This window comes from Burkholderia sp. F1 (assembly GCF_050813845.1).
Taxonomy (GTDB): Bacteria; Pseudomonadota; Gammaproteobacteria; order Burkholderiales; family Burkholderiaceae; genus Burkholderia; species Burkholderia ubonensis.
Window position 1 is genome coordinate 1,414,330 of the sequence record NZ_CP172422.1, and the last position, 57,671, is coordinate 1,472,000.

Below are 57,671 nucleotides of genomic sequence, written 5' to 3' on the forward strand. Positions count from 1 at the left end.
AGTGGCGGCGGCCGACGATCTCCATCTGCGCGGTGGCGGTCTCGACACCGTACGCGCGCCGTCGCAGCATCGCGTCGAGCAGGTCCCAACTGTTGTTGGGCATCAGTTCGAGCAGCGCCTCGTCGACGGCCGCGATCGCGACCTGCGTGCCGGCCGGCGCGGGCTGGCCGCCCGGCAGCGTGACCTTCACGTGCGCCTGCGCCTTGCCGCGCACGGTGTAGCGGGTCGCGTCGGTCGTGACCGTCACGCCGAGCCGGTGCGCGCCCGTGCCGACCTTGATCTCGCCGAGGCCATAGCGGAACGCGGGCTTCGACAGGTCGACGAACGCGGTCGGCGCTTCATAGTGACGGCCTTCGCGCCAGAACGCGCGCGCCCAGTCGAGCGGCGCCTTCCAGCCCCACGTGAAGAACGAGTACCACGGCACCTCGCGAATCCGGCCGCGCAGCGCGAGCACCGACACGTAGACGTTCGGCCCCCACGTATCGCCGACCTTCAGGTCGACGGTCGGGTTCTTGCCGTTCAGCTCGACGATGTGCGTCTCCATCACGCCGCCGCGCTCGACCGCGACGAGCGCGGTCGCATAGCGGAACGGCATCCGCACCTGGAAGCGGGCGGTTTCGCCCGGTTCGTAGGCCGTCTTCTCCGGAATCACGTCGATCCGGTCGGTGTTGTCGCCGCCGAACCAGAGCTCGTCCTCGCGCGTGACCCACACCGACGTCGATGCGTTCGACGTGCGGCCGTCGCCGTCCTTCGCGACCGCGATCAGCTGCACGTTGCCGGCCTGCTCGAGCGTCGCGTCGCACGACATGCGGCCCTTGTCGTCGGTCTTGCCCGAGCACAGCACGCCGAGGTCGCGCGTGTCGCTCTGGTTGTCGTACGCGTAGAAGCCGCCGACCATGCGCTTGCGCGACGTCGTCGTGATGCGCGCGACGCCCTTGATCTCGATCGGCACCGACGCGCGCGGCTTGCCCTGCAGGTCGACCGCGAGCGCCTGCACGGGCACCCGCTGGCCGACCGACACCCAGCGGCCCGCCTTGATGCCGGCGACGACCGCGGCCGGCCACAGCATCGCGTCGCCGCGGATCGTCTGGACCTCGCCGTTCGGATCGGCGAAGGTCGCTTCGAGCGCGACGCGCTTCGGCGCGTCGATGGCCGGCAGCCCCTTGAGCGTGACCGAGCCCGCGCCGTTGTGGTCGAGCGTCAGCGGCAGCTTGTCGGCGATCAGCTTGGTCGCGTCGGGATCGCTGCTGGCGCTGCCCGATGCGTTGTCGCCGTCCTGCTCGTCGTCGGCGGCCGTCGCGTCGCCGGTCTCGGGGCGGTACGGCGAGAAGCTGAACTCGGAATAGGTATCGGCGAACGGCGGCGACGCCCATTTCATCAGCGCCGACACCTGCACCGGCAGGTTCGACGCGCCGCCGCCCGACACGTAGTCGATCTGCACCGCGAGCGGCGCTTCCTTCGCGGCGATGAGCGGGCTCTTCTGTGCGTCGCGCGCGCCGATCGTGCCCTTGAGGACGGGCTGGCGGAATGCCTCGACCCGGAAGCTGCCGCTGTAGTAGCTGGCGGTCGGCGCATCCTCGGGGCCGCCTTCGAGCTCGACGCCGTATTCGCCGAGCTTCGCGGCCGGCGGCAGCGTGAAGCGGGTGTCGGCGCTATGGTCGGCCGCCCAGCTCAGCGGCAGCTTGTACGTCTGCCCGCTGCCGAGATGGCGGATCGTCACGCGGGTCGGGTATTGCGACGGGAACGCGAGGCTCTGCAGCGTCTCCCGACGCAGGAAATGCTTCATCGACACGGTTTCGCCCGCGCGCAGCAGCGTGCGGTCGAACACGGTGTGCGCGCGCATGGTCGGCTCGCTGCCCATGTCGGTCGGCACGTTGAAGCGCCACGCCTCGATGCCGCGGTTCCAGTTCGAGCTGACGAACGCCATGTCGGGGCCGGTCTTCGGATCGTCGATGCGGGCCGACACGAAATAGTCGTCGAAGCGCTCCGACGTCCGGCATTCGTGCTTCGGCTCGAACGGCCCGTCGATCTTCAGCAGGCCCTGCGCGTCGGTCTTGCCGGCCGCGATCTCGTCGCCGTTGCAGTCGGACACGCGCACCTGCGCGTTCGGCACCGGCTTGCCCTTGTCGAGCGTGGTGACCCACACGAGGCTGTTCTCGCGGCCCTGCTTCAGGTGCACGCCGAGATTGGTGACGAGCACCGCGGTGCGCACGTACATGCTCGACGGCTTCGCGAGCAGCGAGCGGCCGAGCGCCGGCGACGCGAGCTCGAGCACGTAGAAGCCGGGCTTGTCGATCGGCACGCCGACGGTCTCGAACGGCCGCAGCGTCTTCGGATCGGCCTTCGGCAGCGTCAGCGCCTGTACGCCGGGTTCGCCCTTGAGCAGCGACAGCGAACGCACGTCGATGCGGCGGTCCTTCGGCGCGGGCTGGCGTTCGCCTGCCGCGAGCGGCACGTAGACGGGATGCTGCCCGCCGCGCCGGAGCAGGCCGGGAACCTGCTCGTTGATCCCCTCGACGCTCATCGACCAGTTGTCGAAACGCTCGACGAGCCGCATCCACTGGCGGATCGACGTGTCGTTCTCGACCTTCAGGTTCGAGAACTGCGCGCCGCCGGCGTTGAGGCCCGCGATGTGCAGGTCGGCTTCGACGTTGCGCAGCGTGACCGGCACGAGCGCCGGCATGCCGGGCTCGGCGAAGCGCTCGACGATGCCGAAGGTGCCCGACGAGAATTTCGCGAGCGGCGGCATCGGCGCGGTGCGCGTCGCGAGCGGGAACAGGTCGGCGTTGCCGAGCGTGCGCCCGGTGACGTCGCGCAGGCCCGACGGCAGCTCGATCGTCAGCGCGGCTTGCTCGGGCAGCGGCGGGTTGAACGTGACGGTCGTCACTTCCTCGCTCTTGTCGTCCGCCGCGAAGTTCGGCGCTTGCGAGCCGTCAGGGCCGCGCAGCCGGATCGCCTCGGCGTTCTTGCGCGAGATCGGTGCATTGAAGGACAGGGTGAGCGGCCGCAGCGGCGTGCATGGCGCCTTCGCGTTTTCGCGTTCGCACGAGAAGCTCGCGGCGAACGGCGCGCGCACGGTGAAATCGAACCGCCGCTCGGTGTCGTTCGCGATGCCGCTCGGGCTGGCGACGCCCTTGCCGTATACGAGCTGCATCTTCGCGCTCGACGGCAGCGCCTGCGCGCACGACAGCGTGAGCACTCGCGCGGCATCCTGCTTCAGGTCGAAGTGATCGAGCAGCGCCTTGCGCGTGTCCGCGTCGGCATTCGCGACGGGGATGCGGTTGCCGATGCCGGCCGCCTCGCACCAGATGTTCGCGAGCGCCGAGCGCTCTTCGGCGGGGCCGTTCAGCTTGATCACGAACACCTGCCGTTCCTCGATCTCGCGCGAGCCGGGCCGCACCGACACCGGGAACGGGCCGCCCGTCTGGAACGTGAAGCGGCGCGGGCCGCTCGCCGCGTTGCCGGCGACCGAGCGCAGCCCGTCGTTGAGCGCGACCGCGCAGCGCACGCCGGGCGGCAGGTCGTTCTCGAAGTCGTAGACCCAGGTCTTGTCGTCGAGCCAGCGGCCCTGGCCGCGCCCGGCGACGGAATCGTTGCAGGTCATGCGCGCGGGATTCGGCGCGGACGCCGAGCCGAACGCGACCATCGGTTCGTCGAACTTGACGACGGCCTGCCGCACCTCGGCGACGGTGCCTTGCGGCGACACGCTCACCGTGCGCGCGGCGTCGGCCTGCAGCGACAGCACCGCGGCGGCCCCGAGCGCCGCGACGGCGCCGGTGCGCCAGAGCCATCGCGTGATGTGTTGAAAGGTTGGTTTGTGCTTGTTGTCGTCGCGCTGCTTCATCGCTCGATTGCCCTCGGAGGGAAGCTTTCTGTTTGATTGGACGCGATTCTAACCGACCGGCATGACCGTCCATCCATCCTACGGATGTCGCCGTCGCGCGACACGAGGCGAGGGCATCGCGGATTTGTCGCGCTGCCGACATAAAAATCCAGCGAAATTTCGATTGTGTCGGAATGCGGAACATTTAATGGACTATAAAAAGATTGTCCGATCCGATTTGTGCGCGTACATTTCAGGCCCGCGCCAAAGTTTGAGAAATATCAAGAGTGGTTTTCCCGAATCTGGCGTCAGAGAGAAGGAAGCATGCACAACGACAATACCCCCCACTCGCGTCGCGCCGGCGACGCCGCCGCCGGCCTCACGCGGCGCCAATGGCTGCAGGGCGCGCTCGCGCTGACTGCCGCGGGCCTCACCGGTTCGCTCGCACTGAAGGCGCTGGCCGACAGCCCGGCCGCCGCGCCGCTCGACACCTTCATGACGCTGTCCGAATCGCTGACCGGCAAGCAAGGGCTGAGTCGCGTGATCGGCGAGCGCCTGCTGCAGGCGCTGCAGAAGGGCTCGTTCAAGACGGCCGACAACCTGTCGCAACTCGCCGGCGCGCTGTCCGCGGGCACGCTGAGCCCCGACCAGGAAAAGCTCGCGCTCGCGATTCTTGAAGCGTGGTATCTCGGCATCGTCGACAACGTCGTCATTACTTACGAAGAAGCACTAATGTTCGGCGTTGTGTCGGATACGCTCGTGATCCGCTCGTATTGCCCCAACAAACCCGGCTTCTGGGCCGACAAACCGATCGAGAGGCAAGCCTGATGGCCGAGACACAACAAGCCGACGTCGTCGTCGTCGGGTCGGGCGTCGCGGGCGCGATCGTTGCGCACCAGCTCGCGATGGCGGGCAAGTCGGTGATCCTGCTGGAAGCCGGCCCGCGCATGCCGCGCTGGGAAATCGTCGAGCGCTTCCGCAACCAGGCGGACAAGATGGATTTCATGGCGCCGTACCCGTCGAGCCCGTGGGCGCCGCATCCGGAATACGGCCCGCCGAACGACTACCTGATCCTGAAGGGCGAGCACAAGTTCAACTCGCAGTACATCCGCGCGGTGGGCGGCACGACGTGGCACTGGGCCGCGTCCGCGTGGCGCTTCATTCCGAACGACTTCAAGATGAAGACCGTGTACGGCGTCGGCCGCGACTGGCCGATCCAGTACGACGATCTCGAGCACTACTACCAGCGCGCCGAGGAAGAGCTCGGCGTGTGGGGCCCGGGCCCCGAGGAAGACCTGTACTCGCCGCGCAAAGAGCCGTATCCGATGCCGCCGCTGCCGCTGTCGTACAACGAGAAGACGATCAAGACCGCGCTCAACAACCACGACCCGAAGTTGCACGTGGTGACCGAGCCGGTCGCGCGCAACAGCCGCCCGTACGACGGCCGGCCGACCTGTTGCGGCAACAACAACTGCATGCCGATCTGCCCGATCGGCGCGATGTACAACGGCATCGTGCACGTCGAGAAGGCCGAGCAGGCCGGCGCGAAGCTGATCGAGAACGCGGTCGTCTACAAGCTGGAAACCGGTCCGAACAAGCGCATCACGGCGGCGATCTACAAGGACAAGACGGGCGCCGACCACCGCGTCGAAGGCAAGTACTTCGTGATCGCGGCGAACGGCATCGAGACGCCGAAGATCCTGCTGATGTCCGCGAACCGCGATTTCCCGAAAGGCGTCGCGAACAGCTCCGACATGGTCGGCCGCAACCTGATGGACCACCCGGGCACGGGCGTGTCGTTCTACGCGAGCGAGAAGCTGTGGCCGGGCCGCGGCCCGCAGGAAATGACGTCGCTGATCGGCTTTCGCGACGGCCCGTTCCGCGCGACCGAGGCGGCGAAGAAGATCCACCTGTCGAACATTTCGCGGGTCGACCAGGAAACGCAGAAGATCTTCAAGGCCGGCAAGCTGCTGAAGCATGACGAACTGGACGCGCAGATCCGCGACCGCTCCGCGCGCTACGTGCAGTTCGACTGCTTCCACGAGATCCTGCCGCAGCCGGAGAACCGCATCGTGCCGAGCAAGACGGCGACCGACGCGATCGGCATCCCGCGCCCCGAGATCACCTATGCGATCGACGACTACGTCAAGCGGGGCGCCGTGCATACGCGCGAGGTCTACGCGACCGCCGCGCAGGTGCTGGGCGGCACGGACGTCGTGTTCAACGACGAGTTCGCGCCGAACAACCACATCACCGGCGCGACGATCATGGGCGCGGATGCGCGCGACTCGGTCGTGGACAAGGACTGCCGCACGTTCGACCATCCGAACCTGTTCATTTCGAGCAGCGCGACGATGCCGACCGTCGGCACGGTGAACGTGACGCTGACGATCGCGGCACTCGCGCTGCGGATGTCCGACCAGCTGAAGAAGGAAGTCTGACCGTGCTGAAACCTACTCTCTCCTTCCTCCTGGCCGGCTGCCTCGCATGGTCCGGCCTTGCCGGCGCGGCCGAGGCGGCCGATCCGGCGCTCGTCAAGCGCGGCGAATACGTCGCGGTCGCGGGCGACTGCATGGCGTGCCACACCGCGAAGGGCGGCAAGCCGTTCGCGGGCGGCCTCGGGATGCCGGTGCCGCTGCTCGGCAAGATCTACACGAGCAACGTCACGCCCGATCCCGACACCGGCATCGGCAACTGGACGTTCGAGGACTTCGAGCGCGCGGTGCGTCACGGCGTGTCGAAAAACGGCGACAACCTGTATCCGGCGATGCCGTACGTGTCGTACGCGAAGATCAGCGACGACGACGTGAAGGCGCTGTACGCATACTTCATGCATGGCGTGGAGCCGGTCAAGCAGGCGCCGCCGAAGAACGAAATCCCCGCGCTGCTCAGCATGCGCTGGCCGCTGAAGATCTGGAACTGGCTGTTCCTGAAGGAAGGCGCGTACCAGTCGAAGCCGTCGCAGAGCGTCGAATGGAACCGCGGCGCGTATCTCGTGCAGGGCCTCGCGCACTGCAGCACGTGCCACACGCCGCGCGGCATCGCGATGCAGGAGAAGTCGCTCGACGAGACGGGCGGCAGCTTCCTGTCGGGCTCGGTGCTCGCGGGCTGGGATGGCTTCAACATCACGTCGGACCCGAACGCGGGGATCGGCGGCTGGACGCAGGCGCAACTCGTCCAGTACCTGCGCACCGGCAGCGTGCCGGGCGTCGCGCAGGCAGCCGGCCCGATGGCCGAGGCGGTCGAGCACAGCTTCTCGAAGATGAGCGACGCGGACATCGGCGCGATCGCCACGTACATCCGCACCGTGCCGGCTGTGGCCGACAGCAGCGCGAAGCAGTCGCGCTCCGCGTGGGGCAAGCCCGCCGAGGACGGCCTGCGCCTGCGCGGCGTCGCGCTCGCGTCTTCGGGCATCGACCCGGCGCGCCTGTATCTCGGCAACTGCGCGAGCTGCCACCAGATGCAGGGCAAGGGCACGCCGGACGGCTACTATCCGTCGCTGTTCCATAACTCGACGGTGGGCGCGCCGAATCCGACCAACCTCGTGCAGGTGATCCTGAACGGCGTGCAGCGCAAGGCCGGCAGCGAGGACGTCGGGATGCCCGCGTTCCGCCGCGACCTGTCGGATGCGCAGATCGCCGCGCTCGCGAACTACCTGACCGGGCAGTTCGGCAATCCGGCCGCGAAGGTGACCGAGCAGGACGTCGCGAAACTGCGCTGAGCGGCGCGCGACGACAGCACGCGGACTTTCTCGAGAGGAGGGCGCGCACGCATCGGGCGGCGCCCCGATGCAGGGTGATTGCAGGGCGGGACGGGCGGCGCGCGTCGCCGCCCGTCCCGGTTCATTGACACGCCGATGCGCGGCCGCCGCGCATCGCATTCGTTGATCGACACCATGACACCGAGACAATCCTTTCTCGCGTCCCAGCGCGATGTGCTGCTGTTGCTTGCCCGCATCCTGATCGTTATCCTGTTCATCCTGTTCGGCTGGCCGAAGCTCATGCATTTCTCCGGCACGATCGCGTACATGGGCAGCGCGGGCGCTCCGGCGCCGATCATCTCGGCGGCGATCGCCGTCGTGATGGAGCTGCTCGTCGGCATCGCGCTGCTCGTCGGCTTCTATACGCGTCCGCTCGCGCTGCTGCTGGGGCTCTACACGGTCGGCACCGCGCTCATCGGGCATCATTACTGGACGATGACGGGCGGCGAGCAGATGAACAACATGATTCATTTCTACAAGAACATCGCGATCACCGGCGGCCTGCTCGCGCTTTGCGCGGCCGGCCCCGGGCGTTTTTCGATCGATCGCGGCTGACTGGGGCGCGCGCATGGGGCGCGCGTCATAGGGTCGAGACTCCGAGGGGGCAATACCTTGCAATTCAAACAAATCGCATTGCTGATGGCGGCGGCCGTGCCCGCGGCCGCAAGCGCGCAGACGAGCGTGACGCTGTACGGCCGGGTCGACGGCGGCGTCGAATACCTGAACCATATCGCGACGCCGAACGGCAGCAAGTCGCGCTTCAGCGCCGAGGGCGGCGACTGGGGCACCAGCATGTTCGGCCTGAAGGGTGTCGAGGATCTCGGCGGCGGGCTGTCGACGGTCTTCAACCTGGAGACCGCGTTCCAGGTGATGAACGGCACGACGGGCGGCGGGCGGATGTGGTCGCGGCGCGCGTACGTCGGCCTGAAGAGCAATACGTGGGGCCAGCTGCAGGCCGGCCGCAACCTGTTCATCGACAGCGACGGCGTGTGGGAATTCGACCCGTTCGTCCAGCAGGCGTTTTCGTCGGCGTCGCTCGTGCGCGGCCGCAACTGGCAGCAGACCAGCAACAACATCGAATATCACAGCCCGGTGATCGGCGGTTTCGACGTGCAGGCGCAGTACGCGTTCGGCAACCAGTCGCGCGGCTTCAACTACGGTGCGCCTGGCGACTTCGGCCGCTCGGACGGGATCATGATCTCGTACCACTCGCCGTTGCTCGATGTGCGCGGGATGTATGACGAGCTGCGCGACAGCAACGGCAAGTTCAGCAACATCTTCTCGAGCTCGCGCGAGTATTTCGTCGGCGCGAACGTGAAGGTGTCGCAGTTCAAGATCCAGGGCGCGTATACGCATTACCAGGCGCCGGACAGCCCCGCGGGCGTCCCCGATCGCGCCGATCACTACTGGCTCGGCGCGACCTGGACCGCGAACCCGCAATGGGCGGTGACGGGCGGCGGCTACTACGTGAAGGTCGGCGACGGCAATAGCGATGCGTCGCACGATCCGTCGGGCCACGCGATGATGTACGTGCTCGGCACGACGTACAACCTGTCGAAGCGCACGTTCCTGTACGGCACCGTCGCGTACGTGCGCAACGGCGGCAATTCGAACTTCTCGCTGCTGGCGACGCCGCGCGACGCGACGCCGAACACGAGCCCGCTGGCGGGCGAGTCGCAGACGGGCGCGTATGTCGGGATGATGCATACGTTCTGAGCGGCGCGAGAGCGATACGCAAAAGGGCTTCGGCAGTGAATGCCGAAGCCCTTTTTTCATGTGGCGAGCATCAGTCGAGCGCCTTGCCCGCCTTCTCGTCCATGCAGCGCAGCGCGAGCAGCGTCAGCACGCCGCAGCCGATCGCATACCACGCGGGCGCATGCGGATTGCCGGTCGCCGCGATCAGCCACGTGACGAAGAACTGCGCGAAGCCGCCGAAGATCGCGACGCCGACGCTGTACACGAGCGCGCCGCCCGTCGCCCGCACCGCGCGCGGGAACAGTTCGCCGAGCATCGCGCCGGTTGCGCCGACGTTGATCGAATGCACGACGGACAGCGCCGCGATGATCGACAGCAGCGACGCGGCGCCCGGCCAGCGGTTCAGCGCGACGAACGCCGGGTAGATCGCGAGCATCAGCGCGATGCGCGTCCACCAGACGATCCGGTTGCGCCCGAAGACGTCCGACAGGTAGCCGCCGAGCGGCGTGACGACCATCAGGATCGCGCCCGCGACGCAGCCGGCCGTCATCGACAGCCAGCTCGGCAGATGCAGCACCTGCACGCCGTAGATCGCCATGTAGAACACGATGATGTAGTGGATCGACGTGCCGCCGATCGTCACGCCGAGACCGGCGAACACGGCCTTGCCGTGATGGCGCAGCACGTCCCCGAGCGGCAGCGACGCGACTTTCTCCCGCTGCGCGGGCGCCGCGGCCGGCACTTCCTCGACGGTGCGGCGCAGCCAGTAGCCGAGCGGCACGAACAGCGTGCCGATGATGAACGGCACGCGCCAGCCCCAGCTTTCGAGCTGCGCGGCGGAGAGCATCGACGTCAGCGCGACGCCGGTCAGCGCGCCCGCGAGCGCGGCGAGCCCCTGGCTCGAGAACTGGAATGACGCGTAGAAGCCGCGGCGGTGCTGCGGCGCCTGTTCGAGCAGCAGCGTCGTCGACGCGCCGACCTCGCCGCCCGACGCGAAGCCCTGCAGCAGGCGCGCGGCCACGAGCAGAAAGGGCGCGGCGATGCCGGCCTGCGCGTAGGTCGGCGCGACCGCGATCGTCGCGGTGCCGAGCGCCATCAGCAGCAGCGTCGCGATCATCGCCTTCTTGCGGCCGGCGCGATCCGCGTACATGCCGATCACGAGGCCGCCGAGCGGACGCGTGACGAAGCCGACGCCGAAGCTGGCCACCGCGAGCATCAGCTGGCCGAACGACGAATGCACCGGAAAGAACAGCTTGCCGATCAGGATCGCGAAGAAGCTGTAGACGGTGAAGTCGTAGAACTCGAGCGCGTTGCCGACCGCGGCGGCGGCGATCAGGCGGCGCTTTTTCGCGGCGGCGCGCGCGTCGGCCGGCGCGCCGGCGAGAGAAAGGGCGGACGTTTCCATGGAAATCCCCGATGAACGCGAAAGCGTGTGATGAAGGGCCTTCAGGCCGCGAGCCAGGCTTCGGCCAGGCGGACCCAGTAGCTCGCGCCGATCGCGAGGATGTCGTCGTTGAAGTCGTAGCCGGGGTTGTGCACCATGCAGCCGCCCTTGCTGCCGGTGCCGTTGCCGATGAACGCGTAGCAGCCGGGGCGCGCTTCGAGCATGTACGCGAAATCCTCGCTGCCCATCAGCGGCGCCGTGTCGGCGTCGACGCGTTCCGCGCCGAGCATTCGGCGCGCGACGTCGGTCGCGAACGCGGTCGGTTCCGGATGATTGACGAGTACTGGATAGCCGTAGCTGTAGTCGACCTCGGCCGTCACGCCGAAACTCTCGGCCTGGCCTTTCACGAGGGCCTCGATGCGGCGCGCGAGCAGCGCGCGCACGTCCGCGTCCAGCGCGCGTACCGACAGTTTCATCACGACCGTCTCGGGAATGATGTTGAACGTTTCGCCGGCCTGCACGCTGCCGACGGTGATCACGGCCGCCTGCTGCGCATCGACCTCGCGCGCGACGATCGTCTGCAGCGCGACCATGATGCTGCCGGCCGCCGACATCGGATCGCGCGCGAAATGCGGCATCGCGCCGTGGCCGCCGACGCCGCGCAGCGTGATCGTCACGCGGTCGGCGGACGCCATCGCCGCGCCCGCGCGGAACGCCATGTCGCCGGCCGGGCGGCCCGGCATGTTGTGGATCGCGAAGATCGCATCGCACGGGAAGCGGTCGAACAGGCCGTCGTCCATCATCGCCTGCGCGCCGCCGAAGTTTTCCTCGGCCGGCTGGAAGATCAGGTTCAGCGTGCCGGAAAACTGGCGCGTCGCCGCGAGATGGCGCGCCGCGCACAGCAGCATCGCGGTGTGGCCGTCGTGGCCGCATGCATGCATCTTGTTCGCGTGGCGGCTCGCGTACGGCAGGCCCGTCGCCTCGGCAAGCGGCAGCGCGTCCATGTCGGCGCGCAGGCCGACCGTGCGCGCGCCTTGCCCTTCGCGCAGCACGCCGACGACGCCCGTCCTGCCGAGGCCGCGGTCGACCTCGTAGCCCCAGCCGGCGAGCAGCTCGGCGACGAGATCGCTCGTCAGCGTTTCCTCGAACGCCAGCTCGGGATGGGCGTGGATGCGGCGGCGCACGTCGATCAGGTCGGGCGCGATCGCGGCGATGCCGGGGATGACGGGGTTCGCAGGCTGCATGGTGTCTCCAGTGGGGCGTTTGACGCGCATATGACGTCGAAGCATATAAATTTCTTTCGCCTACCAGAAGCTGATAAATTGCTTTGGTGCCCACTGCAGGTTGCCGCTAGGGAACACCCTGAGGCAAGGGGCCGGGCCCGGCGTCCGGGTTTCCACGGATCACGCATCGCCATGAAATATCACCAGTTGAAAGCGTTCGTCACCGTCGCGGACGAGGGCAGCATCCGCGCGGCCGCGCGCCGTCTCAACGTGTCGCCGGCCGCGCTGACCAAGGCGGTCAAGGAGCTGGAGCTCGCGCTCGGCGTGTCGCTCGTCGTGCGCACCGCGCGCGGCGTGCAACTGACCGGCTTCGGCCAGCAGCTCCAGGTGCGTGCGCGGCTGATTGTCGCCGAGATGCAGCGAGCGCGCGACGACATCGAGCAGGCGCAGGGCGCGATGACGGGCTCGGTGGCGGCGGCCATCACGCCGGCCGCCGCGGTGACGATCCTGCCCGATGCGTTCCGCGCGTTCCGGCGGCGTTTTCCGGCCGCGCGCGTGAGTTTCATCGAAGGCTTCCCGGGCGTCGCGCTGCCGCGGCTGCACGACGGCTCGCTCGATTTCGCGGTGGCGGTGGTCGTGCCCGAGCTGCTGGCGGCGGAGTTCGATCACGCGGAGCTGTACGCGAGCCGCTCGCTGATCGTCGCGCGCAACGGGCATCCGCTCGCGTCGGCGACGTCGCTCGCCGAGCTCGTCGACGCCGACTGGCTGATGAACCCGTCGCCGGAAAGCTCGACGCAGGCGCTGTTCAACTGCTTCGTCGCGCACGGCTTGCCGGTGCCGTCGCGCATCGTCGAGTGCCCGAGCTTCGGGCTCGCGCATAGCCTGATGACAGGCACCGACCTGCTCGCGTCGATGCCGGAGCAACTGCTCGACGCCGACTGGGCGCGCGACCGGCTGGTGGTGCTGCCGATCCGCGACCGGCTGCCGGCGGTGTCGGTGCAGGTGGTGACGCGCCGCGACAGCCCGCTCACGCCGGCCGCGTCGATGCTGCTCGACTGCCTGCGCGATTCGGCGCGCAGGCAAGGGTTGAGGTGAACGGGATGTTCATGAGCCGAGGGAGATTGCCAAGTAATCCTGAGCATTGGGGCGCATGATGAAGGGCGGCCCGGCGCAATTTCCGTGCGCGGCCGGCGAGCCGGTATCATAGCGGCCGGCCGGCGCCGCCGGCCGATCTCCAACCCATCGCCAACTTTCAGATCCAGCAACCAGAGGCGTCACATGACCAGTGCAACCCAATTCGACAACGTGTCGGTCGTCAAGCGTGCCAATGTCTACTTCGACGGCAAGTGCGTATCGCATACCGTGCTGTTTCCGGACGGCACGCGCAAGACGCTCGGCGTGATCCTGCCGTGCGCGCTCAACTTCGGCACGGACGCGCCCGAATTGATGGAAGTGCAGGCCGGCAAGTGCCGCGTGAAGCTCGACGGCAGCGACGCATGGCAGACCTACGGCGCGGGCGAGTCGTTCTCGGTGCCGGGCAAGAGCCGTTTCGACATCGAAGTGCTCGAAACGCTCGACTACGTCTGCAGCTATCTGTGACGACGTCGGCGCGCATGGCGCGCCGCCGGCCGTTCAATGAAAAAGCCCCGCGCGATGCGGGGCTCGTTGTTTGGCGGACCGTGCAAGGCCGCTCGCCGGACGCGTTACAGGCAGGTGTTGATGTCGCCCGCGGCATCGGCGCCGGCGCCGCTGCCGGCACGGAAGCCGACCCACGTCTTCGCGCCCGCGGTCTGGGCCGGGCGCACCAGCGCGGCCGCGCCGTTCGGCGGTTGCTGGCCCGGCGCGTAGACGTCGGTCGCGAGGCCATTCGCGAGCACGTATTGCGAGACGACCTGTTGCTGGGATTTGTCTGCCCAGGTCTTCGCGATGCAAGCCGAGACTTCCTGAGCGGGTTTCTGGCTTTGTCCCACGTTTTGCACGGCAGGCGACGGATCAGCCGCATGAGCGGAAATTGCGACGGTCAGTGCGATGAGCGGTAAGTATTTCACGTTATCTCCCTCGGGTCGTGATTGATTGAGTGGGATGCGCAGCAGAACTGCACAAGTGAGATCGCGCCGCGCGGATCGGGTTCAAGCCATTCCGCAACAAGATGTTAAGGCGCTTGCCAAACGGCTGATCCGGTGCTGCGCCGCATGGTCGTCTCGCTGCCCGAGCGTGTGATGGGTGAAGGGTCGCCGCGTGCGGCATTCGTGCGAATGCCGCGCGTCGACTCGTTATCGTGGGATGGATGTAAGCAGGCCCCGTCGCATGGGGCTCATGATGACAAACTTTCGCAGGTCGAACTGTCAAGCAACTTCAAATGCGCGCGTCAACCGGCCTTGCGCGCGTTGGCCGGCACGATCGGGCGGAAGCGCTCGCGCTTGTGTTCGTCGTCGAAGTGCTGGAGCGCCGGCTTGATCAGGTCGCTGCGCGACACGAGGCCGGTCATGCGCAGCGACTGCGCGTCGTCGACGACCGGCAGCCGCTCGAGGCCGTGCACCGCGAGACGCGTCGCGACGAGGCGGCACGTTTCATGCGCGAGCGCGACCACGGGCGCGCGATCGGCCAGCACGTCCGCGATCGGCGTGCCGGGCGCGCGGCCCGCGCGCTGCGCGTCGAGCAGCGCGCGATCGACGACGCCGAGCAGGCGGCCGTCCTTCACGACCGGATACGCGCGGTGCGTCTGCCGCGCGCCGAAGAACGTCGCGTCGACCTCCGCGAGCGGCGTCGCGGCATCGATCGTGACGATCGCATCGGCGCGCGTCATCACTTCGGCGACGTCGTGCCGCTCGAGCGGATCGACGCCGTATTCGCGATAGATGTGATGGCCGCGGCGCGCGATCTTCTCGGTCATGATCGAGCGCTTCATCACGACGGTCGCGAAGCCGTGCGCGACGAGCGTCGCCGCGAGCAGCGGCAGCAGCGCGTTGGTGTCGTGCGTGAGGCCGAACGCGAACACGATCGCCGTCAGCGGCGCGCCGAGCGTTGCGCCGAGCGTCGCGGCCATGCAGACGAGCGGCCACAGCGCCGGGTCGCCGCCCGGCAGCACCGGCGAGAGCACGGCGCCGAGCCCCGCGCCGAGCATCAGCAGTGGCGCGAGCACGCCGCCCGACGTGCCGGAGCCGAGCGCGATCACCCACATCACCGCCTTGACGACCAGGAGCGCGAGCGCGATCTGCAGCGCGATGTGCTGATGCAGCAGGTCGCCGATCACGTCGTAGCCGACGCCGAGCGCGCGCGGCTGCAGCCAGCCGCCGATGCCGATCACGATCGCGCCGAGCGCGGGCCACCACATCCAGTGCACGGGCAGCTTCGCGAACGCGTCCTCGACGCGGTAGAGCGCGGCCGACAGCCCGCACGCGAGCATCCCGGACAGCAGGCCCGCGACCACGCACGACAGCAGCGCGACCGGCGACGGCGCGGCGGTCGTCAGCGGAAACAGCGGCTCGACGCCGAAGAACACCGCGCGCGCGAAGCCGGCGACCGCGCACGCGAGCGCGACCGGCAGGAAGCTGCGCGGGCGCCATTCGAACAGCAGCAGCTCGACCGCGAGCAGCACCGCGGCGACCGGCGTGCCGAACACGGCGGTCATGCCGGCCGCCGCGCCTGCGACGAGCAGCGTCTTGCGCTCCGCGGCGGTGACCTTCACGCACTGCGCGATCAGCGAGCCGAGCGCGCCGCCCGTCATGATGATCGGCCCCTCGGCGCCGAACGGGCCGCCGCTGCCGATCACGACGCCGGACGACAGCGGCTTGAGCACCGCGACCTTCGGCGACATGCGGCTCTTGCCGAACAGGATCGCCTCGATCGCCTCGGGGATGCCGTGGCCGCGGATCTTTTCCGAACCGAAGCGCGCCATCGTCCCGACGATCAGCCCGCCGATCACCGGCACCGCGATCACCCATGGGCCGAGCGTGTTGCCGGCCGGCGAATGGTCGGCGAACGAGAACCGCTGGAAGAAGAACAGGTTCGTGAACAGGTGGATCAGGCTCAGCAGCACGAACGCCGCGAGCGTGCTGAGCACGCCGATCACGGCGGCGAGCAGCGCTATCTTGGGCAGGCGGTCGTTGGTCGCGAAATCGCGTTTGTGCGGGGCGTTCATCGTGTCGGACGTTGAAGTCAGTAATCGAGTTGGGGAACCTGGAATGCGCCCTTGAGCGATTTCAGCTCGGTGCGGTGCATCGCCGCGAGGCGCGCGAGCAGGGTTTCGCCGGCGGCTTCGAGATGGACCTCGACCTGGCGGCGGTCGGTCTCGCTCGGCTTGCGCTTCACGAGCCCGAGCGCTTCACAGCGCGACACGAGCGCGACGACGCCGTGATGCTGTGCCTGCAGGCGTTCCGCGAGCTCGCCGATGGTCGCCCATTCGCGCTGCGGATAGCCCTTGATGTGCAGCAGCAGCAGGTATTGCAGCGGCGTCACGCCTTCGCTTTGCGCGGCGCGCTCGGAGAAGCGCTCGAAGCGGCGCATCTGGTAGCGGAATTCGGAGAGCTGCTCGAAGTCGGACTTGTGCAGCGCGCGTCGGGTGTCGGTCATCGTGGTGGAGAAGGAAAAAACAGTAGCGCGAATATATATCACAACGTGATATAAGCGTGCGAATTGCACCAGCCGCGCCAGTGCGGAACGTGCGGCGCGGCGGGGTCAGGCTACGCGGCTTCGAGCATCAGCGTCTGCTGGTACAGGCCCGTGACGAGGTCGGTCTGGGTAATGATGCCGACGAGCCGGCGCGATGCGTCGACGACCGGAATGTGGTGGTGGCCCGAGTGCGTGAACAGCGGCACGAGCGCCGTGAGCGGCAGCGTCTGCGGCACTGACGAGACGTCGCGGCTCATCACCGTGTCGACGCTCGCGGGCTGGCCGCCGATCGATTCCGGCAGGCGCGCGGACAGGCGCTGCCACAGCGCCGTCGGGCGGCGCAGGTGGCGCGTCAGGTCGGCGCGGGTGACGATGCCGGCCAGCCGGCGGTCCGCATCGACGACGGGCAGCGCCTTTACGCGATGGCGGTCGAGCAGCGTAAGCGCGGCCGTCACCGACGTCGACGGCGCGATGCTGATCGAGTCCTTCGTCATCAGGTCGGCGCAGGTGAGCTGGCCGAACGTGCGCGCGTAGGCTTGCAGTTCGGTTTCGCGCAGCAGCGCCTCGAGGTCGTCCGGGTCGACGTCGAGCCATTCGCTGCGGCGCTTGAGCACCGCGTCGAGATCCTCGCGCGTGAAGCCGCCGCGTGCGCGCGCCGGTGCGCCGGCCGCGTGCGGCTTCGCGTCGGGCCGCACGCCGCCGTGCGGATAGCGGTGGCCCGTCAGCGCGTGGTAGACGAGCGCCGCCGACAGCAGGATCGCCGATTGCAGCGCGATCGGTTCGAGCACGAAGCCGAAGCCGAGCTTGTGGATCGCCGGCCCGCCGAGCACGGCCGTCAGCGCGACCGCGCCCGACGGCGGGTGCACGCAGCGCAGCGCGAACATCCCGCCGATCGCGCACGCGACCGCCACCGCGGCGGCCGTGACCGGATCGGCGATCCACTGCGCGCACGCGACGCCGACCGTCGCCGCGACCAGGTTGCCGCCGATGATCGACCACGGCTGCGCAAGCGGGCTCGCGGGCACCGCGAACAGCAGCACCGCCGACGCGCCCATCGGCGCGACCAGCAGCGGCACGAGCCCGGGCACGCCGGGCACGACCTTCATCGTGAAGCCAACCGTCGCGATGCCGACCAGCGCGCCGGCGCACGAGCGCAGGCGCTCGCGCCAGCCGAGGGTCATCGGAAGCGGGGTGAAGCTGTGCAGCCATTGCCGCAGCGTGCGGCGGGACGTGGAGGAGCCGGACGACATGGAACGTATGAAGAAAGAAGCGGGCGGTGCGCGCGTGTCGGGGTGCGGCATTGTATCGCGTTGTGATATAAATTGGCGCGCCGCGTCACGGTGTTGCGGCGGTGTTGCGGTCACGCGACCAGCGATGCTTTCGAGAAGCTTTCGCCGGATGAAAACTTCGGGCGCGGCAGCGCACATTTGTCCGCAGCGGCGTACAATTCCGCCCACCGATTTCCCCGAACGTCCTGACCACGCACGCGATGCCCGCTCTCACGCCTCTTCTCCGGCATGGTGATCGCGTCGTCGTGGTTCCCGGCCGTGTTCCGTTCCCCACCTGACGCGAGCGCGGCCGACGCCTTCCCACCTACTTTCCCCAAGCCTATTCAATGGACATGCTCGAAAACATGCGCCTGTTCGTGCGCGTTGTCGAAGCCGGCAGTTTCACCGCGGTCGCGAAGGAGATCGACGCGACCACCGCGCAGGTGTCGCGCGCCGTCTCGAACCTCGAGGCGCACGTGCAGACGCGCCTCCTGCATCGCACGACGCGTCACCTCGGCCTTACCGAGAGCGGCCAGCGCTATTTCGAGCGGGCGAAATCGATCCTCGCGGAAATCGACTATGCGAACGCGGAGGCGCGCAACGCGCTGCTGCGGCCGACCGGCAAGATGCGCATCCACGCGATGACAGGGCTCGGGCAGAGCCACGTCGTGTCGTCGATCGTCCGCTACCAGGAGGACAACCCGGACGTGTCGGTCGAGCTGACGCTCGCGCAGCGGATGCCGAACCTGGTCGAGGAGGGCTACGACGTGTCGATCGTCACCGCGTCGCAGCTGCCGGATTCGGGCTATGTCGCGCAAACCTGCGGCACGAGCTGCAGCGTGCTCGTCGCGTCGCGCGAATACCTCGCGCGCCACGGCACGCCGCAGACGCCGGAAGACTTGCCGAAGCACACCTGCCTGCGGCTCGACACGCCGGCGTCGCCGGCCAGCGAATGGCGGCTCGAGCACAAGGACGGCGACGAGCAGGTGTTCGAGCTGCCGCCCGCGCCGTTCCAGGTCAACGTGCCGGATGCGCTGTGCGTCGCCGTGCGCGCCGGACGCGGGATCGCGTGCGTCGCGTTGTACACGGTGCTCGACGATATCCGCGAGGGGCGGCTGATCCGCGTGCTGCCGGAATACCGGCTGCAGACGCTGAGCGTCTACGCGGTGTATGCGACGCGCCGCTATCTCGACGCGAAGATCCGCACCTTCCTCGAACACCTGCGCACGACGCTCACGCCCGCGCTGGAAGAAGACCTGCGCGAGCTGGACCGGCTGACCGTCGAGCACGCGCCGGACGGCCTCAAGCGCGCGTGACCGTGGCTGCGTCGGCGGGGTGCGGCGATGCTCGCGCATCAAAGGCCAATCGATCAATCCGGTATCTGAATGATTGAATTGCACCAGCTCCGCTGCTTCGTCGCGGTCGCCGAGGAACTGCATTTCGGCCGCGCGGCGAAGCGGCTGTTCATGACGCAGCCGCCGCTCAGCCGGCAGATCCAGCTGCTCGAGCACGCGCTCGGCATCTCGCTGCTCGAACGCAGCAGCCGGCAGGTGAGCCTGACCGCCGCCGGCGAGCGCTTCCTGCGCGACGCGCGGCACATCCTCGAGTTTTCCGCGCGGGCGGAGCAGGCCGCGCAGCGCGTCGCGCGCGGCGAGGCGGGGCGCATCACGCTCGGTTTCACCGCGGTCAGCGCGTACCGGATGATCCCGATGCTGCTCGCGCACGCCGCGCATGCGCTGCCGGACGTCGACGTCGAGTTGCGCGAGATGGTGTCGACGGTGCAGATCGACGCGCTCGTGTCGCGGATGCTCGACGCGGGCTTCGTGCGGCAGCGCGCGGCCCGGCAGCCGCTCGAATACCGGCTGGCGTTGCGCGAGCCGCTGCTGGTCGCGGTCGCGGAAGGCTCGGCGCTCGCCGCGCGGGCATGGATCGGCCCCGACGATCTCGACCGGCAGCCGTTCATCGCGTATTCGCCGAACGAGGGCAAGTACTTCCACGACGTGATCTCGGGCATGTTCGCCAGCGCCGGGCGGCTGCCGAACTATCTGCACTACGTCGGGCAGACGCACACGATGCTCGGGCTCGTGCGCGCGGGGCTCGGCGCGGCGCTGGTGCCGGCGTCGGCGCGCGCGCTGCACGTCGGCGGCGTCGTGTTCCGTCCGCTCGCGAACGCCGACGTCGCGGCCGAGCTGTATCTCGCGTGGCGCACGGACAACGACAACCCGGCGTTGCCGCGCTTCAACGCGATGGTCGACGCGTTTCTCGCGGAGAGTGCGGAAGGCGGGACGGTGTGACGGGGCGTGGTTGCATGGCACACTTCGGTCCGAAGCATTTCGAACCACCGAAGTCGGAACCAGACGATGCTGATCGACGCCATCCGGAATTTCTGCGCCCGCTTGAAGCGGGAGATCGCGGCGGCCGCGACGCCGCCGCGAAGCGACGCGCCGCCGGCGACGCCGAAGCCGCGGCAAGCCGGCAAGAAGAAGCTGACCCGGCATCAGAAAGCGAAGGCGGATCTCGCGCGGCGCCAGACGGCGAAGGGCATCGCCGTGCCGCAGCGGCGCGATGACGCGCGCGAGGGTTTCGACTTGATGCGCGCACAGATGGACATGAAGAATGCGCGCCGGGAAAGCCAGGAGCTGGACTGGATCGGCGATATCGCCGGCGCCGTCGTCGACAAACCGGCGAACGATGCGTCGTCTACATGAGACCTATAACGAGGGCGCAGATTGATCTGGGTGCTTTACCTGATTCCCGCCGCGATCGCGGCGTGGGTGGTGGTGCCGCGCTACGGCGTGCTGGCCGGCGGCGCGACGGCGGTCGCGGTGCTGATCGCACAGACCGCCATCCTGTCGAGGCTGGCGAAACGCGACGCGCCGGGTGAACCGCTTGTCGATCGCGAAGCGGTGCAGTTCAAAAGACTGGCTGTGCCGGGCGACGCCCGTCATCTGTTCAAGGAACTCCAGCATGTGATCGAGCAATACGCGGACGTCGACACGGGAACCGACGGCTCGACTGCGTCGACGACGGGCGATGACGACGCGCTCGTCGTGTTTCGCTCGCGCGATCGCGCATGGTCCGGATTGCGTTGCGGTGCCGACAGTTTCCGGTTTCGCCACGGCGCGATCACGACCATGGGGATCTTCGCGATCGATTCGGTCAGGGAGCCCGGCACTGGCTCATGCCAGGGGCTGCTGTGGTTCGACGTGAAACCGCGCAACATGCCCGCCGAGGTCAACGATCCTTACATGAAGCGCGCGTTCTTCGCGCTCGGTCCGGATTGCCGCGACAGCCTCGAGCCGATGCGCGCATGGGCGCCTGTGCTCGAGGAAATCGCGACGATGCTCGACGCGAAGTTCGACGTCGTCGTCCATTCCGACGTGTAGCGGCTCGCGGGCAGCCATGCCGTTTTTCAAGAGGACATCCGATGGCGCACCGCCTGTATCTGTACAACCTCGACGACGTCGGCCGGACCGGCGCGCCGTGCCTGGGCATGGTCGAATGGAACGATGACTTTCCGACCGTGCTGAGCCCGTTGCTGTCGTCGTCGCCGTTCCTGGCGCGCAACCGCTGCAACGACACCGGCGAGGCCGACGGCCTTTATGCCGACGCGGCGGGCGGCAAGGCGCTGATGGCGCGGCTCTATGCGTTCCTGGAGCGCCACGCCGAGCGCCTGATCGACGATCCCGGCGCGTTCCGCGAAGCGAAGCGGAAGATCCTCGCGTTCCTCGGCAACCGCGCCGTGCATCGCTACTTCCATCTCGACGCATGGGATGTGTTCAACCTGTCCGAAGAGACGCACGCGGGCCAAGCGCAGTCGCTGCTGGCGCGCATCGAGCGCGACAACGCACGGATCCGCGCAGCGATCGACGCGGACGATCCCGCGCTGCTCGACGCTTGCGAGGGGCTGGGATGCGAGGACGTGACGAGCTTCCGCGAGCTGATCAATCAGCCGCACTACGACTACGGCTGGGAGCCGCTGACGTCGATCATCTACGACGAAGCGCTGGTGTTCGAGCAGGACGGGCGGCACGGCGTGATGGCGGTGACGGGCGAGGTGCTCGCGCCGGCGCGGTATGACGAGATCGGCGAGTTCGATGCCTGGACGGATATCGCGATCGTCAGGCAGGGCGACCGGTACGGCCATGTCGACACGACGGGCCGGGAGGTCACGCCCGTGCAGTACGAGCAGGTGTGGGCGTTCTGGCATGGCGAGTTCGCGCGGGTCAGGCGGCACGGCAAATTCGGCGTCGTCGATCGCCGCGGCATGGAGGTCGTGCCGTGCCGTTATGCGGACCTGACGGTCTTGCGCCATTTCGGCGAATGCTGCTGGGCGGCGCGCGAACAGACGCTGTGGGGCGTCGTCGATCCCTGCGGGCAATGGCGGCTGCCGGCCGAATTCGACGCGATCGACCATTCGACCGGCGTGATCTTCGCGACGCCTGCCGGCAAGACCGTGCCGGACGTCTATACCCGCCGCCTGGTGGGGCTGGGGCGTGCGCCGCAGGAGCAGGTCGAGGTCGTCGACGCGAGCGACGAAAACGGCGGCAAGGCGTTTCGCTACCTGCTGCGGCAATCCGGCGAAGACGGCGGGGCGCGGAGTGCGCTTTTCGACGAGAGCGGCCATGCGCTGATCGCGCCCGGGGCGGTCGACGAGATCGCGACGTTCGCGATCGGGCTGCTGCTGAGCTTTCGGCGCGGCGGGTACTGGGGCATCGTCGATTTCGACGGCGTGGAGCGATGCGCTGCGCGTTACGAGAGTCTGGGCCGGACGGGCTTGCGGGACGGCTGGATGGCGATCGGCTTCCGCGACGACGGCGCGTGGGTGGTGCGCGACGACGGCAGCGAGGCGCCGCTGCCGCCCGCCATCGCGAGCGAGCTGGCGGGGTATGAGGACGCGAGCCTGTTCGACGATGCGCAGCGACGCGCATTGGCGCGCACGGCAGCCGGCGCGGCGCCGGACGGCGGCCGTTGAGCGTCGCGAACCCGCGCAGGAGATGTCACGCGCGCCGGGATTCAGTACACTGCCCCTTTTTGCGACAACGGGACATCGGCCGGTGGCCCGGATCGTATCGACGCGTGTGCCGGGACGACCCGGCGCAGCCATCATTCAAAGACAACATCATGAGAGAACGTCCGCGCCATCTGCAGGGACTGCGGCAGGGCCTGCGCGTGCTGACCGTCGCCGCACTAGCCTGGATCGCCGTCCTGCTGTCCGTGCAACCGGCCTTCGCCGACCCCTTCGACCGCGCCGCCGAAGCGCAGCGCTACCGCGCGTGGCTTGCGCAATTCGAAGCCGATTTCGCGACGCTGCAGCAACGCCGCACGTCCGGCGGGCCGGTCACGGACGATGAGTTCGAGCGAATCTTCGCGAAATCCGTCGTGCCGAAATCGCGGGCGGTGCCGCTGCTGAAGACGGTCGCCGACCACGCGGGCATCAGCGCGGGCGCGGGCTTCGCGGTCGCGGGCGCCGGCCGCATCTTCTTCGACGTGTTGCGCGAATCGGTGCCGGCGGGCGAAGGCGGGATCTATCCGGAGGCCGATCCGAAGATCGCGGCGCGCGACCTGACCGTGTGGTACATGCACATCGGCGACGGCGGCGAGACCGCGGAACGCTACTTCAGTGATCCGAAGCGATTCAACCCGTACCATCTGCCGCCGCCGGGGACGCTCGAACGGAACGCCTATCCGTTCCTGCTGATGGACGACCGGCACGGCGCATTGCGGCTCGGCGGCGTCAGCGCCGAATTCTGGAACCTGATTGCGACGCTTCATGGCACACAATTCCAATAACCTTCGCCGGCGCCTGCGCGCCCATGCGTTCGCGCTGGCGGCCGGCCTCGCGGCCGCGCCGTTGGCCCACGCGGTGTGCGATCCGTCCGACGGCGCGCTGGCCGCGATGACGCCCGTCGCGGTGGATTTTCCGCTGAACGAGGCCGGTGCGCTGCTCGGGCTGGATGGCTCGCGCATCAGATCGTCGGACCTCGACGATCCGCTGCGCGTGACGCTCGACGGGCGCGCGCGCCCGACGCTGTGGGCGGAGCAGGTCGACTGGTCCGTCTACCGCGTGCCGGGCAAGCGCGTCGGCCCGACCACGCTGGTTTTCGACCAGGCCGCGGACGGCACGCGCCATCTTTGCCGCGTCGAGCAAAACGGGTTCACCGACGCGTTCGAAGACAAGCGCGAAGCGCTGCTGACCCGGCAGGAAAGCGATCGCTACGCGTACGAGCGGCGGCAAGGCGGGGCCGGCAATCGCGCCGCCGACGCGCGCGCGGCGGAGCCGGGCGATTACCGGCTCGAACGCAAGCTCGTGCTGCATTACGACAGCGCCGGGCGGCTGACGGGCTTCGACACCTTCAGCCGCGACCGCGACGCCGACGAACGCACGCCGCCGGCGCAGACCGGCCGCGTTTGCCTGCGCTACGACGCGCACGGCTGGCTGGCGGCGTCGGGCGCCGACGTGTGCGACAGCCGCGCCGGCGATCAGGCCGGGCTCGTCTACGTGCATGACGCCGACGGCCGCCTGCTGCGCGTGATCCGGCGCGACGACGGCGCCGTGCAGGTACGCACTTTCGATGCGCAGGGCAAGCCGGGCGCGCTTTACCTCGCGTCGTCCGGGCAGAAGGCTCTGCCGCATCGGTTGCCGGAGATCCACGGCGCATACGACCAGTCCGATCGCGAGCAGCGCACGCTGGTGCTCGACGGCCCGAACTGGACGATTCCGCCGGTCGACTACGGGTATTACGCGTGGCGTTTCCTGCTGTTGCCGGGCGACGAGTCGGCCGGCGGCATCATTGCGTTCCGGGACGACGAACTGCAACTGCTCGCGGCCGGCAAGAGCGGCCGGAACGGCGCGATCCGCCTGACCGCGGCGCAGAAGCGCAGGATCTGGGAAGCCGCGCGCGACCGGCCGGGGCGTGTGATCTGGAACTACGCGCCGGGACAGGATCTCGTCGTGGTCGCGGCGATGCCGGACGCGGTGTGGCGGCAGTGTGCGGGAACGTCCGACCGGACGGCGGACGCATGCGGGAAAGCGGGCGCCGCCGCGCGCAACCCATGACGTGTGCGGGACGCGGCCTTCAGCGTCCTCGCCTGACCGGACAGGCGGCTTTCAGTCCAGCGACCTGATCGCGCGCGCCGCGCAACAGCAGGCGAACGACATAGCCTTCGACGTCGATCCGGAGTTCCCGGTCGTCGTCGAACAGGCGATAGAACCGCGCGCGGTCCGTGATTTCCGTGACGGCGTACATGTCGAGATCGGACAGGGCGAAAGCGCCGCGGCTTGAAACGCGTGCGCTGTTCGACGCGAATGTCGCGCGCACGCGCTGGCCGTCATGCCGATCGGTGCCGTCTACCAGCACTGAGGCCCGAAGCCGCCCGGCTTCGCAGATCACGTAGAGCGGGTTGCCGTCGGTGTCCATGTCGCCGTAATACAGCAACGGATTGTCGAAATGCCAGCGTCCGATGTCATCGTCCGGCGCGCTGACCGGCTGCGCGTGCGCCACGGGCAGGTGCAGCGCTAGCAGGATGCCGATCAGCCGGACGGGAAGGTTTCTCATCATGCTTGTCTTGTTGAGCAAGGGCATTGTCCGACGCATCAGTGCGTGACCGACAGAAACAGATAGGCGGCGAACAGCGACAGGTGCACGACGCCGTGCAGCACGGTCGTGCGTCCGGCGCTGAGCGTCAGCGTGCTGACGAGCAGCGTCAGCGACAGCAGCACGGTTTCCATCGCGCCGATGCCGAGCGTGAGCGGCTGGCCGACCCAGATGAACACCGCGGCGACCGTCGGAATCGTGAGCCCGATGCTCGCGAGCGCCGAGCCGAGCGCGAGGTTCATGCTGGTCTGCAGGCGATTCGCGCGCGCCGCGGTGACGGCCGCGAGCCCTTCGGGCAGCAGCACGAGCGCGGCGATCACGATGCCGACCGCGGCTTCCGGCAGGCCGAGCTGCAGCACCGCGTGCTCGACGGCCGGCGACAGCAGCTTCGCGAGCAGCACGACCGCGACGAGGCTGACGAACAGGAACAGCAGGCTGACCAGCGCGGTGCGGCTGCTCGGCGGCGCCGCGTGGACGGATTCGTTCGCGCTGTCGTGGTCGGCGAGGAAGTAGTCGCGGTGGCGCACGGTCTGCACGAACACGAACACGCCGTACAGCACCAGCGACGACACGCCCGCGAACGCGAGCTGCGACCGCGAGAACAGCGGGCCCGGCGCGGCGCTCAGGTAGTTCGGCATCACGAGCGACAGCACCGACAGCGACGCGAGCACCGCGAGCGCCTTGCTCGCGCCGCGCCCCTGGAAGTCCTGCTCGCCGTGCTTCCACGCGCCGAAGAGCAGGCACAGGCCGACGATGCCGTTGCAGATGATCATCACCGCGGCGAACACGGTATCGCGCGCGAGACCGGATTTCTCGGGGCCCGCGCCGAGCATCACCGACACGATCAGCGCGACTTCGATGACGGTCACGGCGACGGCGAGCACGAGCGTGCCGAACGGCTCGCCGACGCGGTGCGCGACGACTTCGGCATGGTGGACCGCGGCAAACACCGAGCCGGCGAGCGCGGCGGCGAACAGCGCGATGACGAGACCTTCGGCCGGCACGACGCGCGACAGCGCGAGCACCAGCCAGGCGGCAAGCGGGGCCCAGAGGGTCCAGCGCGGGAGCTGGTTGGACGAGAGCGGCATGGAGGGTTTTCCTTATTCGAGTGGCGGCGTGCGATGCGCCGTCACGGGTTGGACGAAGCCCGGCCGGACAACCGCCGAACGAGAGCGTTGGAACTGAAAGGCGGCGGCGCGGAAAAGCGCCGGCCGGGATCGCCGTTGCGACGCGGCAGGTGCCGCGGGCGGACCGGAGCCCGTCGCGACGAACCGGTTCGATGCGACGGGCCGCTGGAAGCAGGGCCGGATCGCCGCCCGGCAAGGCCGGCGACTCGGATCCGGCCCCGAAGGAGTGGCCTGTGATGCGCGGCAATGGTGGCGTGGCACGCGGTCTCTCCCTGAAATCCTGCGGGTTGCGGGATTTTATCAGGCGGATGCGGGCCACTATCCGAAAATCGAACCCTTACGTTGACCTTTCGGTTCGAAAAAAGTGCCGATCAATTTTCATTTTTTGTTCTTGCGGATTCGGTAACGGTCTTTTACGTGATGAATCCGGGCTCGCCCTGACATAAATCTACCGACCGGTCGGTTTATAATCGCAAACATTCCCACTTCCTGACGGATCGCAAGCGATGGCTGTTTTCTCTGCACAATCGGTGAACTCGGGCGCGCTGGCGCCGGCGGCGGTCGTCGGCGTGATCGGCGCGGGCGCGATGGGCGCGGGCATCGCGCAGGTCGCGGCGGCGGCCGGCCATCCGGTGCGGCTGTACGACCTGAACGAAGCGGCCTGCGACAAGGCGCTCGCCGGGATTCGCGCGCAGTTCGCGCGTCTCGCGGAGAAAGGCCGGCTCGATCCTGCGCAGGCGGAAGCCGCGGCGAACCGCGTGAGCGCGGTGCGCGCGCTGGCCGACTTCGCGCCCGCCGCGCTGGTCGTCGAGGCGGCGGCCGAGCGGCTCGACGTGAAGCGCGAGATCTTCGCGACGCTCGAACGCCATGTCGACGACGCGTGCCTGCTCGCGACCAACACGTCGTCGATCTCGATCACGGCGATTGCGGCCGGCCTGCGTGCGCCGCAGCGGGTCGCCGGCCTGCATTTCTTCAATCCCGCGCCGCTGATGGCGCTCGTCGAGGTGGTCAGCGGGCTCGCGACCGCGCCCGAGGTCGCGCAGGTGCTGTACGACACCGCCGCCGCATGGGGCAAGCGGCCGGTGCTGGCGAAGTCGACGCCGGGCTTCATCGTCAACCGCGTCGCGCGGCCGTACTACGCGGAGGCGCTGCGCGTGCTGAACGAACAGGGCGGCGCGCCGGCGTCGATCGACGCGGTGATGCGCGAAGCGGGCGGATTCCGGATGGGGCCGTTCGAGCTGATGGACCTGATCGGCCACGACGTGAACTTCGCGGTGACGGAATCGGTGTTCCGTGCGTACTTCAACGATCCGCGCTTCACGCCGTCGCTGATCCAGCAGGAACTCGTCAACGCGGGCTTCCTCGGCCGCAAGTCCGGCCGCGGCTTCTATTCGTATGCGGACGGCGCGACGCCGCCGGCGCCGGACGTCGAGCCGCCGTGCGACGCGCCCGCGGCCGTCACGCTGTTCGCGCAGGACGGTCCGGCCGATGCGCTGCGCGCGCGCGTCGCCGAGCGCGTGGCCGGCGCGCGACAGGCGGACGCCCATTCCGACGACTTGCTCGCGACGGCCGGCCGCGCGTCGGTCGCGCTGACCGACGGCCGCACCGCGACCGAGCGCGCCGCGCACACGGGCGTGGCCGACCTCGTGCTCGTCGACCTCGCGCGCGACTACGCGCAGGCCGGGCTCGTCGCGCTGACCCGCGCGCTCCAGTGCAGCGACGCGGCCTATGCGGACGCGGTCGGCCTGTTCCAGGAGGCGGGCTTTCGCGTCGTCGGCCTGGCCGACGTGCCGGGCATGATCGTGATGCGCACCGTCGCGATGCTCGCGAACGAGGCGGCCGACACGGTGAACCAGGGCGTGTGCTCGCCCGCCGATCTCGATCTCGCCATGGAAAAGGGCGTCAACTATCCATGCGGCCCGCTCGCGTGGGCCGACGCGATCGGCATCGCGCGCGTGCATCGCGTGCTGTCGCATCTGGCCGCGAGCTACGGCGAGGACCGCTACCGCGTGTCGCCGCGCATCGCCGCGCTGCGCGCGGCCGGCCGCGCGTTCCGGTCCTGACCGCCGCTTTCCCCCGATCACGATAACGACATCACTCCACTGGAGGAGCTCCCCGATGACTGCCCCGACGCACCCGATGGCCGCGCTCGACCCGATCGAGACCGCGAGCCGCGACGAACTCCAGGCGCTGCAGCTGCAGCGGCTCAAGTGGTCGCTGCGCCACGCGTACGACAACGTCCCGCACTACCGCCGCGCGTTCGACGCGGCGGGCGTGCATCCGGACGACCTGGCGACGCTCGCCGATCTCGCGAAATTCCCGTTCACGACGAAAACCGATTTTCGCGACAACTACCCGTTCGGGCTGTTCGCGGTCCCGCGCCAGCAGGTGGTGCGCGTGCACGCATCGAGCGGCACGACCGGCAAGCCGACCGTGGTCGGCTACACGGCGCGCGACATCGACACCTGGGCGAACGTGATCGCGCGCTCGATCCGCGCGGCGGGCGGGCGCCCCGGCGACACGCTGCACAACGCGTTCGGCTACGGGCTGTTTACGGGCGGCCTCGGCATCCATTACGGCGCGGAGCGGCTCGGCTGCATGGTCGTGCCGATGTCGGGCGGGCAGACCGAGAAGCAGGTGCAGCTGATCCGCGATTTCGAGCCGAGGATCATCCTCGTCACGCCGTCGTACATGCTGAACCTGATCGACGAGATGGTGCGGCAGGGGATGGACCCGGCCGAGTCGTCGCTGAAGATCGGCATCTTCGGCGCGGAGCCGTGGACGCAGGCGCTGCGCGAGGAAGTGCAGGCGCGCGCCGGCATCGACGCGCTCGACATCTACGGGCTGTCCGAAGTGATGGGCCCGGGCGTCGCGTGCGAATGCATCGAGACCAAGGATGGCCCGGTGGTCTGGGAGGACCATTTCTATCCCGAGATCATCGATCCGGTGACGGGCGAGGTGCTGCCGGACGGCAGCGAGGGCGAGCTCGTGTTCACGTCGCTGACGAAGGAAGCGATGCCGGTGATCCGCTACCGCACGCGCGACCTGACCGCGCTGCTGCCGCCGAGCGCGCGCACGATGCGCCGCCTCGCGAAGATCACCGGCCGTTCGGACGACATGATGATCATCCGCGGCGTGAACGTGTTCCCGAGCCAGATCGAGGAGTTGGTCGTCGCGCTGCCGAAGCTGTCCGGCCAGTTTCAGCTGACGATCTCGCGCGACGGCCACATGGACCGGCTCGATCTCGCGGTCGAGCTGCGTTCGGAGGCGGGGGCCGGCGTGCCGGAAGGCGAGCGCGCCGCGATCGCGCGCGAGCTGCAGCACCGGATCAAGACGATGGTCGGCGTGTCCGCGGGCGTCACGGTGCTGCCGGCGGGCGGCATTCCGGCGACCGCGACCGGCAAGGCCAGACGCGTGATCGACCGGCGGCATGCCGCCTGACCCCATTGCCTGACCGTTTAGCGTGAACACGCCCTAACCGAGGAAACCTGTTCGATGGATGGATTGAAGACCCTGGCCGTCAGCGTCGATGCGCGCGGCATCGCGACCGTCGCGCTCGCGCGCGGCGACGTGCTCAACGCGTTCGACGAGACGATGATCGCCGAGCTGACCGACGTTTTCACCGCGCTCGGCGCGCGCGACGACGTGCGCGCGATCGTGCTGCGCTCGGACGGCCGCGCGTTCTGCGCGGGCGCCGACCTGCAGTGGATGCAGCGCGCGAGCGCGAACGACGCGGCGGCGAACCTGCGCGACGCGGAGCGCTTCGCGGCGATGATGCGCGCGATCCGGCAGTGCCCGAAACCGACCGTCGCGCGCGTGCAGGGGCACGCGTTCGGCGGCGGCGTCGGCCTGTGCGCCGCGTGCGACATCGTGATCGCGAGCGACCATGCGCGCTTCGCGGTCAGCGAGGCGCGCTTCGGCATCCTGCCGGCCGTGATCGGCCCGTATCTCGTCGAGGCGGTCGGCCAGCGCCAGGCGCGCCGGCTCGCGCTGACCGCGACGCAGTTGAGCGCAGGCGAGGCGGTCGCGATCGGCCTGATTCATCAGGCCGTGCCGCCCGACGCGCTCGACGATGCGCTTGGCAAGACGCTCGCGGAGCTGAGCCGCAACGGCCCGCGCGCGCTGATGGAGATCAAGCGCTTCTTCGATGCGATCGGCGAGTATCCGCCGTCCGACGAACGCGCGGCGTTCACCGCGCAGACGATCTCGCGCGTGCGCGCGACGGATGAAGCGAAGGAAGGCTTCGCCGCGTTCTTCGCGAAGCGGGCGCCGGCCTGGGAGGCGGGCGGCGCGTAAGAATGGACACCCGGCGCGGCGGCTTGCCGACGCTCATCCGCCGCGCCGCAAACGGGAAGGGTTGCTCTACAATGCGTGACCCCCGGCGCGCCGCCGGATCCGACCTGACCGATTCCCCGTCCGATGATCGTCAACCGTCTTATCTCCGAGATCCTGTTCGGCTTCACCGGCCTGATGGGCATCATCAACCCGATCGGCATCGCCTTCCTGTTTCTCGAACGCACCGAGTCGCTGACCGAGCAGGAACGCGACATGCTCGCGAAGAAGGTCGCGTTCAATTCGTTCATCGTGCTGCTCGTCGCGTTCTTCGCCGGCACGCCGGTGCTGCATTTCTTCGGGATCTCGATGGAAGCGCTGCGCATCGGCGGCGGCTTCGCGGTCGCGGTGGCGGGTTGGCGGATGCTCAACGAGCCGGACGTGCCGGGCGGCGGCGACACGCCGGTCAAGCCGATCGACGTGTCCACCGTGATGAAGCGCGCGTTCTTCCCGCTCACCGTGCCGCTGACCACCGGCCCCGGCTCGATTGCCACCGCGATCGCGCTCAACGCGAACCGGACGCACAAGCTGTCGGAGTTCGCGCTGTCGAGCCTCGTGTCGATCGCAGTCTCCGCGCTCGTCGCGGTGGTGATCTGGCAGACCTACAGCCGCTCCGCGTTTCTCGCGCGCTACCTCGGCACCGAAGGCACCAAGGTCGCGATGCGCGTGTCGGCGTTCCTGCTGCTGTGCATCGGCGTGCAGATCATGCTGACCGGGTTCTCCGAGTTCCTGCGGCCGATCGCCGACCAGGTCAAGTAAGCATCCGTCGCGTTCAGCGCGCGGCGGCCAGCATCGGATACGTGAACAGCCCGAAGTGGACGACGTTCAGCCCCGCGTGCGCGAGCGCGGCGGCGAACAGGCCGCCCCGGCGGTACGCGATGCCGTAGCCGACGCCGGCCACCGTGCCGAGCACGATCCATTGCCAGCCGGCCGCCGCATGGGCCGCGCCGAACAGCGCGGCGCCCGCGGCCAGCGCCACCCACGGTCCCCACGAGAACGCGCCAAGCGCGCGGGTCAGGCCGCCCTGCAGGTAGCCGCGGAACAGCGCTTCCTCGGCGAGCGTCACGAGCAGCACGTTGTTCGCGAGCCAGAGCCAGCCGGCCGCCGGCCATTTGGGCGCCCAGCCGACCATGCCGAATGCGGTCGCGCCGGCGAGGCAAGCCGCGGACGTCGCGAGCGCGGCGACGACGCCCACGCGCAGCGCGCGGGCCGGTGACACGGCAGACCGCACCCACGGCAGCACCCACAGCAGCCACAGGCCGACGAGCGGCTTGTCGAGATTCAGGTACATCGTGAACGGCACCGCGTCCGGCGTGAAGCGGGTCGGCTCGATCACGCGCGGATTATGGAAGCCCGGCAGCAGGTGCAGGCTCAGCGCGATCGCAAGCGCGAGGAAGACGGCATGCGCGGCGAGGCGCAGCGCGGCCGGACGCGCGGGCGCGACGCCCCATGCGGCCAGCGCGAGCAGCGCCAGCGGCGCCAGTGCGAGCGGCGCGAGCTGGCCGAGCGCGAGCGCGCCGGCGTAGCCGGCGACGCCGAGGATCAGGCTGGGGACCCGCAATGGGCGGCACCAGGCGAGCGCCGCGGCGGCGAAGATGGCGATCCAGGTTGCGGTGAACGGGACAGTCGATATGGACATGAGTGGCGGCATTCCTCCGATGAAATGCCGCGCATCATACAGGAGTGCGTATTGCGTCTACAGAAGCGCGTCTACAGTAGCGCGTCCGCAGCGGGTGCGCCGGCCGGCCGTCAGCGGCCGGCGGGTTCGGTGAAGCCTTCGCGGGTCGGAATGTCGACGCTGTTGCGCGTGCGCATGCGCCGCCGGTACCAGAAGGTCCACGTCAGCAGGCCGCCGAAGATCGAATAGCCGACGATCGGCGACACGACCAGCACGCGCTCGACCGGCCAGTTCACGACCATCCAGCAACGCAGCAGCATCTCGACGCTGAGCCCGGCGCCCCACGCGAACGTCATCAGGCGCAGCGTTTGCCGCAGCACCGGCTGGTCGTCCCAGACCGCCTCGAAGCGCGCGGCGCCGCCCGCCATCTGGCGGGCCACGGTGGCGCGCGCGAGATAGAAGATCAGCGGTCGCTCGCGCACCAGCGACAGCAGGAAGAGGATGCCGATCGCCCCCGACGCGAACGATTCGCGCATCAGCAACGCGCGCGGGCTGCCGCCGAGCGCCATCGCGACGATCGACAGCGCGATGCCGAACAGCACGACGGCGCTCACCGCGTCGACGCGGCGCGCGCGGACGAATTCGACGATCGACCAGACGACGGGCGGGATGGCCGACGCATAAAGCGCGCCGGTTTCGCCGAAATGGGGATGTGCAAAGTGGTAAGCGACCCACGGCAGCAACAAGTTGACGACGAGTTCGAGGGCCAGGCCGGCGCGCGCTTTCACGGTGGGATTCCAGATGATGGGTTCGGATGCCCGAACCGGATGGAATCCAGTATATCGAGATTCACGCGCCGTCTGCAGGTGGGGCGGGACCGGATAGGGAGGTTCCTCCCTGCGCGGGCTCCGCGCCGGACAGCGATGCGGCGTCAGCCGGCGGCAGGCTGCACGATGACAGTCACGTTGGTGTCCCCGACGAATGGGACGTTCGTCTCGAGAAGGTGAGACGACGCGCGTGTTCAGGCGACGATTTCGTCTACCGCGACCGGCGCGAGATGGGTGAACCCGGCTGCGCGGTAAAGCGCCTGGCCGGCTTCGGTCGACACGAGCCACGCGCGCCGCGCGCCGCGTTGCCGCGCGTGCGCGACGATCGCAGCCAGCAGTTGCGTCGCGAGGCCGCGACGACGATACGCGTCCGCGGTGCCGACCCGGTCGATGACGATATCGTCGGGTGAAGCGAAACCGTAGCGCGCGGTCGCGGCGAATCGGCCGTCGATCCGGTGCGCGAACAGGAACGCGTCCGGGTTCGGCCGGAACGGCGGGAACGCGTCGCCTGCGTTGAACGCATCGACGTCCGCCGGCGTGTGGCACGCGAGCGCCCGTGCAAGGGCATCGTCGCCGGACAGTGCCGGGAGGTCGGCGGCCATGAAATGCTCGGTCGCGAGCCGCCGCGTCCTGTGTTGCAGCGAGTCCGGCGATGGCGCGGCGCCGAAGCGTGTAACCCACGCGCCGGCGACGAACGGGCCGTCGTCGCGCGCGGGCGCGCCCTCGATCAGGTAATGCTCGAACGGGCGGCCCATCGCGGGATCGAATTGCACGGCGTAGCCGTCCACGCTGTCGCGCACCGGCGCGGTCCGCCGGTCGCGCGCGCTGCAGTATCCGGCGATGAACGTGCGGACTGCGCGCTTTCGATGGACGAAGGCCGACCACGTTTCGGTGAGCGGGACGGGGGCGTCGGAAGCAGCGGTATGGGTCGGCATCGGATCACGGGTGTCGGGGCTTGCCCGACAGGTTAGATCAGGATGGCGGACTTGTCGCGGCGGACGGCGCGCGCCGCCGCGCACGCGCTACCGCAGGTCCTTCCGGTACTGGATGAAGCCCGCGTTGGTCGCGAGCCGGTCGTACAGCGCGCGCGCCGTCGTATTGGTCTCGTGCGTGAGCCAGTACACGCGGCTCGCGCCGGCCTCTCTCGCCCGCGCATACACGGCCTCGATCAGCGCGCCGCCTGCGCCGCGCCCGCGTGCGTCGGCGGCGGTGTACAGGTCCTGCAGATAGCAGTACGGCCCCTCCGTCCAGCACGACCGGTGGAAGATCGCGTGCACGATGCCGAGCAGCGCGCCCGCGTCGTCGAACGCGCCGAGCACGAACATCGGTTCGGCGGGGTCCATCAGGCGCGCCCACGTGGTCGCGAACACGGCGTCGCTCAGCGCGGTGTCGTAGAACTGCTGATACGCGCGCCACAGCGGCCGCCATGCCGCCTCGTCGGCGGGGGCGAGCGGCCGGACCGCGATGTGCGTCGCGTCGGCCGCGCGGCCCGCCGCGTCGCGCGCATTCGCCTGCGCATGGCGGATCGCGGCGAGCGACGTGCGCTGCGCGCCTTGCGCGTCGAAGTTGCCGGGCGACAGCCATGCGTCGAGCGCGGCCGCGACCGCGGGCCATTCGTCGTCGACGATCGAGTACCACGCGGTGTCGCGGTTGCGCCCGTTGACGACGATTGCGTTGCGGAACGTCCCTTCGTAGCGGAAGCCGAGCCGTTCGGCCGCCTTGCGCGACGGCGCGTTGAGGCTGTCGCATTTCCATTCGTAGCGCCGGAAGCCGAGCGTGTCGAACACGTGCCGCATCAGCAGGTACTGCGCTTCGGTCGACACGGGCGTGCGCTGCAGGGCCGTCGAGAACGTGACGGAGCCGACCTCGATCACGCCGTTGTCCGGATCGATGCGCATCAGCGCGAGCGTGCCGACCGCGCGGCCGCTCGCAACGTCGACCACCGTGAAATGCATCGGGTCGGTGCTCGCGGCGGCGGTGCGCGCGTAATCGCGATAGCTCGCCTCGTCCGCAAACGGCCCGTGCCGGAGGTAGGTCCACATGCGGCCGTCGGGGGCCGCCGCGTACGCGGCGTACAGGTCCGCCGCGTGACGGTCGGCGTCGAGCGGCTCGAGGCGGCAATGATGCCCGTGGAGCGTGACGGGTTGCGGGCGCGGGCGGCCGGACCAGCCGGGCAGCGGCTGCCCGACGGGCTGTTGGTAGGCGTTGGTCGTAGACAAGGTCGATCTCGCTTCGTGGACACGGCCGGCGACGTACCGGCCTGCAGACGATCGTAGTGCTGGCGAGGTACCATGAAAAGCGCCAGCGGATCCCGAATTTATGGTGCCACCGATTTCATGACACTCGCCCAGCCTTCCGACGACTTCCTCCCGCAGCTCGATGCGCCGCTGTCGCGCGCGCCGGGCGCGCCTTCGCTGCAGCGGCAACTGCTGCGCCGCCTGCGCGACGCGATCCTCGGCGGCGCGATGCCGGCCGGCGCGCGGCTGCCCGGCACGCGCGCGCTGGCCGACACGCTCGGCATCTCGCGCAACACGGTGACGGCCGTCTACGAGCAGCTCATCGCCGAAGGCTTCCTGCAATCGGATCGCCGCGGCACGCGTGTCGTCGGGCTGTCGCGCCGGACCGAGCCGCGCCGGCGCACGGCGCCGCCGGTCGTCGCGCAGCGGCTCGGCCGCATTCGCCCGGCCCGCATCGACGGGGGCGGCGAATTCGACGGCTTCCGTCCGGGCGTGCCCGCGCTGGCGCATTTTCCGGTCGATGCGTGGCGGCACGCGATGGACCGCGCGCTGCGCCGCGCAGGGCGCGAGCAGCTCGGCTACGGCGATCCGCTCGGCGAGCCCGCGCTGCGCGAATCGATCGCACGGCATCTGGCGGTGACGCGGGGCGTGCGCTGCGCCCCCGAGCAGATCGTGATGACCGAGGGCGCGCAAGCCGCAATCGCGCTGTGCGTGCAGCTGCTGACCAACCCCGGCGACACCGTGTGGGTCGAGGAGCCCGGCTACCGCGGCGCGCGCACCGCGATGCAGGCGGGCGACCTCGACGTGGCGCCGATGCCGGTCGACGCGCAAGGCTTGCGCGGGGAGGCCGACGACTGGCGCGACCGGACGCCGCGCCTCGTCTACACGACGCCGTCGAACCAGTTTCCGACCGGCGCGGTGCTGTCGATCTCGCGCCGGCTCGCGCTGCTCGATGCCGCGCGCCGGCATCGCGCGTGGATCATCGAGGACGACTATGACAGCGAATTCCGCCACACCGGCGAGCCGATCGGCGCGATGCAGGGGCTCGCGCAGGATTCGCCCGTCCTGTATGTGGGCTCGTTCAGCAAGACGATGTTTCCGGCGCTGCGCATCGGCTTCCTGGTGCTGCCGGACGCGCTGCTGCCGGCGGTGCGGGCCGTGCTGCCGGAGCTGCTGCGCGGCGGGGCGCGCCATGTGCAGCTCGCGCTGGCCGACTTCATCGAGAGCGGCGAATACGGACGGCACCTCGGACGCATGCGCCGGCTGTACCGCGATCGCCGCCTCGCGCTGCTGGCCGCGCTCGACAGCGCGCTGAGCATCCCGCATCGCGTCGAGGGCGGGCCGTGCGGCCTGCACCTGACGCTGGGCCTGCCGACGCGCTACCCGGATCGCGCGCTCGTCGATGCCGCGCGTGCGCACGGCATCGTGCCGTATCCGCTGTCGGGTTTCTCGATGCGCGAGGAGACTGCGCTCAACGGGCTCGTGCTCGGCTTCGGCAACACGTCGGCGGATGCGTTCGAGCCGCTGTTGCGCACGTTGTCCGTGCTGGCGAAACGAATCGGCGGGCGCTGAGCCGGCCGTCGCCGGCGGGGTTGGCGGTGTTGGCGGACCGTCGGAATTATGCGGATTGACGAAGCGGCCGGTTTGACCGGAACGAATGCTGCCGCCGTTGCGCGGCCGATGCGCGGCCTGTTCGAGCCGTCGTCGATTCGTATGCTCTGGTGCGCGGCGTGGACTATAAATGGAGTCGTGTACTGGTGCTTGCCGGCCGCCTGCGCGTTTCGCGCATCGCGCGGCGCGGCGACTGCCCGGGGGAGGTGCACCGTGGTTCGCCTGACGCTTGTCCGCGCCGTGCTTCGCGCCGCGCTGATCGGGGGCGTGTTTGCCTGCTGCCTGGGTCTGCAGCCCGTGGCCGACGCGGCGAGCCCCGCGTCGCCCGTGGCGAAGGAGCGGCGCGCCGCGTCGCCCGCCCCGTCGCCCGTCGATCTTCCCGCGATCGTCGAACGCTACGGCCCGGCCGTCGTGTATATCAGCGCGGCCTCGGCGGAGCCGCAGGCGCCTGCGCCCGCCGCGCCGGGCGTCGCGGCGCTCGATCCCGACGATCCGCTCGCTGCCTTCTTCCGGCGCGGCGTGCCGCAGCCGCCGCCGACGCCGGAGACCGCGCCGCGCACGCTGTCCGGCAGCGGCTCCGGGTTCATCGTCAGTGCCGACGGCATGATCCTGACGTCCGCGCACGTCGTCGACCAGGCCACCGACTTGACGGTGCGGCTGACCGACCGCCGCGAGTTCAAGGCGATGGTCCTGACCGTCGACGCGCAGAGCGACGTCGCGGTGCTGCGGATCGACGCGACGAAGCTGCCGGTGGTCCGGCTCGGCGATTCGTCGAAGGTGCGCGTCGGCGAGACGGTGATCACGGTCGGCTCGCCGGACGGCACGGGGAACACGGTCACCGCCGGCATCGTCAGCGCGACCGCGCACACGCTGCCGGACGGCAGCGCCTTCCCGTTCTTCCAGACCGACATCGCGGTCAATCCCGACAACTCGGGCGGGCCGGTGTTCAATCGCGCCGGCGAGGTGATCGGCATCGCGGTGCAGGTCTATACGGGCGCGGACCGCTATTCGAGCCTGACCTTCGCGATTCCGATCGGCCTGGCGGCCAGGGTGCGCGCGCAACTGCAGACGCAGATGCAGGCGCAGCGCAATCCGTCGGGGAATGCGCTCGGCGTCGACGTGCAGGACGTCGGCGCGGGGCTCGCGGCCGCGTTCGGGCTGCCGCGGCCGGCGGGCGCGCTCGTCAACGCGGTCGAGCCCGGGTCGCCGGCCGCCGCGGTCGGCGTGAAGCCCGGCGACGTGATCGTGCAGATCGGCAACCGGCCGATCGGTCACTCGGCCGAACTGAGCGACTATGCGGCCGCGCTGCCGCAAGGCGCGAAGACGCCGCTCAGGCTGATCCGCAACCGCAAGTCGATCACGCTGACGGTGACGGCCGGCGGCGCCGGCTCGGCAGGGGCCGCCGGTGCGGCCGAAGCGGGCGCCGACATGGGCGGCGCTGTGCGACCGGCCGAAGGCGGCGGCGATCGTCTCGGCCTGACGATGCACCCGCTGTCCGAGGAAGAGCGCCGGTCGACAGGGCTCGCGGTCGGGATGATGGTGGACGACGCGCGCGGCCCGGCCGCCGCCGCCGGCATCCAGCCGGGCGACGTCGTGCTGGAGCTCAACGACACGCTGCTCGAAACGCCGGACGACGTCGCGGCGCTCGAAGCGAAGGGCGGGAAGGTGATCGCGGTGCTGATCCAGCGCAACAACACGCGCAAGTTCGTATCGGTGCGAACGCGGTAGAGGTTGTTGCGAAGGGGGGCCAGGCGGTGGATGCGTCGTCGCTGGCCGGACCGTGTCAGGACGATCGTGGCTCCGTCGACGCCGGGTTTGCCCAGGCCTGCAAGCCGGACGCGATCGCGTCGAACGAAGGCCGGCTCTCGACGTCTTCGCTCAAGCAGGCCGCCGCGAGCGCTTCAAGCTCGCGACGGGCGGGCAGCTGGGCGGCGTCGCAGCGCTCGATCAGTTCCCCGAGCAGGCAACCGAATGCGCGAACCTCGAGCCGCTGCAGCGCGGCGCCGAGTGCCGCATCGTTGGCGTCGTAAAAGGACGCCGCGCCGAAATCGCCCAATAACGCCTGCCCCGCGCCGCGATGCAGGATGTTGTGCGCGTACAGGTCGCCATGCAGGATGCCGCGCTCATGCAGATGACGCGCCGCCGAAGCGATGCCGTGCGCGATACGCAATGCCGATGCGGGATCGAATCGCGTGCCGTCCGCATAGACGTCGCGTGTGCAGGACGCGAGGCTGGGCGGCGCGGCGAGATTCACGAATGCGGGATCGATCAGTTCCATGACGAGACCATGCGCGTTCGCCGGATGGTCTTTCACCTTGCCGATCACCGGGATCAGGTTCGGGTGCGCTCCGGCGTGGATGCAGGCTGCCATCTCGCAGTCCGGCAGCCCGTCGCTCGTCATCGCGCCCTTGAACAGCTTGACGGCGACATGCCGCGACTCGCCGGTTGCATCGGGAAGGCGCCGCGCCCGATGGATGACGCCGGATGCGCCTTCGCCGAGCTTTTGCTCCAATGCCAGCGTTTCCCACGGCACCTCGGGGATGGTTGAATCGGCCGACGCCGTTGCTTCCAGCGCCGCGCCGAGCGGGTTGCCGGCATAGGCGAGCCATGCCAGTCGCGGCAAGCGCAGCAGCCAATCGGGCAACGCGCGCAACTGATTCGCGGACAGGCGCACGAGTTCGAGCCGCGAGCACGCGGACATCGATTCCGGCAGCGTGCGCAGGCGGTTGCCCGCGAGCATCAGTTTCTGCAGATGGGAGCAGTTGCCGATTTCCGGCGGCAGCGTGTCGACTTCGTTGTCGGTCAGGATCAGCCAGCGAAGCAGGGGCGGAAGCGATTTGCCGGTGACCGTGCGGATGCGGTTCGCCTTGAAGCCGATCATGCTCAACTGCGGGCACGCGCCGAGTACTTCGGGCAATTCCGTGAAGCGGTTGTCGGAGGCGAAAAGGATGCGCAGTCTGCTCAGGCGCGGCAGGTCGTCCGGCAGCGTCGACAGCGCGTTGCCGGTCAGGTCGAGGGTTTCCAGCGTGTCGGCCAGATCGAAGATTTCACGAGGGAATTCGGTCAGGCCGCAGGCGAGCTTGAGGTGGCGGGCGCCGGCGAGCTGGCCGGAGCGCAGTTGGGCGAGGGTGGTTGTCACGCGGTTCGAGGGGCAATTTGCTTGCCGGGGATTGTACGGGGAACCGCGTGGGTTCCGGCGGGATCGAGTTCGGTTCCCCGGAGGAACGTGCATTTCTGCCGGCTATTCGTCGTCACTCGACATGAACCGGTCGATCAGTTGATAGTATCCCGGCAACACGCGGTCCAGCTTGTTTCGACCCGAGCGGGTCAGGCTGACGAGTTTCGCGCGAGCGTCTTCGTCGCATGACTGGCAGGCAAGCATCCCGTCGTCCACCATGCCCTGAATCGTGCGCGTCATGACCGGGCGCGATACGTCGATGCGATCGGCCAGTTCGCTCGCTTTCAAGCCATCCGGACGATCTTCGCGATCGAGAACGACGAGAATCAGATATCGCAGGGTCGAGAGTTCGTGCTCCGCGAAGTAATTGTCGAGTTCCCGCATCAGCTGGCTCGCGCGGCGCAGCATGTGCAGCGCGGCGTGGACCTTGTCCACGTTCATGGCTGGAAACCGCTCGCGGTAGGTTTCCAGCACTTTCAGGCTGGGCAATTCCTTCAGGAAGAACACGCGGGAATTTCTCCTTTCAGATGGCGCGTCAGCGTCGCGGTGTCGATTCCGGCGCCGAAATGATGGAGCACGTGCGCCACGACATGATCGTGCTGCGCTTCGGTGAACGCGGCACACGCATCTGTCGCGATCCAGCAGTCCAGGCCCAGGTCGTGGGCCTCCCGAAGTGTCGACTCCACGCAGACATGCGTCGCGAAACCCATCAGGACGATGGTGTCGATGCGATTGTTTCGCAGGAACGGATCCAGCGTCGAATGCTTCAGCACGCTGGCGCCGGATCGGCCCTGCGTGACGAATTCGTCTTGCCGGGGCACGAAGGGCGGCGAAAACGCGGCGCCTTGCCCGACCCAGGTGCCGGCGCGAGGAATCGCCGCGCGCAGCCCGAGTACGTTGCTGCCGCCGGCGAACAGACGATAGTGCGGGTCATTCCGAAGATCCAGCCCGGCATGTGCAATGGTCCAGCCTTCGTCGCGCGCGGTCGTCAGGATTTGCGCCGCGTTCGAGACGGCCTTCCGGAACGGCGCCTTGTCCTGGACCAGATGCTGAAAGAGGACGCCATCCTCGCCAAGCCATTCATTCTGGAATTCGATAAAGACCAGTGCTGTCCGCTGTTTGTCGATGGAAACCGGATTTGCCACGATACGCCTCCCTCAAGTGGTTACCATGGTAACTATATGGATGCCGACAGATTAATGCAAGTCATATCGGCGGACGGCATGACGCGTGTGCCGACGGTCACTGAGGGTTGAAGGTCTCGTCCCGGGCGGCGGCATCGATTGTCCGCAGCAAGCCGTCCCGGCCACCGTGGACGTCCATCCATCGCAGAACGCGACAAGCGGCGTCAGCGTAGATCATCCGGTCTTTGCCGGCACGAGGCCCCCACTCGGCAGGACTCGACGGGAGCGAACCCGCACTTTCCCTGACGCAACGCTCGGCCGCCGTCGTTCCTGGATTCAGGTATCGGTCATCGTCAGAGACAATGACCGCGACGCCCTCGTCGAACCAAACGGGCACGGCGCCATTGGCCAACCTCCACCAGCCAATTCGCCGATGTAGTTCCACGAGCGAGAACTCGTGCGCCAGAATAGTGGGAGTTTGGCCGCGAGGCGAAACCCGCGTGATGATCGCAAAAGGTGTGGTGGTCGTTGAGGCAAGGGCGCCACGTCCTCCCATGCGTCTGTCGCATTCAACCGTAGAGCAGGCAACGATGATCGGCGCGAGATCGAACGTACCGTAGAACTGTCGAACCAGCGATTCCGCTTCCTTCGCATGTGTTGATAGCGCATCGCGCATCTGCGGGGGCATGTCCCGATCAACAATCAGTCCTGGCGCTGCGTGCTCCATTCCGTAGCATGCGGCACATATTGTGGCGGTGATGGCAGGATAGCCCCAAGCGACGAGTCCGGAGACGATCACCCCAGACAGGATGGTGCCGATGACCACGCGTGTGATCCAGCGGCGGAAGGAGGTTTTCAAGGTTTAACGTCCTGTCGGATGACCACTTCGGCAAATCCCGTCGCACCGTCGATGGCGGCCAGCAGGTCGTCGGCCCGAACCATCAATTCGCGGACTTGCCGCAGCATAGGGTACTGATGCAGCACGGCGCGCCATTGCGATTGTTCGAGAATCGCATCCCATATCACGCCGAGGCCGTGCGGGTCGGCATCCGCCGGTTGCACCAGCGCACTCGCAAAGTCGACGCTGGCCTGCGCGGAGAGCAACTGCATCCGGCTCGCAGCGCTCAACAGACGGGGTGTCGCGTCCGCGGGCGCATCGCAGCAGTAGAGCACTTCTCGTTGCAAGGTCGCGTCGTCGGTCGTCAGCGCGCAGAGCGACGCGCCTTGCAGGCGCACCGCACCTTGGCGCGTCTCGAACGAATAAATCGTGTTCCTGTCGCCTTGGGCGAGCAGGCTCAAGCCACGCAGCAACCTCGGCAAATCGGTGGTTGCGGCATCCGCGGAGGCCTTCGCTTCCACGAGGAAGCGAACATTCCAGGCGGGCGCGGGCTCATCGTCCCGCATGCGTTCGAGCAGGACCGCGTCCCATTCGGTTTTCGCACGGTCGTGCCGGCCGGGTATCGACGACGGCACACGCATGGAGGTGACCACGCGGTACATGCGCTGCTCATCCGCCGCATTGAGCCGCCCGGCCAGTGCTTCGAGTGCCCGCGCGGCCGATGCTTCGACGGCCGCGCCCCGTCGATGCGAACTGATGCCCTGTGCTGCGGCGAGCGAGCTGCCCGAGTGCGGACCGTGGCGTTCCCAGAGCGCCTGGTACTGACGTACGCGCTCATCCGATGCCAGTACGTCGAGACGCCGCAAGCGTTCGAGCGCGGGGCTGTCTGCCAATTTGGCGATGTCGCACTCAAAGGCGGCGTCGGTCGCCATTTCCGGCAGCACGAGCAGGCGCTGCAACGTGGCGTGAAGCTCGGCCCACGAGGCGGAGTCCGCCGCAGCATGCAACCGGGCGAGCGCCTCGCGTCGCCACGCTTGCGCGTGACGTTCGCGTTTGGCCGGATGTGCGATCGCGTTGACGGCTGAGTGCAGCATTCGTCGATCCTGACCGGCGCGCGCGGACAACGATGCGTATTCGCGCACGCTCGCCGCATTGTGCCGAAGCACCACGGCCTGAAACGCGGGATCTCCCGATTGAGGGTCCATCGCGTCGCGGATCATGCGTGCGAGTGCGTCGATAAAGCGGCGTTTCAGCGCCGCGCCGGGAGACTGGCCGCCGACCAGCGTCTTGCGGGCCTCTTCGATCACGATCGCAATTGTGGTGGCCGGACTCGCGGCGTCGGACAGCGACGATGCGGGAACGAGCGGCGGCAGCCGGTAACGGCGATCGACGGTGCGCAGTACTTCGTCGAGCAATGCAGGCAACGGTGTCGGCGGCATGGAGCGTATTGGTGTGAAAGCGTTTCGCGCACTCGAGCCATGCGAGGCTGCGCCGAGTGCTTCGTGATCGGTGCGAGGTGCAACGTTATCACGCAGGCCCGGACGTGCAGATCTCCCGGCAACGGCTATTGCGCGAAGCCGAACGGAAAAACTGGCCGGACGATCGGCACGATCGTCGTCAGACCATGTTCTCAAGAAAAAACAAAGCACGACGTTAACACGTCGAGACAAAATAAGCGGAATCAAGCGCCGTGAAACAACAAAACGACAATCCATTGCCCGTGACGCCACCCGTTACCGAAGCGCCGGGCAAGCGACCCGTTCCGGTGTTTATCATTGCGGCCGCATGCGTGCTCCAGTACATCGGAATAGTCGCGTTCACGTGCCAAAACTGGAGCGCGGTCCTCGACCTTGTCCGGACGGGCCAGGAGTCCGTGGTTGAGTTTGCGGGGAAATTCCTCTATCCAGCCATCCTGTTTCTTGCAGGCGTCTCCTTGTTTCGGATGAAGAAGATCGCGGTTCACTTGTTCGTTTTGTATCTCGTGATCGGCGTAGCCAGAATAATCGCGCAGCCAATGATCTTCGCGCCTTATCTCAGTCTTGCGGTGCTGACCGGCGTCACTGTCTACTGCTGCCGATTGCGGCAGCAGGCGCTCCTGACGTGACGACTTTTCGCGCACTGATTCCGCCGCCGCATAAACAAAAAAGCCGCTCCGGAGAGCGGCTTGGCGAAGAGACGGGCGGGCCCAAAGCCCGCCCCAGGCTCAATCGTCCAGCAACGACAGATCGCGCACTGCGCCCTTGTCGGCCGACATCACCAGCTTCGCGTAGGCCTTGAGCGCCGCGGACACCTTGCGCGGACGCGGCTTGGCCGGCTTCCACCCGTTGGCGTTCTGTTCCTCGCGCCGACGCGCCAGTTCCTCGTCGGACAGCAGCACGTCGATCGTGCGGTTCGGAATGTCGATGCGGATCCGGTCGCCGTCGCGCACGAGGCCGATCGCGCCGCCGGCCGCCGCTTCGGGCGAGCAGTGGCCGATCGACAGGCCCGACGTGCCGCCCGAGAAACGGCCGTCCGTCAGCAGCGCGCAGGCTTTGCCGAGGCCCTTGGACTTGATGTAGCTCGTCGGGTAGAGCATTTCCTGCATGCCGGGGCCGCCCTTCGGGCCTTCGTAGCGCACGATCACCACGTCGCCGGCCTTGACCTTGTCGTTGAGGATGTTCTCGACCGCCTCGTCCTGCGACTCGGTGACGTGGGCCGTGCCCTCGAACACGAGAATGCTCTCGTCGACGCCGGCGGTCTTCACCACGCAGCCGTCGAGCGCGATGTTGCCCGTCAGCACCGCCAGGCCGCCTTCCTTCGAGAACGCGTGCTCGTACGAGCGGATGCAGCCTTCGGCACGGTCCAGGTCCAGGCTCGGCCAGCGCGTGTCCTGGCTGAACGCGACCTGCGTCGGAATGCCGGCCGGGCCGGCCAGGTAGAAGGTCTTGACGGCTTCGTCCTGCGTGCGGGTGATGTCCCACTGATCCAGCGCGTCCTTGAGCGACGCGGCGTGCACCGTGGGCACGTCGGTGTGCAGCTTGCCGGCGCGCTCGAGCTCGCCGAGGATCGCCATGATGCCGCCCGCGCGGTGCACGTCCTCGATGTGGTACTTGTTGGTGTTGGGCGCGACCTTGCACAGCTGCGGCACGATGCGCGACAGGCGGTCGATGTCGGTCATCGTGAACTCGATGCCGGCTTCGCGCGCGATCGCCAGCAGGTGCAGGATCGTGTTGGTCGAGCCGCCCATCGCGATGTCGAGCGTCATCGCGTTCTCGAACGCCTTGAAGCCCACCGAGCGCGGCAGTATCCGTTCGTTTTCCTGTTCGTAGTACTCGCGGGTCAGCTCGACGATGCGGCGGCCGGCGCGCTTGAAGAGCTGCTCGCGGTCCGCGTGCGTGGCCACGACCGTGCCGTTGCCCGGCAGCGACAGGCCGAGCGCCTCGGTCAGGCAGTTCATCGAGTTGGCCGTGAACATGCCCGAGCACGAGCCGCAGGTGGGGCAGGCGGAGCGTTCGACCTCGGCGACGTCGGCGTCGGAATAGGCCTGGTCGGCCGCGATCACCATCGCGTCGACCAGGTCGAGCTTCTTGAGCTCGACGGTCTTGGTGACGGGATTGGCGAGGCGCGTCTTGCCGGCTTCCATCGGGCCGCCGGACACGAAGATCACCGGGATGTTGAGGCGCATCGCGGCCATCAGCATGCCGGGGGTGATCTTGTCGCAGTTGGAGATGCACACCATCGCGTCGGCGCAGTGCGCGTTGACCATGTATTCGACCGAGTCCGCGATGATGTCGCGGCTGGGCAGCGAGTACAGCATGCCGTCGTGGCCCATCGCGATGCCGTCGTCGACGGCGATGGTGTTGAATTCCTTGGCGACGCCGCCCGCGGCCTCGATCTCGCGCGCGACGAGCTGGCCGAGGTCCTTCAGGTGCACGTGTCCGGGCACGAACTGGGTGAACGAATTGACCACCGCGATGATCGGCTTCGAGAAGTCGTCGTCTTTCATGCCGGTGGCGCGCCACAGGGAACGCGCGCCCGCCATGTTGCGGCCGGCGGTGGAGGTTTTGGAACGGTATGCGGGCATTGTGGTTGCTGTAGAGAAAAATCGATCGCAGAAAGGAAGCGGGCCTTGCGGGTAAGGGCCACTCGCGCCCGTGCGAACAACCTCTTGAGCTGCGCTGTGGGCAAACCGGGGGATTATCCCATAGCCGGTGGATTGGGGGCGGCGCGAGGCATGCCGGTGACTTTCGACCGGCCGCACGAGCAAGTGCGGCCAGCCCGTGCGGCGCCAGCTACTTCGCCGGCGCCGCCGCCAGAACCCTTTGCATCCGCTCGATCAACGCCAGCACTTGCGGTCGGCTCTCCCCCTTCGCATGGACGAAGTAATAGCTGAGCGGCGAAACGACCTCGTGGCGGCTTACGCGGACGAGGCCGCTGCGCTCGAGATAGGCAGCGGCGAGCGGCGTGCGCGCCAGCGCCACGCCGAGCCCGGCCTCCGCGGCGGCCAGCACCACCGTGTAGTCCTCGAAACGGCGATCCTGGGCGCGCGGCTTGAGCGGAATGTCCAGCGCATCGAACCACGCGCGCCAGCCGGTCGCATCGCCGTCGTGCAGCAGCGGCACGTCGAGCAGCGCGGCGTCGCCGCGTCGATGGCGCTGCTTCGTCAATTGCGCGGCGAGCGCGCGATTCGCGACGGGATACAGCGTCTCCGACATGAACGGCTTGACCTCGAGTTCGCGCCAGTTGCCGCGCCCGTAGCGAATCCCCAGATCCGCGTCGCCGCGGGCGATATCCGCGTTGCGATGCCCGATATCCAGCTCGATGCGCAGGGGCGGCGCTTCGCTCTCGAACGCGGCCTGGTGCTCGAAGAACCACAGCTTGGCGAATCCGGGCACCACGCTCAGCTTGACCAGTTGCGGGCTGCGTGGCGAGCGCCATTGATCCGCGGCGCTGTCGATGATGGCGAACGCCTGCTCGATCCGGCCGACGAAGCGTTGCCCGTCGGGCGTCAGCCGCACGCCTCGCGCATGGCGTTCGAACAATGTCATGCCGAGCCAGTTCTCTACAGCCGCGACGCGCCGGCTGATCGCGCCATGCGTGAGTCCGGCGACCTCGGCGGCCGCCAGAAAGGAGCCTTCGCGCGCGACCGTGCAAATCGTCTCGAGACTGGCGAGCGGCGGCCGCGCGCCGGGCGCAGGCAAGGAAGCGGTGGGCGAGGCGGACGCGGAAGAAGACCGGACCGCTGCGGGTTCGCGCGGCCCGCGTGTCGGCCGGCGAGCGGAGGTGTGAGTCATTTTCACATCACGACGTTTATCTGTGCGCTAGCTTAGCATCTCGCGACACGGCACCATCGCTGCATGAACACACTGTCATCGGCCCCATCACGCGACGCACGGCTGCCGCTCGTCGCCGCAGGCGCGATTGCCTTCACGATCCTGTCGTGGGCATCCGCTTTCCCGTTCATCCGGATCGGTCTGCAGGGCTTGCCGCCGATACAGCTCGCAGCGGCACGTTTTGCCACCGCTGCCGTGCTGGTGATCGTCTGGCTCGCCTGGCGCCGTCCACGCGTGCCGGCATGGCGCGATGCGCTGCGTTTCCTGCTGTGCGGTTTTCTGGGCATTGCGCTGTATAACGCGCTGCTCAACACCGGCGAGCAAACCGTGGCGCCGGGCGCGGCCAGTTTCATCGTCAATACCATGCCGACTTTTACGGCGCTGCTGGCCTCCGTGTTTCTCGGCGAGCGCTTCAGCCGCTGGGGATGGCTCGGTTCGCTGATCAGTCTTGCCGGCATTGCCGTGATTGCGCAGGGTCAGCCGGGCGGCTTGACGCTTGGCGCGGGCAGCACGCTGATTCTCGGCGCAGCGTGGTGTTCGGCGAGCTTCTTCGTGTTGCAGCGGCGGCTGATTCCGTTGTACGGCGCGCTGACATGTACCGCGTATACGCTGCTGGCGGGCGCGCTATGGCTCAGCCCATGGCTGCCTGGCGCGCTGGGACAGCTCGGCAGCGCGCCGAGCTCGACGTTGCCGGCGGTGGTGGTGCTCGGCGTGTTTCCCGCGGCCCTCGGTTACGCGACGTGGACCTTCGCGCTCGGTTACTTCGGCGCGGCGCGCGCGGCGAATTTTCTGTATCTGTCGCCCGCGGTGGCGACCTTGTTGTCGGCGGCGCTTACCGGTGAGCGTCCGGGCATCGCGACGTTGTGCGGTGGCCTGATGGCGATTGCCGGTGTAGTGGTCGTCGCATTGCGTGGGCGCACGTAAGGTCGATTCGAAACCCGCGATGCATGTCGACTCGCGCCGATCGCCAACGTATCGGCGCGAGCACACTTGCGTGGCACTGGAAGACGGACGGCGGCTTGATCTTACGATGCCGGCGTCGCCGTTCGCCTGCCGCTGGCGAAGACCGTCGTCGACTACGGCGCGCGGCTTCCATGGAAAATACCGGCCGACCTCGGCTGACCCGCGTCGCGACCACATCTCACGCGCTCTGAAACTTTACTCCGAGGGGCGTCGTTCATTGCTTACCCCTGAGCTCGGGTCGTCATCACGTCACCGACAACGGGACCATGATCGATGACCCCATTTTCTCCCCGCCGATATACGATGCCGGCCTTGCACGCATCAGGCGCCATCTCCCAGATCCACCCTTCGAGCTGACGTCCGGTCTCCTTGGGTGAAAAGAGTGGCATGTTCATACGCAATCCGTCATCTTCGCCGAGACTGAGCGTGCACATGACCGTGCCTTCACCGTCGTCCTCGTCATCGGGGTTCGGTGCAGCGACATGGGTGATCGTGGGCAGCAGCGGTTCGATATGCACCAGTGCCTGAAGGGCCAGCGGCAAATCCGCGAATGGCGGCGCCATGCGGCCGTCGCTTGGCTCCTCCAGAACAGCATCGTCCAGCGTCACCCGGCGGAAATAGTCCTCGCTCCGTCCCATCTGGTCCCAGGCGCCGATCGCGGTAGCCATGCCCTTCAACTCGTTCGTGCGTAGCAGGAGCGTTGCCCCATCTGTATGCATGGCGACCAACTGGACGTCATTCGAGTCGCTGCCTGGTGAATCGCTTCGCAGCACGATCTCGAGTTCAACCGTCTCATCGCCATCCGGGTTACGCGAGACCTCGTAGGAACCGCTGTAAGCACGCACCTCGATACGCTCGAACGTCTTGTGATGGATTTGCCAGAACAGCAGGTAGTACTGACCGTCCGGTTGAAGCGCCAGCAGCCTGTGGTCGTCGAGGTAGGAGGACAAATACAGGCCGACGAGTCCCGGGCCTGTTTCGATGTTCTCGAACATGGAGCGATATTCGACCGGTAGCGCGTCGGCCACCGTTGTCGGCTTGTCAGCTTTCGGCTCATGCGGATCGACTGCATCGCGAAGGCGTCGATGCATGTCGAGCGCATTGACCTTTGTGATCCGCAGCATCTGCATGGGAAGCAGCATAGGATCGACTTCGTAGACTTCGCCAGGCGCGAGCGCTCCGCATTCCAGCCGTGCGGACTGCGCCAGTGGTGGCGAAATGATCGTTTCAAGCAGATCTTGCTCACAAACGATCTTGTTGAAGAAGTCGTCGAGGCGCCAGGCCAGGTCACCCGTCCGTTTCGATACGGGATCGATGTAGACCACATCCTCGTCAGTGGATGTCAGTTTGCGGTAATACAAGAGCACGCCGAAAGGTGTCAGGGCGATGGGGATGCGTCGCACGGCGTCAGGTGGCGAAACGATCCATCGATCGAGCACGGATTGCCACGCTCGGGGGTCGATCAGGGCGAGTTGCAGATCGCCATAGAACCCGAGGCCCTTTCGGCGCCACAGTTCGAGCAGGCTTGCCGGGAGAATGCCTTCATAGGCGGTGACAAGCTCGTCGGGAGCCGGAGAAACCTGCCGTGCGGGGGGATGCATCTTGACGAAGCGGTGAAGGGCGAGGCGGCGAAAAATAACCATGTTGATAGGCATCGTCTTGTTTGTCGATCACGGCAGCAGGGCAACGTACCACCCGCGGATCGCGATCGCCCGGCTCAGAATCTGCACGCGAGCATCTCTGAGTCGCGTCGCTCTTGGGCGGCACACCGTTCCATCCTCCGGGCTACTTGGCCGCGATAGCCTGGATCTCGACCTGAAGAGCCGGTACTACCAGGCCGGCAACGATCACCAGGGTCGAGGCGGGGGCATGGCCGGCCAGCCGCCGTTCGCGCACCGTACGATAGAGTGGCACCAGATCCGGGTGGGTAACGAAGCCGTCGACCTTGACCAGGTCTGTCGTGACCATGCCGGCATCGGCCAGCACCGCGAACAGATTGTCCCAGGCCAGCTCCATCTGCTGTTCCGGATTCTCCGGAACGATGCCGTCAGGCGTGGCACCGACCTGGCCGGAAATGTGTAGCCAGCGCGCCGCGGTCGAGGCCGACGCGCCGTGACTGTAACGCGAGAACGGCGCGGCGATGCCGGCCGGGTTATGAAATTGAATGGTCATCGCGATTATCTCGAATTCAGTATTCAATCCTGCCCAGCGGGAGGCTCGCAGGTCGTCATGGGGAAATGCGTGAAGGGCCTGTCCAATTTACTCAGACCGCGTGCATGTGCATATGATGTGCACCTGTTCCGCAGCAAGACCGGCCTCGGAAATATATCTCACTGACGGTCTATCCGAGGCGTCGTTAACGGATCGCATACGGAAGAAGACATGGAAACCGACAGAAGTGTCTCGGATACGAATGACGGACTCGCGAAGATGCTCCCGGATACCGGGTCATGGCAAGTCACCCTGGAATCGATGGTGCGCGGCGTGGAAGTTCTCCAGATCCCTGCCTCAACGGATTGGTCCACGGCGAAGCAATACCTTGCGGACAACAATGGACAGTGGAAATTCTCTGCTGTTTTGGTGGCGATAGTGGCGCGGAGCGAGCCGACGATCTTGCTTACAAAGCGCTCGTCGGGGCTAAGTGAATATTCGTCGCATGTCAGTTTCCCTGGTGGACGTCCGGCGGACTCCGACAACAATGTTGGCGCGACTGCACTGCGCGAAGCTTTCGAAGAAATCCACCTCGAGCCCGACGCGGTCCAACTTGTCGGGTGCTTGCCGCTTCACAAAACAAGAAAGCGCAATCATGCCATTTTCCCTGTTGTCGGCATCGTGTCGGGTACGGCCGACTGGGAGGCGGCACCTGCTGAGGTCGACGAGATATTCGAGTTTCCGTTTACCACGCTGCTGAATCCGGATCTACCACGGCAGTACGTTGACGGAGAGCGCACCGGCTCCTGGTACTGGGCCGATCAAAGACATGACATCTGGGGCGTCACCGCGGTCATATTGAAGTCGCTGGCAGGATTGGCTCTCGACTCTACGCGCAGCGAGAGTTTGCGTCACGGCTAGATTCACGCATCGGACCTGTCAACGGATTCGAAAGGGCCTTCACGAACGATCCATCTGGCAAGCGCATTGAATTGCTGCAGCGCGTTGACGGTGCCCCACCGGAAGGGGCGACCAGAGGAAAGCCGATTCTGGCTGCCTGGTGCGAACCGATTCATTTCGATCATCGGTGGCACGGCAAGGCAATGACCGTTGTAGGCGGGAAATGCATTTTTAATTCATAAATAAATGCGTATTTAAAAATCTTTGTGCGTAGCGTCCGGAAGGCGGCGAACGATGATGCCATGTGCCAGTTTTCGGCGCTCGACCTGTATGAAAAATCAGGGTGACACCGGATGGTCCGTAGTCTAATTTTATAAAAATGACGAATCAGAATAAATGTGCGGAGCGAATTATTCATGGGTGATGTGAATGATCGAGGATGAAAAAATAACAATTCGCTCGGCTTGTAAAAAAGAATGATTTTGTCGGCGGCGGAACGCATCGTTCCGGTTCTCGCGCCAATCCGGACGGGTCACGGGGAACACATGTCAAACACAGTCGATTCCAGCTAGCCATTCAGCATCCTGTTCAGCCGCGTCAGCGGCGGGCCGGATGCGGGCGTGACGGCAAGCGCGGTGTATGGGGCGGCCGCCGGGCACGGCGCGGTGCCGGACCCGTGCGCGCGCTCGTCACGGTGATGATCGATCGGGACGTCGCCGCAGCCTGCCGCCATTCACGTGTTCTCCACGCATCGCGGTTGCCTCGCAGCGACTGCGGCCGGTGGTGCGGGGCCGTCGTGAGCGTCGGGCGTGGCAAGGGCGAAAGGAACAAGCTATTGAAATGGTTAGGTTAACGAAATAAATGGCGAATCGAGGAGACAGAGATGGCAGAGTTTGTATTGACCTCGGTATCCGGAACGATTCCGGAGCAGCGTGGCGTCGACCCGCTCGGACCGTTGCGGGATCTGGTCGGGACGTGGAAAGGAACGGGATTCAACCAGATCTGGCGGCCGCACCGGATCAGGCCGGGCGGATCGGGATATGGCGGGCAGCCGACCGGCGAGCAGGACCGGTTCCTGGAGTTGAACGAAACGCTCGAGACGATCGAATTCAAGGAGATTCCCGGCGAGATTCCGAATCGCGGCCTGCTCCAGGCCGATATCAATCTGTATGGCCTGACCTATACGCAGGAAGTGTCGGATGCCTGCGCCACCGCCCCCGGGCAGCCTCCGGGCACCCATCCGGGCATCCATCTCGAGCCCGGTCTCTGGCTCCACATTCCGGTGACGGCGGATCCGGCGAACCCCCAGTCAGTCGCCCGCCTCGCGACCATTCCGCACGGCACGTCGATCCTGATGCAGGGCAACGCGTTCCACCTGGACGGGCCGCCGTCGTTCGCGCACGAAAGCATCGTGCCGTTTCCGATCGGCAAGCCGGGCCACACGTTGCCGCCAGGCGATTTTCCGGAAATGAACCTGTCCATTCCGTCCGCCTTCCGCACGCCGCAACAGGACATTCCGAACGTCACGCAGGCGTGGGTCGACAATCCGAACGTCGTCCTGCAAAACGGGCTCGCAGGCAAGCACATCATCGCCACGACGACGCTGCACGTCACGACGAAGTCGGCGCGGATCACGGGGGGCGGCACGTCCAATATCTCGTTCCTGCAGGGCGCCGCGGGCGGGCCGAATGCCGATGCGACGCGAGCCGACGCGATCTTCTGGATCGAGACGGTCCAGTTGCCCGACCGCACGAAGAAGCTCCAGCTTCAGTACACGCAGAAGGTGATCCTCGACTTCAACGGGCTGAGCTGGCCGCATGTCTCGGTGGCCACGCTCGAGAAGATCTAGGCGTCGAAGGCGACAGCCGGCCGCCGCACGAGGATTGAAGCGCATTCGTCGCCCGCGCGGAGCGGGATTTTCTTTCGAGGAGAAACCATGACCACCGGAACCCAGGCCGTCCAGCCGCGTTGGGCGCGCGATTACGTATTCGACGCGATGCGCGACATCGGCATCCATTACATCTTCGGCGTGCCGGGCACCAACGAGATTCCGATCATCGACGGGACTTCCTACCCGGAGAACCAGGTCGAGTACATCGAGTGCCTGCACGAGAACATCGCGATCGGCGCCGCGATGGGCGCGGCGCGGATGACCAACAAGCCGGGCGTCGCGGTGGTGCACGTGACGCCCGGCATCGGGCATGCGATCGGCAACCTGTTCAACGCATCGCGCTCGCAGGTGCCGCTCGTGATCCTGTGCTGCCAGCAGCAGAACGAGCTGGTGACCCAGGAGCCGGTGCTCGCGTCCAATCTGGTCGAGATCGCGCGGCAATTCACGAAATGGGCGCACGAGGTGCGCACGGCCGAAGAGCTGCCGCTCGTGCTGCAGCGCGCGTTCAAGGAGGCGATGTCGCCGCCCAACGGGCCGGTGTTCGTGTCGATTCCGTGGGAATTCACGATGCGGCGCATCGGCGACGCGGACCGCCTGCCCGGCATCACGCGGATCTCGCCGCATTTCACCGCCGACGCTGACGCGATTCGCGATGCGGCGATGCTGCTGGCCCAGGCCCGCAATCCGATCATCGTCGGCGGCGACGCGATCGGCTATGCCGACGCATGGCGCGAGCTGCAGCAACTGGCGGAGCTGATCGGCGCGCCGGTGCTGCTGCAAACGTTCAGCAGCCTCGCCAATTTCCCGAACGACGATTATCACTGGCAGGGCGAGTTGCCGGGCAAGCAGCAGGACGTCCGGCAGACCTTCGCCGAGCATGACGTCGCGTTCCTGGTCGGCTTCAGCAACCAGGCGCAGGTCGCCGTCTTCAAGTATTCGGACGGTCCGCTGATTCCGCCGGGCGTCAGGCAGGTCTACCTGAGCAACAACACCTGGGACATCGGCAAGAACTTCTATGGCGAGGCGGCGCTGTTCGGCGACATCAAGGCGACGCTGCCGCTCGTCAGCGACATCGTGCGCCAACACCGTCCCGCCGGCGCGGACGCGCGCAACGACCGGCTGCGCGAGCTCGACGCCAAGCGGCGCGTCGAGTGGGACAAGTACCTTGCGACGGCGATGACGCAGGACGAGATCTGGGCGGTGGTCGTCGCCGACGCGCTGCGGTGCGAAATCCAGGCGCGCGGCCTCGGCAGGCGGTTCGTCTACGTGCACGAGGCCGTGTCCGATCCCGCGCCGTTCCAGTACCTGCTGCCGCTCGGCATCGAGAGCGCGGCGCCGATCAGCTACTACTGCGTCGGCGGCGGCTCGCTCGGCTGGTCGATGCCGGCCTCGCTCGGCATCAAGCTCGAGCAGGACGGCTGGCAGGACGTCGATACCACCCTCGTCGTCAACGCGGTCGGCGACGGCTCGTCGCTGTTCTATCCGCAAACCTGGTGGACCGCCGGCCATCACGATCTCGGGGTGCTCTACATCGTCACCAACAATCACGAATACCACACGCTGCAAATCGGGTTGCAGCAAGTGATCCAGGCGTACGGTTCGTCGCCTGACTACGGCTGGAAGCCGAAGGAAGACGACCCCGACTATCTGCGCATTGGCCGGCCCGCGCCCGACTTCGTGTCGATCGCGAAGGCGCTGGGCGCCGCCTCGGGCGAAGTCGTGCAGCACCCGGCGAGCGTGCGCGCCGCGGTGAAGCGCGGCATCGATCACGTGTTGCTGCAACGCCGGCCATACATCCTCGACGTGCGTACCGCCGGCGACCCGCCGCCGCCGCCGCGCACCGTCGAAGCGGTCCGCGCCAAGGCGCTGCGGCGCTACCTCGCGCAGCCGCCGCTCGACATATTCCACGAGGAGGCATTGAGCGCGCTCAGTGCGAACGGCGAGGCGACGCCGACGCCGAACCTGCGCGTGATCTTCTGACCGATGCGGCCGCCGACGGCGGCCGGATTTGCGTCGAAGCAAGCGCATTCCGCGCGGAGAACCATCCACCCGTATCGGACAACAGGAGGAAGGAGATCATGGCTGACGAACTGATCGACATTGCAATCGTGGGCGCAGGGGTGTCGGGCGTATATAGCGCGTGGCGTCTTCAGCAGGCCGATTCGCGGCGCAGGATCGTCGTATTCGAAGGCAGCGATCGTATCGGCGGCCGGCTGCTGTCGGTCAAGCCACCGGGTATCGACAACATGGTGGCGGAGCTCGGGGGGATGCGCATCCTGCCGGAGCGGCAGCTCCTTATCAAGAAGCTGATCGACACGCTCAACCCGATCCTGCCGCCGAGCCAGCATATCGATCTCTACAAGTTTCCGGTCGACGAGCCGGTCAACCTCGCGTATCTGCGCGGCGTCCATCTGCGGCTGTCGGATTTCACGCAGGAGCCGGCGAAGGTGCCGTACCAGTTGTCGTTCCTCAATCGCGGGGAGACGGCGGGCGCGATCATCATCAACGCGATCGAGCAGATCGTGCCCGGCGTCACCGCGAAGGGGCTGACCGAGGACCAGCGCCGGCAGATGGCCCAGCAGGCCAGCTTCGGCGGCGTGCCGCTTTACAAGCAGGGCTTCTGGAACGTGCTGTTGCGCGTCATCGACGGCGAGGCGTACCAGCTCGGCGTCGACGCCGGCGGCTACAACACGACCCTGACCAACTGGAACGCGGCAGATGCGATTCCATGGTTCCTGTCCGACTTCGGTACCGGCGCGTCATACATGGGCTTCACGAAAGGGTTCCAGGAAGTGCCGAAGTCGGTGGCGGGGCTCTTCATGCAAGCCGGCGGGGACGTGCGGTTCGGCGCGACCGTAGCCGGTCTCGAATGGGTCGACGGCGCGTTCGAGTTCCACGCGCAGGGCAAGCGGATCCGCGCCCGCCAGGTGATTCTGGCGATGCCGCGGCGGTCGATCGACCTGCTCGCGCAAAGCAGCGCGATGCTCGGGGAAATCAGCGGATTGACGTCGAGCGTCACGCCGCGGCCGCTGTTCAAGCTTTTCACGACGTACGCGAATCCATGGTGGCGCGCGTCGGGTTATACGCGGACGACGGCGACCGGCGAGCCGGAGTACGTGCCCGTGGAGCTGGGCAGGTCGGTGACGGATTTGCCGGTGCGGCAGGTGTACTACTGGCCGAAGTCGGATGGAACGGCCGCGACCGGCGGGCCGTCGATGCTGCTCGCGAGCTATGACGACGGCACCAACGTCGGGTTCTGGGACGGCTTGCGGCCGCAGCGCCGGCAAGCGCGGCAAGGCAGCCGCGAAGTGGCGGAGGTGGCGGATCCGTTCATCGGCGCGGACAGCGACCTGGCCGACGAATTGCCGTGGTTCCGGTATCAGGCGCCGCGGAGGATGGTGGGCGAGGTGGCCCGGCAGCTCGCGACGGTCCACGGGCTGTCGCACACGCCGGAAGTCAGGAACGCGGCGTTCCGGGACTGGGGCGACGACCCGTTCGGCGGAGGGTGGAACAGCTGGAATATCGGCGTGAAGAGCTGGGAGGTGAAGCAGAAGATCGTCCAGCCGATCGACGGCAAGCCGCTGTTCATCTGCGGGGAAGCGTATTCGGATGCGCAGGGGTGGGTTGAAGGCGCGTTGCAGACTGCGGATCTCGTGCTGGCGAAGTTTGGGGTTGGGGCGCTGTGAGGGGGCGATGCGGCGGGGGCGGTCACGCTTCGCCGCTCGCATGCCGCGTGACCGGCGCTGGAGCAGCTTTGCACAAGTCAGCAGGAGAGTGGTCGCGATGAGGACGATCCGCGTTGGCAGGGGACGGACAGGAGTCTCTCTGGTGATTTCCGGGTAACTCGAATCGACCCACTCCGGCCTTTCAAAACAATCTTGGTTCAACGGCAGGTATCAGAGCGGAACAGTCGCCAAGTTTAGTTTCTCTGCGACCGCAGATCTGCCGGGGCGACGAAGATAGCGGGCAAGCGGCGGCATGGTCATGCGGTCCGTAGATTGAGGGTTGTTATGCAGGCGCGCGCTTGACAAAGTTATTTAAAATCGTGAGCTTGGGATGCGATGTTGCCTATCAGCAATATCGATTTTTATACGGTCCCGATGTCCGTATAAACGCTATTAGTTAGGTCGCACATCTAGGAGTCACAGTTGCTGCGGAGGTGTCCGGAATTTCGTGTGTGAGGCAGGTTAAGACTCAGAT

49 protein-coding genes and 1 pseudogene (2 of these 50 only partly in view) are annotated in these 57,671 nt (G+C 67.5%); 26 read left to right on the forward strand and 24 right to left on the reverse strand.

Annotated elements, in window-relative coordinates; genetic code table 11:
- On the reverse strand, nt 1-3,844 hold the 5' portion of the coding sequence (locus tag ACFIMZ_RS25420; RefSeq protein ID WP_431825041.1) for an alpha-2-macroglobulin family protein. It extends 2,219 nt beyond the left edge of the window; only the first 3,844 of its 6,063 coding nucleotides appear in the window; its start codon is at nt 3,842-3,844; the stop codon falls past the left edge of the window.
- A 303-nt stretch (nt 3,845-4,147) separates the two neighbouring features.
- On the opposite strand from ACFIMZ_RS25420, the gene ACFIMZ_RS25425 reads away from it, so the two are divergent.
- The 5 genes from ACFIMZ_RS25425 (at nt 4,148) to ACFIMZ_RS25445 (ending at nt 9,299) form a co-directional block, all read left to right on the forward strand.
- Nucleotides 4,148-4,651: a sugar dehydrogenase complex small subunit gene (locus ACFIMZ_RS25425; protein WP_431825042.1), complete on the forward strand. Its 504-nt coding sequence runs from the start codon at nt 4,148-4,150 to the stop codon at nt 4,649-4,651.
- A complete protein-coding gene (locus ACFIMZ_RS25430) occupies nt 4,651-6,264 on the forward strand; it encodes a GMC family oxidoreductase (RefSeq protein ID WP_431825043.1) in 1,614 nt (537 codons plus the stop codon). Before ACFIMZ_RS25425 ends, ACFIMZ_RS25430 begins: the two co-directional genes overlap by 1 nt.
- A gap of 2 nt (nt 6,265-6,266) precedes the next feature.
- Nucleotides 6,267-7,544, forward strand: coding sequence for a cytochrome c (locus ACFIMZ_RS25435; RefSeq protein ID WP_431825044.1), 1,278 nt, complete (start codon nt 6,267-6,269; stop codon nt 7,542-7,544).
- 174 nt (nt 7,545-7,718) lie between these two features.
- A complete protein-coding gene (locus ACFIMZ_RS25440) occupies nt 7,719-8,138 on the forward strand; it encodes a DoxX family protein (protein ID WP_431825045.1) in 420 nt (139 codons plus the stop codon).
- An 84-nt stretch (nt 8,139-8,222) separates the two neighbouring features.
- Entirely contained in the window at nt 8,223-9,299 is a 1,077-nt protein-coding gene (locus ACFIMZ_RS25445) for a porin (protein WP_088511688.1), read from the forward strand.
- Between the two features lie 70 nt (nt 9,300-9,369).
- Here the strand turns inward: ACFIMZ_RS25445 and ACFIMZ_RS25450 are convergent, their stop codons facing one another.
- Nucleotides 9,370-10,683: an MFS transporter gene (locus ACFIMZ_RS25450; protein WP_431825046.1), complete on the reverse strand. Its 1,314-nt coding sequence runs from the start codon at nt 10,681-10,683 to the stop codon at nt 9,370-9,372.
- Nucleotides 10,684-10,724: 41 nt separating this feature from the next.
- Entirely contained in the window at nt 10,725-11,906 is a 1,182-nt protein-coding gene (locus tag ACFIMZ_RS25455; RefSeq protein ID WP_431825047.1) for a M20 aminoacylase family protein, read from the reverse strand.
- Between the two features lie 171 nt (nt 11,907-12,077).
- Here ACFIMZ_RS25455 and ACFIMZ_RS25460 point away from each other — a divergent pair, with 171 nt between their 5' ends.
- Nucleotides 12,078-12,980: a LysR substrate-binding domain-containing protein gene (locus ACFIMZ_RS25460; RefSeq protein ID WP_431825048.1), complete on the forward strand. Its 903-nt coding sequence runs from the start codon at nt 12,078-12,080 to the stop codon at nt 12,978-12,980.
- Between the two features lie 183 nt (nt 12,981-13,163).
- Nucleotides 13,164-13,484 carry a pyrimidine/purine nucleoside phosphorylase gene (locus ACFIMZ_RS25465; RefSeq protein ID WP_010089719.1) on the forward strand — a complete coding sequence of 107 codons (321 nt, stop codon included), beginning with the start codon at nt 13,164-13,166 and terminating at the stop codon, nt 13,482-13,484.
- A gap of 104 nt (nt 13,485-13,588) precedes the next feature.
- Here the strand turns inward: ACFIMZ_RS25465 and ACFIMZ_RS25470 are convergent, their stop codons facing one another.
- The 4 genes from ACFIMZ_RS25470 to ACFIMZ_RS25485 all read right to left on the reverse strand — a co-directional run bounded on the left by ACFIMZ_RS25470 (nt 13,589) and on the right by ACFIMZ_RS25485 (nt 17,746).
- The gene (locus ACFIMZ_RS25470; protein ID WP_431825049.1) at nt 13,589-13,933 is read right to left on the reverse strand and encodes a hypothetical protein; all 345 of its coding nucleotides are present in this window, start codon (nt 13,931-13,933) and stop codon (nt 13,589-13,591) included.
- Nucleotides 13,934-14,253: 320 nt separating this feature from the next.
- Nucleotides 14,254-16,026: a chloride channel protein gene (locus ACFIMZ_RS25475; protein ID WP_431825050.1), complete on the reverse strand. Its 1,773-nt coding sequence runs from the start codon at nt 16,024-16,026 to the stop codon at nt 14,254-14,256.
- Nucleotides 16,027-16,043: 17 nt separating this feature from the next.
- Nucleotides 16,044-16,457, reverse strand: a complete 414-nt coding sequence (locus ACFIMZ_RS25480; protein WP_431825051.1) for a MarR family winged helix-turn-helix transcriptional regulator — start codon at nt 16,455-16,457, stop codon at nt 16,044-16,046.
- Between the two features lie 110 nt (nt 16,458-16,567).
- Complete coding sequence (locus tag ACFIMZ_RS25485) at nt 16,568-17,746, reverse strand: HPP family protein (RefSeq protein ID WP_431825052.1); 1,179 nt, start codon at nt 17,744-17,746, stop codon at nt 16,568-16,570.
- A 365-nt stretch (nt 17,747-18,111) separates the two neighbouring features.
- Here ACFIMZ_RS25485 and ACFIMZ_RS25490 point away from each other — a divergent pair, with 365 nt between their 5' ends.
- The 7 genes from ACFIMZ_RS25490 to ACFIMZ_RS25520 all read left to right on the forward strand — a co-directional run bounded on the left by ACFIMZ_RS25490 (nt 18,112) and on the right by ACFIMZ_RS25520 (nt 24,824).
- On the forward strand, nt 18,112-19,080 hold the full coding sequence (locus ACFIMZ_RS25490; RefSeq protein ID WP_010089562.1) for a LysR family transcriptional regulator: 969 nt from the start codon (nt 18,112-18,114) through the stop codon (nt 19,078-19,080).
- Nucleotides 19,081-19,149: 69 nt separating this feature from the next.
- On the forward strand, nt 19,150-20,058 hold the full coding sequence (locus tag ACFIMZ_RS25495; protein WP_431825053.1) for a LysR substrate-binding domain-containing protein: 909 nt from the start codon (nt 19,150-19,152) through the stop codon (nt 20,056-20,058).
- 66 nt (nt 20,059-20,124) lie between these two features.
- The gene (locus ACFIMZ_RS25500) at nt 20,125-20,472 is read left to right on the forward strand and encodes a hypothetical protein (RefSeq protein WP_431825054.1); all 348 of its coding nucleotides are present in this window, start codon (nt 20,125-20,127) and stop codon (nt 20,470-20,472) included.
- A gap of 30 nt (nt 20,473-20,502) precedes the next feature.
- Entirely contained in the window at nt 20,503-21,150 is a 648-nt protein-coding gene (locus ACFIMZ_RS25505) for a hypothetical protein (RefSeq protein ID WP_431825361.1), read from the forward strand.
- Nucleotides 21,151-21,191: 41 nt separating this feature from the next.
- Nucleotides 21,192-22,739: a WG repeat-containing protein gene (locus ACFIMZ_RS25510; protein ID WP_431825055.1), complete on the forward strand. Its 1,548-nt coding sequence runs from the start codon at nt 21,192-21,194 to the stop codon at nt 22,737-22,739.
- 149 nt (nt 22,740-22,888) lie between these two features.
- Nucleotides 22,889-23,557: a hypothetical protein gene (locus tag ACFIMZ_RS25515; RefSeq protein ID WP_431825056.1), complete on the forward strand. Its 669-nt coding sequence runs from the start codon at nt 22,889-22,891 to the stop codon at nt 23,555-23,557.
- Nucleotides 23,538-24,824 (forward strand): hypothetical protein, encoded by a 1,287-nt coding sequence (locus ACFIMZ_RS25520; protein ID WP_431825057.1) that lies wholly within the window; start codon nt 23,538-23,540, stop codon nt 24,822-24,824. The genes ACFIMZ_RS25515 and ACFIMZ_RS25520 overlap by 20 nt, the downstream gene beginning before the upstream one ends.
- Nucleotides 24,825-24,843: 19 nt before the next feature.
- On the opposite strand, the gene ACFIMZ_RS25525 is transcribed toward ACFIMZ_RS25520, so the two are convergent.
- Together ACFIMZ_RS25525 and ACFIMZ_RS25530 are read right to left on the reverse strand one after the other, a co-directional pair.
- Nucleotides 24,844-25,344, reverse strand: a complete 501-nt coding sequence (locus ACFIMZ_RS25525; protein ID WP_431825058.1) for a hypothetical protein — start codon at nt 25,342-25,344, stop codon at nt 24,844-24,846.
- Nucleotides 25,345-25,361: 17 nt separating this feature from the next.
- Nucleotides 25,362-26,450 (reverse strand): calcium:proton antiporter, encoded by a 1,089-nt coding sequence (locus tag ACFIMZ_RS25530; protein ID WP_431825059.1) that lies wholly within the window; start codon nt 26,448-26,450, stop codon nt 25,362-25,364.
- A 545-nt stretch (nt 26,451-26,995) separates the two neighbouring features.
- Here ACFIMZ_RS25530 and ACFIMZ_RS25535 point away from each other — a divergent pair.
- The 4 genes from ACFIMZ_RS25535 (at nt 26,996) to ACFIMZ_RS25550 (ending at nt 31,580) form a co-directional block, all read left to right on the forward strand.
- Nucleotides 26,996-28,552, forward strand: a complete 1,557-nt coding sequence (locus tag ACFIMZ_RS25535) for a 3-hydroxyacyl-CoA dehydrogenase (RefSeq protein WP_431825060.1) — start codon at nt 26,996-26,998, stop codon at nt 28,550-28,552.
- 55 nt (nt 28,553-28,607) lie between these two features.
- A complete protein-coding gene (paaK, locus tag ACFIMZ_RS25540; RefSeq protein WP_431825061.1) occupies nt 28,608-29,930 on the forward strand; it encodes a phenylacetate--CoA ligase PaaK in 1,323 nt (440 codons plus the stop codon).
- A gap of 54 nt (nt 29,931-29,984) precedes the next feature.
- Complete coding sequence (locus ACFIMZ_RS25545; protein WP_431825062.1) at nt 29,985-30,785, forward strand: enoyl-CoA hydratase-related protein; 801 nt, start codon at nt 29,985-29,987, stop codon at nt 30,783-30,785.
- Between the two features lie 123 nt (nt 30,786-30,908).
- Entirely contained in the window at nt 30,909-31,580 is a 672-nt protein-coding gene (locus tag ACFIMZ_RS25550) for a MarC family protein (RefSeq protein ID WP_010089552.1), read from the forward strand.
- 13 nt (nt 31,581-31,593) lie between these two features.
- Here the strand turns inward: ACFIMZ_RS25550 and ACFIMZ_RS25555 are convergent, their stop codons facing one another.
- The 4 genes from ACFIMZ_RS25555 to ACFIMZ_RS25570 all read right to left on the reverse strand — a co-directional run bounded on the left by ACFIMZ_RS25555 (nt 31,594) and on the right by ACFIMZ_RS25570 (nt 35,485).
- Entirely contained in the window at nt 31,594-32,460 is an 867-nt protein-coding gene (locus ACFIMZ_RS25555) for a CPBP family intramembrane glutamic endopeptidase (RefSeq protein WP_431825063.1), read from the reverse strand.
- Between the two features lie 110 nt (nt 32,461-32,570).
- Nucleotides 32,571-33,227 (reverse strand): VC0807 family protein, encoded by a 657-nt coding sequence (locus tag ACFIMZ_RS25560; RefSeq protein ID WP_431825064.1) that lies wholly within the window; start codon nt 33,225-33,227, stop codon nt 32,571-32,573.
- A 233-nt stretch (nt 33,228-33,460) separates the two neighbouring features.
- Entirely contained in the window at nt 33,461-34,201 is a 741-nt protein-coding gene (locus ACFIMZ_RS25565) for a GNAT family N-acetyltransferase (protein ID WP_431825065.1), read from the reverse strand.
- A gap of 87 nt (nt 34,202-34,288) precedes the next feature.
- On the reverse strand, nt 34,289-35,485 hold the full coding sequence (locus ACFIMZ_RS25570) for a GNAT family N-acetyltransferase (protein ID WP_431825066.1): 1,197 nt from the start codon (nt 35,483-35,485) through the stop codon (nt 34,289-34,291).
- A gap of 117 nt (nt 35,486-35,602) precedes the next feature.
- On the opposite strand from ACFIMZ_RS25570, the gene ACFIMZ_RS25575 reads away from it, so the two are divergent.
- Nucleotides 35,603-37,075, forward strand: coding sequence for a PLP-dependent aminotransferase family protein (locus ACFIMZ_RS25575; protein ID WP_431825067.1), 1,473 nt, complete (start codon nt 35,603-35,605; stop codon nt 37,073-37,075).
- A gap of 252 nt (nt 37,076-37,327) precedes the next feature.
- Nucleotides 37,328-38,842, forward strand: a complete 1,515-nt coding sequence (locus tag ACFIMZ_RS25580; RefSeq protein WP_431825068.1) for a trypsin-like peptidase domain-containing protein — start codon at nt 37,328-37,330, stop codon at nt 38,840-38,842.
- Between the two features lie 55 nt (nt 38,843-38,897).
- Here the strand turns inward: ACFIMZ_RS25580 and ACFIMZ_RS25585 are convergent, their stop codons facing one another.
- The 5 genes from ACFIMZ_RS25585 to ACFIMZ_RS25605 form a co-directional block, all read right to left on the reverse strand.
- The gene (locus ACFIMZ_RS25585) at nt 38,898-40,253 is read right to left on the reverse strand and encodes a protein kinase (protein ID WP_431825069.1); all 1,356 of its coding nucleotides are present in this window, start codon (nt 40,251-40,253) and stop codon (nt 38,898-38,900) included.
- Nucleotides 40,254-40,355: 102 nt separating this feature from the next.
- The gene (locus ACFIMZ_RS25590; protein WP_431825070.1) at nt 40,356-40,799 is read right to left on the reverse strand and encodes a MarR family winged helix-turn-helix transcriptional regulator; all 444 of its coding nucleotides are present in this window, start codon (nt 40,797-40,799) and stop codon (nt 40,356-40,358) included.
- Nucleotides 40,787-41,437, reverse strand: a complete 651-nt coding sequence (locus ACFIMZ_RS25595) for a cysteine hydrolase (RefSeq protein WP_431825071.1) — start codon at nt 41,435-41,437, stop codon at nt 40,787-40,789. Before ACFIMZ_RS25595 ends, ACFIMZ_RS25590 begins: the two co-directional genes overlap by 13 nt.
- Before the next feature lie 97 nt (nt 41,438-41,534).
- A complete protein-coding gene (locus ACFIMZ_RS25600) occupies nt 41,535-42,275 on the reverse strand; it encodes a hypothetical protein (RefSeq protein WP_431825072.1) in 741 nt (246 codons plus the stop codon).
- Nucleotides 42,272-43,693: a 3-deoxy-D-arabino-heptulosonate 7-phosphate synthase gene (locus ACFIMZ_RS25605; protein WP_431825073.1), complete on the reverse strand. Its 1,422-nt coding sequence runs from the start codon at nt 43,691-43,693 to the stop codon at nt 42,272-42,274. The genes ACFIMZ_RS25600 and ACFIMZ_RS25605 overlap by 4 nt, the downstream gene beginning before the upstream one ends.
- A 251-nt stretch (nt 43,694-43,944) precedes the next feature.
- On the opposite strand from ACFIMZ_RS25605, the gene ACFIMZ_RS25610 reads away from it, so the two are divergent.
- Entirely contained in the window at nt 43,945-44,358 is a 414-nt protein-coding gene (locus tag ACFIMZ_RS25610; RefSeq protein ID WP_431825074.1) for a hypothetical protein, read from the forward strand.
- Between the two features lie 99 nt (nt 44,359-44,457).
- Here the strand turns inward: ACFIMZ_RS25610 and ilvD are convergent, their stop codons facing one another.
- Nucleotides 44,458-46,317, reverse strand: a complete 1,860-nt coding sequence (ilvD, locus tag ACFIMZ_RS25615; RefSeq protein ID WP_431825075.1) for a dihydroxy-acid dehydratase — start codon at nt 46,315-46,317, stop codon at nt 44,458-44,460.
- A 208-nt stretch (nt 46,318-46,525) separates the two neighbouring features.
- Nucleotides 46,526-47,533, reverse strand: coding sequence for a LysR substrate-binding domain-containing protein (locus tag ACFIMZ_RS25620; RefSeq protein WP_431825076.1), 1,008 nt, complete (start codon nt 47,531-47,533; stop codon nt 46,526-46,528).
- Nucleotides 47,534-47,590: 57 nt separating this feature from the next.
- Between ACFIMZ_RS25620 and ACFIMZ_RS25625 the strand changes: the two genes are divergently transcribed.
- Nucleotides 47,591-48,490, forward strand: coding sequence for a DMT family transporter (locus ACFIMZ_RS25625; RefSeq protein WP_431825077.1), 900 nt, complete (start codon nt 47,591-47,593; stop codon nt 48,488-48,490).
- Between the two features lie 260 nt (nt 48,491-48,750).
- Here ACFIMZ_RS25625 and ACFIMZ_RS25630 read toward each other — a convergent pair whose 3' ends face one another.
- Complete coding sequence (locus ACFIMZ_RS25630; protein WP_431825078.1) at nt 48,751-50,184, reverse strand: GAD-like domain-containing protein; 1,434 nt, start codon at nt 50,182-50,184, stop codon at nt 48,751-48,753.
- Between the two features lie 130 nt (nt 50,185-50,314).
- On the reverse strand, nt 50,315-50,701 hold the full coding sequence (locus ACFIMZ_RS25635) for a RidA family protein (protein ID WP_431825079.1): 387 nt from the start codon (nt 50,699-50,701) through the stop codon (nt 50,315-50,317).
- Between the two features lie 210 nt (nt 50,702-50,911).
- Between ACFIMZ_RS25635 and ACFIMZ_RS25640 the strand changes: the two genes are divergently transcribed.
- Nucleotides 50,912-51,601: an NUDIX hydrolase gene (locus ACFIMZ_RS25640; protein ID WP_431825080.1), complete on the forward strand. Its 690-nt coding sequence runs from the start codon at nt 50,912-50,914 to the stop codon at nt 51,599-51,601.
- Nucleotides 51,602-52,148: 547 nt separating this feature from the next.
- On the opposite strand, the gene ACFIMZ_RS25645 is transcribed toward ACFIMZ_RS25640, so the two are convergent.
- Complete coding sequence (locus ACFIMZ_RS25645) at nt 52,149-52,313, reverse strand: hypothetical protein (protein ID WP_431825081.1); 165 nt, start codon at nt 52,311-52,313, stop codon at nt 52,149-52,151.
- Between the two features lie 150 nt (nt 52,314-52,463).
- On the opposite strand from ACFIMZ_RS25645, the gene ACFIMZ_RS25650 reads away from it, so the two are divergent.
- The 3 genes from ACFIMZ_RS25650 (at nt 52,464) to ACFIMZ_RS25660 (ending at nt 57,157) form a co-directional block, all read left to right on the forward strand.
- A complete protein-coding gene (locus ACFIMZ_RS25650) occupies nt 52,464-53,429 on the forward strand; it encodes a heme-binding protein (protein ID WP_431825082.1) in 966 nt (321 codons plus the stop codon).
- Nucleotides 53,430-53,516: 87 nt separating this feature from the next.
- Entirely contained in the window at nt 53,517-55,451 is a 1,935-nt protein-coding gene (locus tag ACFIMZ_RS25655) for a thiamine pyrophosphate-binding protein (protein WP_431825083.1), read from the forward strand.
- Nucleotides 55,452-55,549: 98 nt separating this feature from the next.
- Nucleotides 55,550-57,157, forward strand: coding sequence for a flavin monoamine oxidase family protein (locus ACFIMZ_RS25660; RefSeq protein ID WP_431825084.1), 1,608 nt, complete (start codon nt 55,550-55,552; stop codon nt 57,155-57,157).
- Nucleotides 57,158-57,665: 508 nt separating this feature from the next.
- Here the strand turns inward: ACFIMZ_RS25660 and ACFIMZ_RS25665 are convergent.
- Nucleotides 57,666-57,671: pseudogene (locus ACFIMZ_RS25665) on the reverse strand (IS256 family transposase); it runs 1,251 nt beyond the window's last position.

Coding starts and splice junctions, on each gene's coding strand:
- ilvD (WP_431825075.1), bottom strand. CDS start 46,317: ATGCCCGCATACCGTTCCAAAACCTCCACCGCCGGCCGCAACATGGCG.
- ACFIMZ_RS25460 (WP_431825048.1), top strand. CDS start 12,078: ATGAAATATCACCAGTTGAAAGCGTTCGTCACCGTCGCGGACGAGGGC.
- ACFIMZ_RS25565 (WP_431825065.1), bottom strand. CDS start 34,201: ATGCCGACCCATACCGCTGCTTCCGACGCCCCCGTCCCGCTCACCGAA.
- ACFIMZ_RS25545 (WP_431825062.1), top strand. CDS start 29,985: ATGGATGGATTGAAGACCCTGGCCGTCAGCGTCGATGCGCGCGGCATC.
- ACFIMZ_RS25465 (WP_010089719.1), top strand. CDS start 13,164: ATGACCAGTGCAACCCAATTCGACAACGTGTCGGTCGTCAAGCGTGCC.
- ACFIMZ_RS25475 (WP_431825050.1), bottom strand. CDS start 16,026: ATGAACGCCCCGCACAAACGCGATTTCGCGACCAACGACCGCCTGCCC.
- ACFIMZ_RS25630 (WP_431825078.1), bottom strand. CDS start 50,184: ATGCCTATCAACATGGTTATTTTTCGCCGCCTCGCCCTTCACCGCTTC.
- ACFIMZ_RS25445 (WP_088511688.1), top strand. CDS start 8,223: ATGGCGGCGGCCGTGCCCGCGGCCGCAAGCGCGCAGACGAGCGTGACG.
- ACFIMZ_RS25500 (WP_431825054.1), top strand. CDS start 20,125: ATGCTGATCGACGCCATCCGGAATTTCTGCGCCCGCTTGAAGCGGGAG.
- ACFIMZ_RS25660 (WP_431825084.1), top strand. CDS start 55,550: ATGGCTGACGAACTGATCGACATTGCAATCGTGGGCGCAGGGGTGTCG.
- ACFIMZ_RS25485 (WP_431825052.1), bottom strand. CDS start 17,746: ATGTCGTCCGGCTCCTCCACGTCCCGCCGCACGCTGCGGCAATGGCTG.
- ACFIMZ_RS25655 (WP_431825083.1), top strand. CDS start 53,517: ATGACCACCGGAACCCAGGCCGTCCAGCCGCGTTGGGCGCGCGATTAC.
- ACFIMZ_RS25430 (WP_431825043.1), top strand. CDS start 4,651: ATGGCCGAGACACAACAAGCCGACGTCGTCGTCGTCGGGTCGGGCGTC.
- ACFIMZ_RS25635 (WP_431825079.1), bottom strand. CDS start 50,701: ATGACCATTCAATTTCATAACCCGGCCGGCATCGCCGCGCCGTTCTCG.
- ACFIMZ_RS25535 (WP_431825060.1), top strand. CDS start 26,996: ATGGCTGTTTTCTCTGCACAATCGGTGAACTCGGGCGCGCTGGCGCCG.
- ACFIMZ_RS25575 (WP_431825067.1), top strand. CDS start 35,603: ATGACACTCGCCCAGCCTTCCGACGACTTCCTCCCGCAGCTCGATGCG.
- ACFIMZ_RS25645 (WP_431825081.1), bottom strand. CDS start 52,313: ATGGCGGCAGGCTGCGGCGACGTCCCGATCGATCATCACCGTGACGAG.
- ACFIMZ_RS25550 (WP_010089552.1), top strand. CDS start 30,909: ATGATCGTCAACCGTCTTATCTCCGAGATCCTGTTCGGCTTCACCGGC.
- ACFIMZ_RS25520 (WP_431825057.1), top strand. CDS start 23,538: ATGGCACACAATTCCAATAACCTTCGCCGGCGCCTGCGCGCCCATGCG.
- ACFIMZ_RS25455 (WP_431825047.1), bottom strand. CDS start 11,906: ATGCAGCCTGCGAACCCCGTCATCCCCGGCATCGCCGCGATCGCGCCC.
- paaK (WP_431825061.1), top strand. CDS start 28,608: ATGACTGCCCCGACGCACCCGATGGCCGCGCTCGACCCGATCGAGACC.
- ACFIMZ_RS25450 (WP_431825046.1), bottom strand. CDS start 10,683: ATGGAAACGTCCGCCCTTTCTCTCGCCGGCGCGCCGGCCGACGCGCGC.
- ACFIMZ_RS25510 (WP_431825055.1), top strand. CDS start 21,192: ATGGCGCACCGCCTGTATCTGTACAACCTCGACGACGTCGGCCGGACC.
- ACFIMZ_RS25555 (WP_431825063.1), bottom strand. CDS start 32,460: ATGTCCATATCGACTGTCCCGTTCACCGCAACCTGGATCGCCATCTTC.
- ACFIMZ_RS25480 (WP_431825051.1), bottom strand. CDS start 16,457: ATGACCGACACCCGACGCGCGCTGCACAAGTCCGACTTCGAGCAGCTC.
- ACFIMZ_RS25440 (WP_431825045.1), top strand. CDS start 7,719: ATGACACCGAGACAATCCTTTCTCGCGTCCCAGCGCGATGTGCTGCTG.
- ACFIMZ_RS25650 (WP_431825082.1), top strand. CDS start 52,464: ATGGCAGAGTTTGTATTGACCTCGGTATCCGGAACGATTCCGGAGCAG.
- ACFIMZ_RS25605 (WP_431825073.1), bottom strand. CDS start 43,693: ATGCCGCCGACACCGTTGCCTGCATTGCTCGACGAAGTACTGCGCACC.
- ACFIMZ_RS25530 (WP_431825059.1), bottom strand. CDS start 26,450: ATGCCGCTCTCGTCCAACCAGCTCCCGCGCTGGACCCTCTGGGCCCCG.
- ACFIMZ_RS25515 (WP_431825056.1), top strand. CDS start 22,889: ATGAGAGAACGTCCGCGCCATCTGCAGGGACTGCGGCAGGGCCTGCGC.
- ACFIMZ_RS25495 (WP_431825053.1), top strand. CDS start 19,150: ATGATTGAATTGCACCAGCTCCGCTGCTTCGTCGCGGTCGCCGAGGAA.
- ACFIMZ_RS25425 (WP_431825042.1), top strand. CDS start 4,148: ATGCACAACGACAATACCCCCCACTCGCGTCGCGCCGGCGACGCCGCC.
- ACFIMZ_RS25490 (WP_010089562.1), top strand. CDS start 18,112: ATGGACATGCTCGAAAACATGCGCCTGTTCGTGCGCGTTGTCGAAGCC.
- ACFIMZ_RS25640 (WP_431825080.1), top strand. CDS start 50,912: ATGGAAACCGACAGAAGTGTCTCGGATACGAATGACGGACTCGCGAAG.
- ACFIMZ_RS25625 (WP_431825077.1), top strand. CDS start 47,591: ATGAACACACTGTCATCGGCCCCATCACGCGACGCACGGCTGCCGCTC.